The sequence below is a fragment of the Nonomuraea turkmeniaca genome, from assembly GCF_005889735.1.
GTDB lineage: Bacteria > Actinomycetota > Actinomycetes > Streptosporangiales > Streptosporangiaceae > Nonomuraea > Nonomuraea turkmeniaca.
Genome location: NZ_VCKY01000037.1, coordinates 1 through 57671 on the forward strand (window position 1 = coordinate 1; position 57671 = coordinate 57671).

Here is a 57671-nt window from a genome sequence, read left to right on the forward strand (position 1 = left end):
ACCCCCTCCGGTGTCTCTCCGAGAAAGACGTGGTCGAGAGCGTGGCCGTCGTGGGCGGCGGGGGCGCGCCCGGCTGCGAGTTGCCGAGTGTGGCGCTCGCCCTGCCCGCCCGGCTGGCGCTCCCGCTGCGCCTGGGCGACCCCGCCGTGGTCGGCCGGGTGTCAGGCGGCCGGCTCCTCCTCGACCTGCGCTCCGTACCGCCCGAACTGGACGACGACCTGGCAGAGTCGGTGCGGGCATGTACGTGATCGCCACCGCCGGGCACGTCGACCACGGCAAGTCCACGCTGGTCCGCGCGCTCACCGGCATCGAACCCGACCGATGGGCCGAGGAACGCCGCAGGGGCATGACCATCGACCTCGGCTTCGCCTGGACCACGCTGCCGTCGGGCCGCCGCCTGGCGTTCGTGGACGTGCCGGGGCATGAGCGGTTCGTCACCAACATGCTGGCCGGGCTGGGACCGGTGCCTGCCGTGATGTTCGTCCTGGCCGCCGACCAGGGCTGGCAGGCCCAGTCCCAGGAGCACTGGGAGGCGATCGAGGCGCTCGGCGTGGACCGCGGCCTGCTGGTGGTCACCCGGTGCGACCTCATGGATCCCGCGCTGGCGGTGGAGGAGGCCCGCGAGCGGATCACCTCCTGGCCCCTGGCCACGGTGAGCGGCAGCACGGGGGAGGGGCTCGACGACCTCCGCCGCGGGCTCGACCTGCTGATCTCCTCGCTCCCGGCGCCTGACCCCGGCGCCCCGGTGCGGTTGTGGATCGACCGGGGCTTCACGATCACGGGTGCGGGCACGGTGGTCACCGGCACACTCGCCGCCGGCACCCTGCGGGTCGGCGACACCCTGGTCCTGGACGGCGAACGGGTGCGGGTGAAGGCGCTGCAGGTCACCGGCGAACCGGTGGACGAGGTCGCGGCCACCGCCCGCGTGGCGGTCAACTTGCGCGGTGTCGAGCGCGACCGGGCGGTCCGCGGGACGACGCTGCTCACGCCGGACGCCTGGCTGGAGACCGACGTGGTGGACGTGCGGCTGGACGTGCGGCAGGACGGAGGCCTCGCGCCGCGCGAGGCCGTGCTGCACATCGGCTCGGCCTCGGTGCCGGCACGCGTACGCCCCATCGGCCCGGCTCGGACGGGCGCCGGCGCGGCGCGGTTGACGCTGGCCCGCGCGCTGCCCCTGCGCGTCGGGGACCGGGCGCTGCTGCGGTGCTCCGGACGGCCGATCATGAGCGTGCTGGTGCTCGACGTACGGCCACCGGCCCTGCGCCGGCGCGGCGCGGCCGGGCGACGTGCGGCACAACTGGCGCCGTTCGCCGTCCCGGACACCGCGGGAGAGGCCGGCGGCCCGGTGCCGCACGGCTTGGGGGACGCGATCGCCCCCACCCGCGGCGTGCCCGATGCCGCCACCGTGCTCGGCTGGCGTGGGGTGGCGCGGTGGTCGGAGCTGGCCGCGATGGGGTGCGATGCGGGCGGGCTCGACGTGCCCGGCGCCGGTGACTGGGTGGTCGATCCCGGGTGGTGGGAGAGGCTGGCGGAGCGGCTCAGGGCGCTCGTGGCCGAGCAGCCGGGCATCCCGGTGGACGCCGCCAGGACCGCCCTCGGCCTGCCGGCGCGGGACCTGGTGGAGGCGCTGGTCAAGAGCTGCCCGCCGCTGCACGTGTCCGACGGCAGGATCGACGGTGACGGCGTGCCGGCAGAGGTGGTCGCCGCCGTCGAGCGGCTGCGTGCCGAACTGGCCGGGACCCCGTATCTCGCGCCGGAGGCGGCGCGGTTGCCCGCGCTCGGCCTCAACAGGCGCGCGGTCGCGCTGGCCGCCCGGGCCGGGCTGGTGCTGCGGCTCGCCGACGACGTGGTGTTGCTGCCGGGCGCCGACAGCGAGGCGGCGCGCATCCTGGCGAAGCTGCCGCGGCCGTTCACGGCGGGGGACGCGCGGGCCGCGCTCGCGACCAACCGGCGGGTCGTGATCCCGCTGCTGGAGCACCTCGACCGGCTCCACCTCACCCGCAGGATCGACGACCGGCTGCGGGTCGTCGTGGATGGGGAGCAGCATGATGACTGAACGGGTGCGGGTCGGGGTCGTGTTGCCGAGGCCGCCGGACGATCCGGGGGAGTGGCTGTCCGACGCGGTGGCGTTCGAGGCGGCCGGGGCCGACGCGCTCTGGGTGGAGCACGGTGCGGCGCCGTCGCTCGATCCGCTCACGCTGACGGCCGCGCTCGCCGCGGCACCGACTACACCTACAACCCACGCGGCACCCTCGCCACCAGCACCAAAGCAGGGGCCACCACCAACCACACCTTCGACGCCTTCGATCGGCTCATCGCAGACGGCGAGAGCCTCTATAGCTACGACGCCCTCGGTCGCGTCACCTCCCGCATTCGTGGGACCGCGAAACAGACCTTCCCCTACAGCGGGCTCGGCAACGACCTGGCCGCCATCACCGACGGTAGTGGAGCCGTCCAGGCTCGCTATGCCCGCGATTCCGGCGGCAACTTGCTGGGTCTCAAGGAGGGCGCCGGTGCAGCGATGGCGGCGCTGAGCGACCTGCACGGCGACCTGGTGGCCACCTACACCACCACCCTGCAAACCTCGGCCGCCTACGACCCGTTCGGCACCGTCATCGCCCAGACCGGCACTAAAACCCAGCTCGGCTACCAGGGCGAGTACAGTGACCCGGACACCGGCAAGGTCAACATGCACGCCCGCTGGTACCAGCCCAGGACCGGCACCTTCACTAGCCGCGATACCGTCACGCTCAACCCAAGCCCGTCCGTCCAGGCCAACCGCTATACCTACGCCAACGCCACACCCCTCACCGGCACCGACCCCACCGGTCACATGACCTATTACACCCCGGACAGCAGCGGCAACTACGTCCCGTCAAGTGGTGGATACTGTCAGGTGAACATTAACGCGGGAACCTCCGAGTGCACACCCACCATCGCCGAGACCGATACCGTCTGGTACTACGAGAACTACGTCCTGCCGAGTCTTCCCTCCTTCAGCGATGAGGAAGCGAAACGAATCGGCGTGATGACGAACGGAATGACCGCCCCGGATGGCTACTGGGATCTGACCGGGGAAGAACGCGCGGACGTCACAGACTTCGTCTCGTGGATAAATTTCCTCAATCCGTCGATCACCGAAGAGGAGCTTTTGGGTATCCCGCCTTCTGGCGACCCAAACATTGACTTTTCAGGGTCTAATACTGGCGGTTCGGCAGGTCCGGGGACCAAGTCATACTATGATCAGTACAAGGGTATTTTGCCGTATCGCGATGCTATAACAAAAGCTTCGCAGAAGTACGATATCAACAGAAGAGTCCTAACGGCCGTCATTATCTGGGAGAGCATGAATGCCAAGGAAGGGACGGGATATGTCGGTGCTGGACTAGCTACGATTAAGGATGACTTGTGGGACGGCAATGGGGGATGGGGAGCGTCGGTCGGCATTACACAGCTCGAGCTCTACAAAGCACACATGATGATCTACAAGAATTACGGGAAAAAATATGCTAAAATGACAATTGGCCAAGTCACAACATGGATGATGGATCCGGCCAAAGCGATAGACCTGGCAGCCGCATGGATGGCACACCTGAAGGTTAACATCAAAGTCATTGAGTTCGGAGACTATCGCGAACTAAATGACATGGAGGCAGCAATCGCTTATTGCGGATGCTCTGGAGTGGTGAACTGGAGCAGCAAGACGGGCGCCTTCTGGGTACCAAAAGCCAAGGAATTTGCGGAGTGGATGAATACCGGCGATACCAAGGGGATTCAACGGTCGGCGATTGATCGCAAGAGAGACCTCGAGGAGATGCTCAAGGCAGGCAACGCGGTTAGCGAATTCTGGGGCATGGCATAAGCGGAAGGCGGTATGAGAGTAGTGCAGCGGTGGACGTCAATATGAAGAGGCGCGGGTCATGAATCGAGCATCAAGGCGCGCAATTGCACTTATCGGATTGATTGTCCTTGCCTCTGCGTGCGGTCTATTCCCTCGGCCTGTTTATCACGTAAACCCCGCCGCCCTCAAAGAAGTGCGCAGCATCGGGACATTGAAGGAAGAGGGCAGCGATGAAGTCGACTATGCGGGCGCGATCGAAACTTACAATGTGCTCGTCATAGATGTTGGAGGCAGGAATGGCGAGGAGGCGCTTGATAAAGCTGTCGACATACTTCGCCAGAAAGAATGGAAGGTTGTCGGCCAGGGCTCGTTAATGACCTCAATGGAATCCGATAAATGGGATGGGCATCTGACTGCCACACCCTTCCATCCTTACCAACTGCAGCACTATCCTAATATTCTTGAGGCGCTCAAAGATAAATCGACTAGAACGGAAGCTCTCGTCATCATCACGATGAACGCGCGTCGGTCAGGATTATAATGACGTGATGCGTTGGTATCGTCGGCGTCTGGGTCGCTGAGCAGTTCCCAGATGATAATCAGCAGGGTGCGCGAGACCGCGACGATGGCGCGGCGTTTGCCGATCCGGCGGGATAACCGCCGATACCGCCTTGGGGGCCCCGATGACGGCTTCTCCGAGGACAGCGGCCAGGTAGCTGTTGCCTTTGCCGGTGGTGGCTCGCCTGCTCTTGCCCGCCGATTCCCTGGTCATGGGCGCGATCCGAGCCCAGGAGGCCAGATGGGCCGCGGTGGGGAAGCGGCCCATATCCGTGATAAGGCGAAGGAGTATGCGGACAGGTTTATGACCTACCTGCCTATCGTGAAAAACCTTCTCCCTTGATATTTGGGGGAAATTGGGTCCAGCGGGGTATATGCCACAAAAAAGGCCGGCGTGATGGTGTGGCGCGAACAGTGGCGGGCAGCCGCTTGAGTGGTGTCGCATTGTTTGCAATGCTCTTAAGATTTATGCCGACGAATCATGGTAGGGATCCGGCGTGGCCGGATTATAGTGACAGCGACTCGGTGGCTCTGGAGACAATGTCGTCAGGATTTGCGACAATTGTGGGCTTGACGGCCCCAGTTGTATTTGGGGAAAAGATCGCCTGGGCTCTTTCTGGTGTATTTGTCATCATTGAGGGGTATAGATTCGCCACTCTTCTCCCCCACTACGAGGGATGATGCCTTGCTTTATTGTGCGTATTCGTCCCTGTGCTTTTTGGATTCTTGTGATCGCGCGTCCTGTCGATCGTACTCGGGGGCGTGAGAGTGCGACCGTCGTGCTGGGGTATTGCCCGTCGCCTTGTCGGCACGCACTCCGTCTTCGACCACCACGTGCACGGTTTCGCCTGAGCAAAGGTCGGCCAGTACCGTTCGTCCAGGTCTGACCGGGACGCGGGTCAGGGGGCGAGGACGGTCTTCACGTCCACGCGGCTCTTGAGGTACCCGTGCTGCTGCATGAGGTCGGCCACCCGCTGCAGCCGCTGCGGGTCCACGGCGGTGGGGTAGGTGCCCAGGGACGTCTGCGCGGCGGTCTCCCGGTCGATCTTCACGTACGTCGGCAGCACCGCCTCCACCTCCTTGCGGTCGCGCGCGGCGAGCTGCTGGGCCTTGGTGAAGGCACGCTGAAAGGCGGTCAGTGTCTGCGGGTTCTCCGTCGCCCAGTCGCCGGTCGCCATCCAGCCGCCCACCGGCATGTCCGTGATCCGGCCTGCCATGGTGTCCGCGACCCTGTGCAGCTTGGCCCGCGGCTCGCCGAAGGTGAGGAACGGCTCGGCCGTCCATGCCGCGTCCACGTGCCGCGCCGCGAGGTTGGCCGGCATCTCGGGGAAGGGCGCCTCGACGAACTTGACGTCGCGCGCCTCCATGCCGGCATCCCGCAACATGGCGGTGACGGTGAGCGTGGCGAGCCCCATGAGGTTGTTGACCGCGATCTTCTTACCCTTGAGGTCCGCCACCGATTCGATCTTCGAGCCATCCCTGGCGACGAGGCCGAAGGTGTCCGGCCCGGCCTGGGACATGGCCCCGACGACCTTGATGGGCATGCCTCTTGAGCCGGCCAGGAACGTGGTGACGTAGTCGGTCTGTGCGAGGTCCAGGCTGCCGCTCATCACCTGCGGCATCGCCGCCCCGCTGCCAGTCACCGTCATCGCCTCGACGGTCAGCCCTTCCTGCTGGAAAAACCCCTTGTTCACCGCGATGAACAGCGGCGCGGCGTCGGTGGTCGGCACGATGCCAACCTTGATGGTGTCCTTCTCGAGCACCGGCTTCGGTGGCGTCTCTTCCGCGGCACCGGAGCACGCCGCTGTCACGAGGGCCAGGATCAGGACGGCCAAGCCGCAGGTGACGCGTCGCATGGTGGGGAGCTCCTCCGCGAGTCGGCCGTACCAGCAGGGGAGCGTACCGGATGAAGATCACTTCCGGCCGCGAAACGCGTCACTCCGGCGGGAGATGCTCCTGCGCCCACTTCGAGAGCTCGTCCAGCGCGGGCATGAGCGCCTGACCGGCGGAGGTCAGCTCGTAGGAGACCGTGACGGGCGGGCCCTCTTCGACGGTGCGGGCGATGAGCCCGGCCTTGGTCAGCTCGGACAGCCGGTCGGACAGCACCGAGTCGCTGACCCGGCCGATCGCCCGCGAGAGCTCGCGGAAGCCGGCCGGACCTGGGCGGAGACTGCCGAGCACGACGCCGCTCCAGCGTTTTCCGAGGACGGAGAAGGCGCGCGTCAGGGCGGCGTCACCGCGCTCACAGGTGTCCGCGTCGTGGGTGGAGATCGTCGCCATGGCACCCCCTATGCTAGCAGATTCAAGGTCACTTTGATTTTCGAAGTGAGTATGAATAGCCTAGCGGCACTTCGAAAGCTAGTGAGGAGAGATCTGATGATCGAGAATGCTGGTGGCCGGCCGAGCGTGGTGGTCCTGGGCGGCGGGTACGGCGGTCACACGGTGGCCAAGCTGCTCGACGACGTCGCCGACGTGACGCTCGTCGACCCGTCCGACTCCTTCATGCACAACCTGGCCGCGCTGCGGGCCCTGGTGGAGCCGGAGTGGCTGGACCGGATCTTCCTGCCCTACCGGCGGCTGCTGGCGCGGGGGCGATTCCTGCGCGACCGCGCCGTCGCCGTGGACGGGCGGCAGGTCACGCTCGCCTCGGGCACGCGGCTGGAGCCGGACTACCTGGTGCTGGCGACCGGGTCCTCGTACCCGTTCCCGGCCAAGATCGAGGAGTCGGCCGCCGAGGTGGCCAAGGCCAAGGTCAGGGAGGCGCACGAGGCGCTGGCCGGGGCGGGGAAGGTGCTGCTGATCGGCGCCGGGCCGGTCGGTCTGGAGCTCGCCGGGGAGATCAAGTCGGCCTTCCCCGACAAGCACGTCACCCTCGCCGACGTCGCCCCCGACATCCTGGCCGGACCGTTCGACCAGGCGTTGCGCGACGAGCTCCGTACGCAGCTCGACAAGCTCGGGGTCGAGCTCAAGCTGGGCAGCGCGCTGCGGGGGCTCCCCGACGCCCCGTCCGCCACGGCCGCGCCGGTCGCGGTCACCACGGAGGCGGGCGACGAGCTGACCGCCGACATCTGGTTCCGCTGCTTCGGGGTCACCCCGCACACCGGCTACCTGCGCGGCTCGCTCGCCGAGTCCCGCGACGCCCAGGGGCACCTGCGCGTGGACGAGCACCTGCGCGTCAGGGGGCACGACCGGGTCTTCGCCATCGGCGACATGGCCGACGCGGACCGGAACATGGCGGCCTTCGCCCGGCAGCAGGGCGAGCTGCTCGCGCAGAACCTCCGCACGGTCATCACCGGTGCGGGCGAGCTGACCGCGTACGAGCGGCGACCGGCCATGATCCTGGTGCCGCTCGGCCCGGAGGGCGGCGCCGGCCAGCTGCCCGGCCAGGACGGCATCGTGGGTCCCGAGGCCGCCGCCGAGATCAAGGGCCGCAACATGCTGGTCGACGGGAGCGCCGCCCATTTCGACGTCTCGGACGAGCCGGCCGCCTGACGGGGTGAACGAGTTGGCGGGTGGAGGTGGACGCCCCGCCCGCCGGCCCAGGGTGCCCTGACCCTGCCGCGCTGCGGCCCTCGGGAGACGATGCGGGACCCGGCCGGGTGCGGCTGAACCTCCACCACGGCAAGCAGGGGATCGGCAGCGCCTCCTACGGGCCCGCGCTGTCCGACCGGTACCGGCTGCCGGTCCGCCGCTCCGCGTGGTCGATGATGCTGGGGACGATGGGGAGAGGATGTTGACCATATGACCGAGTTCGACTTCTGCCCGTGGTTGTTCTGGAGCCATGCGACCGAGGAGGACCGGCAGGTCCAGGCGGACCACGTGGCGGAGTTGCGCGGCCGGATGGATCTCGAAGCCCCGGAGGGGGTGTTCATCTCGCCGCTGGCGGCCGTGTACGCGGATCGGCTGCGGATGGGGGATCGCTGCTACCAGAATCGTCGGTAGTGCTCCGGCCTTCAGGACTCTGTTGCCCAATTCGGGTCACACGGTCAGCTCCAGTGCGAGCCGCGCGAAGTGTGATGTGCGGGTCGTCCCCAATGGTGTTTCAGTGAGCCAGGCGTCGAGTCTGACCACGTTCATGGCTGAGGCGGTGAGCACATGGCCGAGATGGGTCTTGGCCATGCCGATGTATCGGGTCCGTCGGACATCCAGGTCAACAGCTTGGGAGATGGTGCCTTCCACCCCGGCCCGGACCTTGTAACGAGTTTCCACTCGTCAGTGCGTTGCTCGCGGCGGGCCTGCTGCAAGGCCTCGTGCTGGGGTTGAGGTCGAAGGGTGAGCTGGCGTAGGCCGATCTTGGCGGTCGTGCACTGCGGCCGCAGGGGACAGGGACCGCAGTCGAGCTTGCGGAAGGCGACGCGGATCAGCGGCGTGCCCCGGCTGGTCTCCTCCAGCCAGCGGCTACTGGTGTGACCCGCGGGGCAGACCGCCTGCCGCTCGTGGAAGTCGATCGTGAAGGCACTCAGCTCGAACCCGCTCTCACCCTGGGCCTGGCGGCTGGTGGTAGTCCGCATCGGGCCCAGCAATTCCACCTGATGCTCGTCTCTGGCACTGACCAGCACCGCCGCGGAGGTGTAGCCCATGTCGACGGCGTGCACATCGGGCAGTAAGGAACGTGCCGCCGGGTCGTCGTGAATGGTAGCGGTCATCTGAGAGTCCTCCACGGTGGCGTCAGTGGTGGCCACATGCGTGATCAGATGAGGCGCATCCGGTTCACAGGTCTCGGTCAGGTGCACCTTGTAGCCGATCCAGCCGGTCCCGCCCTATGACCCCGTAGCGGGCATCGGGGTCATAGGGCGAGGCCAGCCGGAGTCTTCCCGGCGGCAGGTCTTTGCCCTGCCGCACATGCACCTGCCCGTCGGTCCGGTCATACTGCTGGATCCACGCCTCGCGCAGTACCTGCACCGCCGGGACCTGCCGCAGCCAGGCCGGGGCGCCGTGGTGGTAGATCTGCTCCAGCAAGCGGTAGCCGCCGTCTGCGACCTGGTGCAGGTAGTCGGCTCGCGCCGCTTCGGTGTCGGGCAGCCGATAGGTATCCACCCGCTCCCCGTAACGCTGCGGGAGACCATGCGGCCAGCCAGCCCGGCTCGCACGCGGCCAGCGCGTTCAACGTTGAGCGCATCACCTCCCCGACGAACTCGACCCGGTTCAACGACCGCACGGCAGCCAGCACATGGGTGGAGTCGGTCCGCCGGCGTCCACCGCTTCGCAGAAACCCCAGCTCAACCAAGCGCTCCAGGAGCAACTCCAAGACGTGCTCCTCCTGGCCGTGCTCGACCAGGCGGGCGCGGAAACCACTGAGCACCGAGAAGTCGAACCCCGGATCCTCAAGCTCCAGACCCAGGGCGTACTTCCACTCGATCCGGCCACGGACCGCATCGGCGGCTTGCCGATCGGACAGGTTCTCGGCGTACTGCAGGACCGACACCAACGCCAACTGCCCCGGCGACAAGCCAGGACGCCCCCTCACCCCGAACATGCCAGCGAACTCCTCATCGGCGAACAACGGACCCAGCGCATCCCTCATCCGGATGGCCGGCGTCCCCTTCGGAAACGCCGCCCGGGCCACTCGCGCGGTCATCTCGGGAATCTCCGGCCAAGCACGCGGCCGCATCGACACCACAGGCTCCTTCCCACCGCCCGGCGGGGGAACCCGAGCAGCAGAACGACATCCTGAACCAGAAAACGATCAATGCGAAGACGGCACGCCGAATTGGGCAACAGAGTCCTTCAGGCCGGGGGTGAAGCCGACCGTCCCGCGTAGCGGGGCAAGGACAGCCGATTCGCCGCCAGGCGGACCGGCGTCCACCCCGCTCAGACCGGCCGGTTCTGCTGCTCGATGTACTGGCGCAGGACACTGATGGGAGCGCCGCCTACCGACCCGGCGAAGTAGGAGCCCGACCACAGCTTGTTTGCCCGGTAGTAGTGGGCGGCCAGTTCGGGGAACTCCTGGCGCATCCGCCGCGAGGACACCCCTTTCAACGAGTTGACGAGCTTGGACAGGGCGATCTTGGGTGGGAAGTTCACCAGCAGGTGGACGTGATTGTTCTCGCCGTTGAACTCACGCAGTTCGGTCTCGAAGTCGACGCACACATCCCTCATGATCTCTTCCAGCCGTGTCAGGTGCTCGCCGTTGAAGACCCGGTGGCGGAACTTGGTCACGATTCTCGATCATGCCGGGCGGAAAGCTGCGCCTGCCGAAGATCGGAGACGTGGCGGTGCGCTGGTCGCGGGAGCTGCCCTCCGAGCCGTCCAGCGTGAGCGTGATCAAGGATGCGGCGGGCCGGTATTTCGCGTCTTTCGTCGTGGAGGTCAGCGCCTCACCCCTGTCGGAAAGCGGGATCGAGAGCGGGATCGACCTGGGTCTTGGACACTTCGCTGTCCTGTCGGACGGGCGGAAGATCGATTCGCCCCGGTTCCTGCGCCGGGCGGAGAAGAAGCTCAAGCGGGCGCAGAAGGCCCTGTCCCGTAAGGAGAAAGGTTCCAAGAGCCGGGCCAAGGCCCGGCTTGTGGTCGCCCGGCAGCACGCCAGGGTCGCCGACGCGCGCCGCGAGTTCCACCACCAGCTCTCCACACAGATCATCCGCGAGAACCAAGCGGTGTATGTGGAGGACCTGGCGGTCAAGGGCTTGGCGCGCACCCGGCTGGCCAAGAGCGTGCATGATGCGGGCTGGTCGTCGTTCGTGGCCATGCTGGAGTACAAGGCGCGCCTGTACGGCAGGACCTTCGTCAAGGTCAGTCGCTGGTTCCCGAGTAGCAAGCTGTGCTCGGTATGCGGAGCGGTACGGCAGGACATACCCCTGTCGGTGCGGGAGTGGACCTGCTCCTGTGGTGCGGCCCACGACCGGGACATCAACACCGCGCTCAATATCCTCGCCGCCGGACGGGCGGAGAGGCAAAACGCCTGTGGAGGGCCGGTAAGGCCGGGCGCGAGCCCGGCACGGCCCGTCGAAGCAGGAAGCCAAGGAAGTGTCGCCGCGTGAACGACAGCGGCACAGGCCAGAATCGTCGGGCTTCAGCCCGGCGAGCGCGTCAAGTGGACCGGCCGGACGCCCGATCCCACCGTACGTGCCTGGTGCGACGCCGTTGAGATCGCCGACCTGCTGCTCGGCGGCCCGCCGCGACATGGCACGTGGGCGAACCGCGGCACGGTCCCCATGACCGTGTTGGCGCACATGCATTGAAGCCGCCCGGTTCCCACACCGCCTCGTCGCAAGCAAGATAGGGGAGCGGAGCAACGGCGGTTTCGGTGGGCGTGTGATGATAGCCCCAACGCTCGACGGGGGAGGAAAGCGATCGTGGGGTCTTTCGCGGGCAGCACGCTGCCCCCGGATGACGTCGTCGTCTCGGCGCTTCGGGCGGGCGATGAGGCGATGTTCGTGGTGTTGCTCGACACCTGGTCGCGGGGCATGCTCCGGGTGGCCAGGACGTACGTGTCCACCGACGACTCCGCGGAAGAGGTGGTGCAGGACACCTGGCTGGCGGTGATCGGCGCGATCGACGGTTTCGAGGGCCGCTCGTCCGTCAAGACCTGGGTCTACCGCATCCTGGTGAACACGGCGAAGAAGCGCAGCGTGCGGGAGAGTCGTACACTGCCGTGGAGCGTCTTCGAGCAGGACGCCGGACCGACCGTCGATCCCTCGCGGTTCCACGGTGCGGACGCCGCCCTGCTGGGAAGCTGGAAGGAGTCGCCCGCGGTCTGGCCGACCCCGGAGAGCCAGGCGCTCGCCGCGGAGGTGCGCGGCCTCATCGGAGAGGCTCTGGCCGGGTTGCCGCCGCGGCAACGGATCGTGATCACACTGCGTGACGTGGAGGGATGTACCTCCGAGGAGGTCTGCGAGATCCTGGAGATCTCCGCGGCCAACCAGCGGGTCCTGCTGCACCGCGCGCGTGCGGCGGTCCGTGGGCGACTGGAGGATTATTTCCAGTCGGTGAAGCAGTCAGAATAGGTGAAACGGTTCATAGGGCAGAGGGTAAGGCGGGCAACGTCGTGAAGCGGTTCACGTGCGGCGAACTGGTGGAAGTCATCACCGCCTACCTCGACGACGCCCTCGACCAGCCGTCCCGAGCCGCGGTCGAGGCCCATCTGACCTGCTGTGCCGACTGCGGGCACTACGTCGACCAGTTCCGCACGACCATCCGCTTCCTCGCCGACCCGCCACCGGGGAAGTTGTCGGCAGGCACGAGGGAGCGGCTGATGTCCGCCTTCAGGAACCGGCGACGCGTCTGAGAATTCTCGTGTAACGCTCGCGTGGCTCGCGGGTCTGTAGACACATGCGCCACGCGACGATCGGGCCGACGCCGCCGGACGAAGAGGCGGCGCATGGTGAGGACGCGTCGCTCAGCGACGCCTCAGAGGTGGCCGCGTTCGCCCGCCGGTGCCTCCAGGCGGACGGCGGGGATCGAGTGGGCGTCGAGCTGGAATTCCTCGTCTTCGACCACACGACGGTCCATCGGCACGTGCCGATGGAGGAGGTCGAGCGGGTCCTTCCCCCGCTGCCCGGCGGGAGCCGGGTGACGTTCGAGCCGGGCGGTCAGCTGGAGCTCTCCGGCCCGGCGGGGCCGTTGTCCGGCGCGATCGCCGGGCTGGCCGCCGACCTGGCCGTCGCCCGCCGCGCCCTCGCCGACGCGGGCCTGGCGCTGGTGGGGGTGGGCCTCGATCCGGTACGCCCGCCGCACCGCCAGCTCCGCCTCCCCAGGTACGACGCGATGGCGGACTTCCTGGGCGGTCCCTACGGGCCGCTGATGATGTGCTCCACGGCTTCCATCCAGGTCAACCTGGACCTGGGGGAGCGGCCGGAGACCCGCTGGGAGCGGGCGCATCTCCTGGGGCCCGTCCTGACCGCGGCCTTCGCCAACTCCCCGCTCAGCGGCGGCCGCCCCTGCGGCTGGATGTCCGGCCGCCAGGCCGTGTGGGAGAACCTCGACCCCACCAGAACGTCCCCCGTCCGCGTGTCCGGCGACCCGGCGGCCGACTGGGCGGACTACCTGCTCGACGCCCGCCTCATGCTGGTGCGCGAAGACGGGGACCGGTGCCGCCCGGTCCGCGACGGCTCGACCTTCCGCGACTGGCTGGCGACCGGCGAGCCCACCACGGCGGATCTGGCGTACCACGCCACGACCGTGTTTCCTCCGGTACGTCCCCGAGGCTGGCTGGAGATCCGCTACCTCGACGCCCAGGATCCGGCGACCTGGCCGGTGTGCGTGGCGGTGACCTGGGCGCTCCTCGCCGACGACCGGGCCGCCGACGCCGCGCTGGCCGCCGCGGAACCGTACCGGGAGATGTGGCGGGAGGCCGCGCGCTGCGGGCTGGCGGACCCGCGGCTCGCGAAAGCCGCGGAGGTGTGCTTCCGCGCCGCACTCGAGGCGCTGCCGCGCGTGGGCGCGGCTCCCGCCCTGGTCGGCGAGGTGGCCGCCTTCGCCGACCGGCACGTGACACCTGGCCGCTCGCCGGCGGCCGACCTCATAGATCTGGGCCCGCAGGCCTGGCTGACCGAAGGGGGACGAGTGTGAACGACTTCAAGGAACGCATCGCGGCCGAGCTGGTCGCGGTGCGCGACCGGTCGCTGGCCTACACGGAGGCGGACGACGACCTGCTCGTACGCCAGCACTCGCCACTGATGTCGCCCTTGGTGTGGGACCTCGCCCACGTCGGCAACTACGAGGAACTGTGGGTGTTGCGGGCGGCCGCGGGCATCACGCCGCTCCGGCCCGAGATCGATGACATCTACGACGCGTTCAAGACGCCGCGCAAGGACCGGCCCGCGCTGCCGTTCCTGCGCCCGGCCGAGGCCCGTGACTACATCGGCGGCGTGCGCGGGCGCGTGCTGGACGTCCTGGACGCCGTCGACCTGGAGGACCCTAGCCCGCTGCGCCGCGACGGGTTCGTGTTCGGCCTGGTGATCCAGCACGAGCACCAGCACGACGAGACCATGCTCGCCACGCTGCAGCTGTCGCGGCAGCCCGGCATGGTGCGGGACGCCGCCCTGCCCCCCGGACGGGCGGGAGGCGCGGAGGAGGTGCACGTCCCCGCCGGCACGTTCCTGATGGGCACCGACACGCTGCCCTGGGCCTACGACAACGAGCGCCCCGCCCACCGGGTGGACCTGCCCGCCTACTGGATCGACCGGCTCCCCGTCGGCAACGCCGCCTACGCCGCGTTCATCGAGGACGGCGGCTACCACGACCCGCGCTGGTGGGCGCCGGAGGGCTGGCGGTGGCGGCAGGAGAGCGGTGTCTTCGCCCCGCTGTTCTGGGCCAAGGACGGCGGCACGTGGTGGCGCAGCCGGTTCGGCCGTACCGAGCCGGTGCCGATGGACGAGCCGGTCCAGCACGTGTGCTGGTACGAGGCCGACGCCTACGCCCGCTGGGCCGGCAAGCGGCTGCCCACCGAGGCCGAGTGGGAGAAGGCGTGCGGGTGGGACGCGGCTTCGGGACGGGCCCGCAAGTACCCCTGGGGCGATCAGGACCCCACGCCTGAGCTCGCCAACCTCGGGCACCGGGCGGCGCGACCGGCGCCGCTCGGCGCCTACCCCGGCGGGGCGAGCCCGTACGGGGCCGAGCAGATGGTCGGGGACGTGTGGGAGTGGACCGGCACCTGGTTCGACGGCTACCCCGGCTTCAGCGCCTTCCCCTACCGCGAGTACAGCGAGGTCTTCTTCGGCCGGGACTACCGCGTGCTGCGCGGCGGCTCGTGGGCGGCCGACCCCGCAGCGGTCCGCACCACGTTCAGGAACTGGGACTATCCGATCCGCCGGCAGATCTTCACCGGATTCCGCTGCGCCCGCACCGCGGAGGAGGGCTAGTGTGCCGCCACGCGGCCTGGCTCGGCGCGCCGAGAGCCGCGGCCGCGCTGATCCACGAGCCTGCGCACGGTCTGCGCACGCAGTCGTACGCGCCCCGGCGGCAGCGGCACGGCACGGTCAACGCCGACGGCTTCGGCATGGGCTGGTACGACCCCGTCCGCCCCGAACCCATCCGCTACCGCCGTTCCATCCCGATCTGGGCGGACGCCAACCTGCCCGCGCTCGCCCAGGTCGCCCGCTCCGGCTGCCTGCTGGCGGCCGTGCGCTGCGCCACCACCGGCATGCCGGTCGAGGAGAGCGCCACCGCGCCGTTCACCGACGGACCGTGGCTGCTCAGCCACAACGGCCGCGTCGAGCAGGACGCGGTCAGGGACCTCGCCGACGCCGCCGAGAGCACCTGCGACGCCGCCTGGGTCGCCGCCGCCGTGTTCCAGCGGCTGCGTACCGGGCTCGGCCTCGGCGAATCTCTCGCCGAGGTCGTCGTGAAAGCCGGGGCGAGGGACCCCGGCGCCCGCCTGAACCTGCTCGCCTGCGACGGCACGTCGCTCGCCGCGACCGTCTGGGGCGACACCCTCTTCCACCGGCCCGCAGAGGACGGCGTACTCGTGGTGAGCGAGCCACTCGACGACCTGCCCGGCTGGCAGGCCGTGCCGGAGCGGAGCCTGCTGCTCGTCACCTCTTCCGATGGCGTACGCGTCCAGCCCTTGTGACTTTGAGGAGATCTCGTGCCTATCAGCCAGTCGACCGTGCAGTTGATCGACCATCTTGACCGCGACTACCTGCGCCACGCTCTCGAACACGATGTCCGTACCGGTCTGACCGCGACGCCCAAATGGTTGCCGCCCAAGTGGTTCTACGACGAGGTGGGCAGCGACCTGTTCTCCCAGATCACCCGGTTGCCCGAGTACTACCCCACGCGGCGGGAGCTGGCCATCCTCCAGGCGCGGGCGGGCGAGCTCGCGGCGGTCAGCGGTGCGGACACGCTGGTCGAGCTCGGGTCGGGGACCAGCGAGAAGACCGTCCTGCTGCTCGACGCCCTCACCGCGGCCGGGTCGTTGCGCGGCTACACGCCGGTGGACGTGGACGCGGTCACGCTGCGGTCGGCCGCGAACCGGCTGGCCGCCCGCTATCCCGGACTCGCCGTACAGGCCGTGTGCGCCGACTTCGAACGGCACCTGCGCCTGCTGCCGCGTACGGGCCGGCGCATGGTGGCCTTCCTGGGCGGCACCATCGGGAACCTGGAGCCCGCGGCCCGGGAGGTGTTCTTGAAGGAGCTGCGCGACAACCTCCTCCCCGGTGACACCTTCCTGCTCGGAGCCGACCTGGTGAAGGACCGGGGCCGGCTGGTCGCCGCCTACGACGACGCGGCCGGCGTGACGGCCGCCTTCAACCGCAACGTGCTGCACGTGATCAACCGGCAACTGGACGCCGACTTCGAGCCGGACGCCTTCGAGCACGTCGCCCTGTACGACGAGCGCAACGACTGGATCGAGATGCGGCTGCGGGCGTCCAAGGCCATGCGGGTCCGGATCGGCGGGCTCGGCCTGACCGTGGACTTCGCCGACGGGGAGGAGACGCGTACCGAGATCAGCGCGAAGTTCCGGCCTGGCGGCCTGCGCCGCGAACTGGCGGCGGCGGGGTTCACGATGCGCCGCTGGTACACCGACCCTTCCGGCGACTTCGCCCTGCTCCTGGCCGAGGCGTGACCACCGCCACCTGCCAGGTGGCGGAGACGTGGCGGGCGGCGCGGTCCGTCGTGCCGCCCGGGCTCCTGGACGCCGCCGGGTGCAACGTGCCCAGCGACCGCACGTTCGACGCCGTGGTCGCGCACCTGCGGCTGGAGCGGGAGCGCGGTGGTTACGCCGCCGAGCCGGATCTCACCCCGGCCCGGTCGGCGCTGGCCGCCCTGACCGGGGCGAGTCCCGCCGACGTCGCGTTCACGGAGAGCGGGACGGCGGCGATGGCCACGCTGCTCGGCGGCTGGCGGCTGCCGCCGGGCAGCCGCGTCGGCTTCGCCCGCACGGAGTACGGCAGCACGCTGATGTTGCTGCGCCGCCTCGCCGGGGAACGCGGCTGGGAGCTCGTCGAGCTGCCGGTGGACGACGACTCCCGCGTCGAGCTGGATGGGCTGCGGTCCCGGCTGACGTCGGGGCTGGACCTGGTCAGCGTGGTCCACATCGCCTCCCACCGAGGCGTCGTCCAGCCCGCCGAGGAGATCGGAGCGTTGTGCCGGGCCGCCGGGGTGCCGCTGGTGCTGGATGTCTGTCAGTCCCTCGGCCAGGTGCCGGTCGGCGGCGTGGGCGCGACCGCTTACGTGGGCACCTCCCGCAAGTGGCTGGCCGGGCCGCGCGGCGTCGGCTTCCTCATCGTGCCCGGCCGCACGCCCGACATGGACGCCGCCGCCCCGACCCTCGGCGGCCACGTCTGGACGGCCGGCACGACGACACCGGCTCCGCTGCCTGACGCGATTCGCTACGAGGGCTCGGAGGGCGGGATCGCGGCGCGGATCGCACTCGGCCTGGCCGCGCAGGAACACCAGGCCCTCGGCCCTGCCGCCGTCCACGCCCACCTGGCGGGCCTCGGCGGCATGGCCCGGCGCATCCTCGACGGCGCCGGCGGCTGGCGGGTGGTCGAGCCGCTCGACGAGCCCTCCGCCATCGTCACCCTCAGGCCGCCGCCGGGCGACTCGGCCGAGGACGCCAGATCGCGGGCGGCCCGGGCGGGCCTGCTCGTGGGCGCCGCCCCCGTCGCCCGGGCGCCCCTGGACCTGCATGAGCCCGTGCTCCGTGTCTCCCCGCCTCCCGGCACGGATCCGGCCACCCTGCGGGAACTCGCCCGCGTCCTGGCCGGCTGACCCGGCCGCCGGCAGGGAGGCGTGGTAAGAGCGGCCGGATCGGCGCGCCCGTCAGGACCGCTCGACGGTAAAGGAGCTGCAGCCCCCGCCCCGGACGATGCCGCGGAGAGTGGAGGGGCGATCCTCGGTGAGGTTCGCGCGGAGGCCGACCATGACATAGTCGCCCGGCCGGTCGATCCAGCGCTCGCCGGTCAATTGCAGGACCCGTCCGGTCAGCCAGCCGCTCATGGCGAAGGAGCCGGAGGGCACGCCGGGATTGCTGGGGTCGGCTTTGAAGGCGAAAACCGCCTCGAGCTGGCCCGGCGACGTCTCCTTGATCGTGAGCTCAAGCGCGGTCTTGCCTTGGTTGCACAGGTACGTGCCGGTCCATCGACCGGCCACGGAGGCGCGCTCGGGCACCGGCGTCGCCGCCGTCGGCGTCGGCCCTGTGGGAGTCGGCCCTGTGGGAGTCACCAGGGCGGGGCCGCGGCTGATGACCGCGACCGGCTCCTGCTGCTGCCGCTTGGTCAGGAACACCGCAGCGGTGGCGGCCACCGCGAGCAAGATCACAACTCCGGCGACCAGCCCGATCACCAGGCCCGCCGAGCTCTTCGACGGGGCGGGTAGCACTTGGGTGGGCGGTGGGGCGTACGCGGGAGGCGGCACAAAGGTCGGCCGGCCCTGCCCGGCTCCGTGCAGGAATGCCAGCACCTCCTCCGCGGTCGGCCGATACTCCGGCCGCTTGGCTAGACACCGGTCCACGATGGGCTGGAGCGGCTGGGGCAGCCGCGACAGGTTCGCCGGGCCGTGCAGCACCCGATGGGACACGGCCGGAACGCCGTCCTCGCCGAAAGCGGGCAGCCCGGTCGCGGCGTAGATCATCGTCACGGCCCAGGAGAACAGGTCGGAGGCCGGTCCCACCGGATGGCCGGCCACCTGCTCCGGCGACGAGTAGGCGGGCACCACCGCCGGCTCCGGCGGCCGGGCGACACCGAGATCGACCACCTTCGGCCCTTCGGCGCCGAGCAACACGTTGGCCGGGCTGAAATCCAGGTGTGCGATGCCCGCCCGGTGAATCGCCGCCAGCGCGGCGATCGTGCTGGTCGCGAGCCAGTGCAGTTGGTCCGCGTCACGCGGGCCTTCCCGGCGGATCAACTCTGCCAGGGATACGCCTTGCACGTATTCGCTGACCACGTAGAGCCGGTCACCGTACGTCCCGGCCGTCCACACCCGCGCGGTGGCCGGCTCGGTAACCTGCTGCGCCGCGGCCACCGCACGCTGAGTCTCGGCATCACCCGCGGGCAGTAGCTTGATCGCCACATGTCCGCCCGCCGAGCGGCCCAGGTAGACGACTGACCGGCTGCCCCGGCCCAGCACACCGACCAGCGGGTATTCGCCCAGCTGTGCGGGATCCGACTCTGTTAACGCCTGAACGCCGTCCATATGGGTTCCGACCATAGCGACGTACGGCCCTCATATGAAGGGCGGGTGTCTCGTCGAGCGGTGCGGCAGGAACTTATGCGCCCTGCGTGCCGTACCAGCGCCACTCGGTGAGTCGTGGACGATCGGGCAGGGTGGTGCGTCCGGTCGCCCACAGCAGGACCGCCCAGACGTCGAAGTCGATGGCGACATGGGGGAAGAGCGTCTTCAGCACCCGCTCGCACAACTCCCTTGGCGGTGACCACTCCAGATTCAGCCCCTGAGCGACGTCATGGGTGTGCACGAGGGTCTCGACAACGCCCATGGCGGCAAAGCCCTCTGGATCCGAGGGCCCGAAGACGTGGTAGGCCACGGTCGTCGAGGGGGTCGTGCGCAGGACGGACGCGAGCAGGCCACCGCACGCCTCCAGGATGGTCATGAGGCCCTCGGGGCCGGCGGCCCGGTCGACGAAGATGACGTTCGCCGGCCCACCGCTTCGGTCGCTGCTCGTCCGGAACGGCAACAGCGTGGACATCGGCGGCTCCCCGAGCCCGAACCTCGCGGCGTAGGTGAACAGGTCATCGGCCAGATGCTCGAGCGTCTCCCAGCACGTCCACTCGAGTGTTCCGGCCTTGGCCTCCCACCCCTGGGGATCCGCGTCCCTCAGGGCGTCGATGGCGAGAGCGACGGCCCGGCGCACGTCCTCTCCGTCGACCGCGGTGTTCGCGCTGTGCATGCGGAGGATCGTAACAACGGCCGGCCCTGATCCGTCCGGCTCGGGGTGACCTGCGGCTCGACCTCCCAGTAGCGGCCGGGCAGGAACCCGTTGACCTGGACGAGGCCACGGCTCGATCCTGGCAGGGCGAGGAAGGTCCCCGCCTCATCGGGAAAGGCCTCTATGAGTTCTTCGACCGTGCGTGTCATCCTCGACACCGACATCGGCACCGACGTGGACGACGCGCTGGCGCTCGCCGTCCTGCTCGGCTCACCCGAGGTGGACCTGCTCGGCTGCACGACCGTCTATGGTGACACGCTGCTGCGGGCACGCCTGGCAAAACGGCTGGTACGGCTCGCGTCCCGGTCGCCGGCCGTCATCCCCGGAGCCGCGAAGACGCTGACCGACCGGCCCGCCTGGTGGGCAGGCCACGAAGGCAGGCTCTTCACCGACCTCGACACGGAGGAGGTGGACTCGGGGGACGCGGTGGCGTACCTGGTGGACCGGGTGAGTCGCGAGCCAGGGCAGGTCGACGTGGTGGCGGTCGGGCCGCTCACCAACATCGCGCACGCCATCACCGCCTCGCCGTCGTTCGCCCGTGACGTCCGGCACCTATGGATCATGGGCGGCCGATTCGACGACCCGAAGCCCGAGCACAACCTGAAATGCGATCCGGAGGCGGCGGCCGTCGTCTTCGGCTGCGGCGCGCCGATCACGGTGACCGGTCTGGAGATCACCACCACGGTCCGCCTGGACGGCGTGGACGTCTCCAGCATCGGGGGCGCCGGCGCGCTCGGGGCGGTGCTGAAGGCGGAGATCGAGCAGTGGTGGCGGTTCTGGAACAAGGAGTGGAACTGCCCGCACGACCCGATCACGGTGCTGACCATGCTGGTGCCGGAGCTGTTCGGGTTCAGCCCCGACGGCCGGGTGGTGGTCGGGGCGGACGGGTCGAGCACGTTCGAAGAGGGTGACGGTCGCACGCGCATCACCACGTCGGCCCTGACCGAGCCGGTGGCCCGGGAGATCGTCCGCCGCATCGTGGCCGCCGCCGCGTAGCAGCTGATCTCTCCGATCGGCCGAACTCCAGGCCTCGGCGAGCTTCGCAGCAACCCGCGTCCGTCCACCGGGCGGGCCCTCGGCAAAGACCATCCCATGCGTGAGCCCGGTCTTCGCCCTGGGTCGGCGATGATTCGGCATTCGGCCCCGATATGCCCGATGACCAGGCATATCGCCCGTAGTGTCCGGCACCTGCCGTGGGCATATGTTGGTATGCGTGAGCGCATCCTGCGCGAACTCGGCTCCATTCCAGGGCCCGGATCGCCGGCTGGGTCGCCGGCAGGCCGGCATCTCCGGCGAGCAGCCTCTCGGCGGTGAATGAGCATGCCCGTGAACGACACGATCCGGAACGTCCCGGCCGCCGAGCAGCCGACGGCGGACTCCTCGCAGACCGACATTTCCGGTTTCGTCGGACGAAGGCGCGAGATCTCGGAAGTCATGCGGATCCTGCCGAAGACCCGTCTGCTGACGCTGACCGGCGCGGGCGGGGTCGGCAAGACGCGGCTGGCGCGACGTGTCGGTGAGATCGCCATGCGGAAGTACCGTGATGGGGTTCTGCTGGTGGAGCTGGCCACCATTGATGACGAGGACCTGCTGGCCCCGGCGGCGGCCGCCGCGCTGGGAATCCGTGACACCGGATCGGATCTCCTGACCCTGCTGGCGGAACGTCTGGCGGACAAACGGATGCTGCTGGTGCTGGACAACTGCGAGCACCTGCTCGATGCGTGCGCCCGCCTGGTGTGCGGGCTCCTGCGCGGCACCTCGCGGCTGCGGATCCTGGCCACCAGCCGTCAGGCGCTCGGCGTGTACGGCGAGCAGGTGCTGTGCGTGCCGTCGCTCCCGGTCCCGGAGCCCGGCGCCACCACGCGCGACATCGCCAGGCGAGACGCCGTGCGGCTCTTCGCCGAGCGGGCGGCGAGCATCCGGCCGGGCTTCCTCGTCGACGCGGCCAACGCCCGGGCGGTCGCCCGGCTGGCCCGGCGCCTGGACGGGATTCCGCTGGCCATCGAGCTGGCGGCGGTACACCTGCGCACGGCCTCGGTGGAAGAGCTGGTGAACGAGCTCGATGAACGCCTGGAAGTACGGGCCGAGGCCGGTCCCGGCAGGCTGGCGCGCCACCAGACCCTGCGGGCGACCATGGACTGGAGCTTCGGGCTGTGCTCGCCCGGCGAGCGACGGCTGTGGGAGCGGCTGTCGATGTTCCCGGGCGGCGTCGATCTGGAGACCGCCGAAGCCGTCTGCCCCGGGCCGGGTCTGGCACGCGAGGACGTGCTGGATCTGCTGGCCGGCCTGGTGGACAAGTCCATCCTGAGCGGAGCGGAGCAACACGGCGGCGGAATGCGCTACCGCATGCTGGAGACCATCCGCGCGTACGGCCGCGACCGGCTGCCCGCCACGGACGTGGAGACGCTGCGCGAGCGCTACATCGACCACTATCGCCGGCTGGCAGAGCGACTGCGCGTGGACCGGATGGTGCCCGACCAGATCGACCGCTCCCGGACGCTGAAGCAGGAGCTACCCAACGTGCGCGTCGCGCTCGACCTCTGCTTCGACAGGCCCGGCGACGCGCCCGCCGGCTTGGAGATCGCGTCCGCGCTGTGGGCCTACTGGATCATCGCCGGCGCGCTCAGCGAAGGCCGGCACTGGCTGAAACGCGGTCTCGCGCTCGTGCCAGGACCGAGCGTCCCTAGGGTGATGGGCTTGTGGGCCGGCGGGCTGCTCGCCCTCTACCAGGGCGATCCGGTGGCCGGAGCCGCCCTGCGGGAGTGCTCGGCGCTTGCGCGGCAGCTGAGCGACGAGGCGGCGCTGGCGTTCGCCATCCAGATGTCCGGCGTCGCGGCGCTGTCCGAAGGCGACGCCGAGGGCGGGCTCGCGCTTTCGGAGGACGCTCTCACCCGTCACCGTGCGCGAGGCGACCTCCACGCCGTGGGGGTGACCCTGTACTTCGCCGCGCTCTATGCCGCGCCCCTGCGCCCCGACCGGGCCGCCGCTTACGGCGAGGAACTCGTGAGAATGTGTGAGGAGCGCGACGCGGCGCTCTTCCGTGCGTACGCGCTGTACGCGCTCGGCATGGCCTTCTGGCAACAGGGCGACTGGCGCCAGGCCGAGGCCAAGATGCGGGAAGTGGCCGCGTTCTGGAGCACCGTCGACGACCGGTGGGGCCTCCTCCAGTGCCTGGAGGCGCTGGCATGGACCTCTGAGGCACGCGGGCGGCACGAGCGGGCCGCCCGGCTGCTGGGCGCCGCTCACGACCTGTGGCGGGCGGTCGCCGCCTCTCCGGCACGGCTGCAGTTCCAGGCGAAGTCACACCAGGAGTGCGTCGAGCGGGCACGTCACGCGCTGGGGCCCCGGGCGTACACGGCGGCTTTCCGGGACGGGACGCGGCTCGGGCCGTCCCGGGCCGCCGCCTACGCGCTGGAAGAGCCATGACGAGCACCGCAGACACCGCCGTTCTCGGTGCGGGAGCTGCGCGCTTCCGACTCCATGGGATGGATCGCCTAGCGGTCGAGCTGCGCGAGCCCCTCGTCCAAGACCCCTGACCTTCGCCTGAGGCGTCAAGGAGGGGGCCGGGTCAGTCGAAGCCGTTGGGGCAGAGGAACGTTTTGATGCCGTCTGGCGCGCTCGCGAGGAGCGTCGGCTGGTTCTCCCGCGAGCAGAAGTAACTGCCGATCTCACCGTCGACGAATCGGGTCGCGTTACGCTTCGCGATCAGGTCGATTCCGCCGGTGCTTGGGGAGTCCAGCTCGGCCGCGACCCAGTTGCCCACGCATAGCTTGCGCGCGACCACAGCGTCGTCCGGCAGGCTGCCGCCGTTCCGCGCGGCGGCCTGCCGGAGTATGGAGTCGTTGGATGCGCACGGCACGCCGGTGGCCGAGCGGCGGGCGCTCGGGCGGGCGCTCGGCCTCTCCCTCGTGGTGGGCGTCTCCTCCGCCGTCTTGGTCGCGCTGGGCGTCTCCTCGGAGGTCTCGCCCGCTGTCGCCGCCTCATCCGGGTCCACGCTCGTGTCCGGCTCCATGCTCTCCGCGAGCGTGGACGCGGGAGGGCCGCTCGGGCTCTGAAGTGCTTGCGGCGTTTTCCCCCAGTTCACCGCGAACACCACGCCGACGGCCACCACCGCCGCCATGACGGCCGCGGCCGGAACCAGCGGCACTACCAGTCGCTTGTCGGGCGTCGGCACCTGCATGGGGGCCGTGCCCGCCCTGAGCGCGGTGACGCGGGCAAACAACTCCTGCGCGGCGGGCCGGGCCGTCCGATCCTTGGCGAGCGCGCTTCGTACGAGGTCGCGGACCTGGGCGGGCACCCCGGACAGGTCGGGGTCGACGCTCATGACGCGGTAGGCGAGGACGTCGGGGGCACCGATGCCGAACGGCGGGCGCCCCGTCGTGGCGTACACCATCAGCGCGCCCCAGGCGAAGACGTCGGCGGCTGCGTCCGCCTGGTCGCCCCGGTACTGCTCGGGACTGATCCAGCCGGGCGTCCCGATCAACGCGCCGGTGCCCGTGAGCCCGCTCTCGTCGAGGGCCCGGGCGATGCCGAAGTCCAGTACCTTCGCGCCGGAGGTGGAGAGGATCACATTCCCGGGCTTGAGGTCGCGGTGCACGATGCCGGCCCGGTGGATGTCGGTGAGTGCCTCGGCGATGTCCACGCCGAACGAGAGCAGCTCATGCGGCCGCAGCGGCGCGTTGCCCTGCACGTATGCGCTGAGCGTCGGGCCGGGGACGTACTCGGTTGCCAGCCAGGGAGGAATCGCGGTGGTGTCGGAGGCCAGCACCGAGACCGTGCAACGTCCACGCACCCGGGACAGGAGATCGACCTCGCGGACGAAGCGGGCGCGGAAGTGCGGGTCGGCTGCTAACCCCGGATGGATCTCCTTGACCGCGACCCGTGTGCCGTCGGCCGCGATTCCCGCATAGACCACCCCCATGCCGCCAGCCCCCATCCGGCCCACGATCCGGTAGGGACCGATCGTCTCGCGCTCGTCCATCACCAGAGGGCCGAAGTCGCCGGGGTCACTCATCGGGGCTCCCGATCGCCGGATCATCGCAACAGCAACGATCTTATGACCGGCACTTCACTGCGCTCGCCCTCGAGACACCGGACGACCTTCTCGCCATCAATGCCCGGTCCATCAAGAGCTTCCGAGGAGCCTGGCCGCTCGCGGGTCATGAGGCGTCCACACGGGCCTCGCCGTATGGCACCAGCCTGACCGGACCCACGAGGCGGCAGGGCTGGCGGGTGTCCTCGTTGAGCTGTAACCGCTCGCCGGCCACGCCGCCGAACACCATCGCACCCAGCCGCCCGCAGCCGGCCGGCAGCGCCCAACCCGGTCGCCGGCATGCCCCATCGTGGGTAGCCGTCGTGACCACCGACACTCCTGTTCCGGAACACATGGCGGAAACCGCGAGCGCGATGAGAGCGGAATCGCAGGGGCGCTCAAATGCGCTCGACCTGCCGATACGTCGAAGTGCGCAATGTTTCAGGGACGTAACGCCTCACGAGTAGGACGTATATCTACGCGAACAAGTCGTCTTCTGTCCATACCTTTCGTAAGCACCTGACTGGCTAGTCGGGACATCGGAGGTCTGCTAGGTTGCGATCTGCAAACGATCTCCCGCCCGAGAGGAGAGCCGAGACGTGAGGCTCGGTCGCAGCGGCGTCAGCGTTTCCAGGATCGGCCTCGGCACCGCTCCTCTGGCGGGGTTGTACACGCCGGTCGGAGACGAGCAGGCCGCGGCCACGCTGGAGGCCGCTTGGGAGGGTGGCGTCCGGTACTTCGACACCGCCCCTCGCTACGGTGACGGGCTGGGCGAGCGCAGGCTGGGCCGGTTTCTCGCGGGTGTGGACAGGTCTCAGGTGACGGTGTCCACGAAGGTCGGCGCGCTCCTCGACCCCGGGAGGCGGGACTACACCGTGGAGGGCGTCTACGCCTCTCTCTCCGGCAGCCTGGAGCGCACCGGGCTCGACGCGTTCGACATCCTTCTCATCCACGACCCCGACGATCACTGGGAGCCGGCCGTGCGGTACGCGTACCCGGCGCTGGACCGGCTGCGCGAGCAGGGCGGGGTGCGGGCCATCGGGGTGGGCATGAACCAGGCCGGGATGTTGGCCAGGTTCGTGCGGGAGACCGACGTGGACTGCGTGATGGTGGCGGGCCGCTACACCCTGCTGGACCGTGCGGCGGGCAAGGAGTTGCTGCCGCTGTGCGCCGAGCGGGGCACCGGGGTGCTGGTGGCGGGCGTGTTCAACGGCGGGGTCCTGGCCGACCCCGGGCCCGGCGCCCGCTACGACTACGCGCCTGCCGCCGAGCCGGTGCTGGAGCGGGCGCGCGAGCTGGCCGAGCGCTGCGCCGCGTACGACGTGCCGCTCGCGGCGGCCGCCCTGCAGTTCCCGCTCCGGCACGCGGCGGTGACCGGCGTCGTGGTCGGCGCCCGCAGCCTCGAGGAGGTGGCCGAGGACCTGTCCCTGGCCGCCACCCCCATCCCTGACGACCTCTGGACCGAGCTGGAGCTCGACTGAGCCATGGACCGTATCGACGCACATCATCACGTCTGGGACCTCTCCGTCCGCCCGCAAACCTGGCTGGACCCGGAGCCGATGGCGCCCGTCCGGCGCACGTTCACGCTCGACGACCTGGCTGCCCCCGCGGCCGCGGCCGGGGTGACCCGCACCGTGCTCGTCCAGGTGCTGCCCGACCTGGACGAGACCCGTGAGTTCCTGGCCCTCGCGGCCGCGTCCGACCTCGTCGCGGGCGTGGTCGGCTGGATCGACCTCAAGGCGCCCGACGCCGCGGACACGCTGGCCGCCCTGCCCGGCGGCCTGGTGGGCGTGCGCCACGGCGTGCAGTCCGAGGCCGACCCCGAGTGGCTCAACCGGCCCGACGTGCGGCGCGGGCTCGCCGCGGTGCAGGCCGCCGGGCTGGCCTACGACCTGCTGACGCTCCCGCACCAGCTGCCGGCCGCCATCGACACGGTGCGGGCCATGCCGGGGCTGACGTTCGTGCTCGACCACCTGTCCAAGCCGCCGATCGCGGCCGGCGAGCTGGAGCCGTGGCGCAGCCGGATCATGGAGCTGGCCGCGCACCCGAATGTCTACTGCAAGCTCTCCGGCATGGTCACCGAGGCCGACTGGACGGCGTGGCGGGTGTCCGATCTGCGGCCGTACGCGGAGGTCGTGCTGGAGGCGTTCGGGCCCGATCGGGTGATGTTCGGCTCCGACTGGCCGGTGTGCCTGCTCGCGGCCGAATACCGGCGGGTGGCGCAGGCCGCGGACGAGTTGTGCGCGGGCCTGTCGGAGGGTGAGCGCGCCGAGGTCTTCGCCGGCACCGCCCGGCGCGCGTACGGGCTGCATTAGGAGACGCGGAAGGCCGTGGGGTACACCCGCGACTGCAGCGGGCCCAGCCAGATCCTCCTGCTTCTCCTCACCGGGCGTCCCGCTGCCGTAGTGGACGCCCTGCACGGTTCGGGAGTGGCCGCACTCAAAGTCTGACCCGCCGAGCCGGGCATGGGTCCGCTGCGGATCGAGGACCTCCGTGAATCGGCCGGGAGGCAGGAACGGCGTGGATTCTAGGCGTCTACACAATGATGTAGATCACTCCGCGCATTCGTCAATTATTGTCCGGGTTTTGTGACACAGCACCCGTGGAGGCGGCGTTAGAACACCCTAAATGACCGGCATAGCCGCAGGTCAAGGCCCAAAATTAGGGGCGCTTGGTGACCTGTCACGATCTTTTGTGAGTGACCTGACTGTTATATTCAGTCGTTTCTGACCGTTATATTTTTACATATATTCTCCGCTTGATCGCCATCTCCCGGTCAGCGAGATTTCCGGATCCGGGGTGGCTTTACGTTGCGGGGCGTCCTCATGGCAGGAGGCGTCGCCCCGGGGCAGCGCGAACGGAGAGTAATGGGCAAGTACCTGCTTCGCAGGTTGGCAATAAATGCGATCTTGGTTGTGATCGCCGCCAGTCTCGCGTACGTGCTGGCCGCCAGCACCATGAATCCGCGGGCCGCGTACCAGGCACGTCAGCCTCCCATCGCCGAGTCGGTCATCGACGCCACGCTCGACGCGTACAACCTGAACGACAAGACCCCGGTGATCGTGCGCTACGGGACCTGGGCCAAGAGCGTCATCACGGGAGACTTCGGCAAGACCTGGAACGGCGGCTCGGTCAACGACGAGATGGGCCGCCGGATCTTCGTCAGTCTGCGGTTGCTCCTGATCGGCACGTTGGCGGGCTTCGTCATCGGGGTGGCGTTCGGCGCCTTCTCGGCGGTGCGGCAGTACAAGCTCAGCGACCGGTTAATCGGGGTCAGCTCCTTCGTGATCATGGCGCTCCCCGTCTTCCTCCTGGCCACACTGCTGGCGATGGCTACGTACAACCTGAACGACGCACTGGGGTTCACGCTGATCGAGTACACCGGGGAGTACAACCCGAAGCTGGCGGGCTGGGACCAGTTCGTCAACCGGCTCAACCACCTGATCCTGCCGACCATCTCCCTCAGCCTCGGCTCGATCGCCTTCTACAGCCGCATCCAGCGCAACATGATGCTCGACGTGCTCGGTCAGGACTTCGTCCGCACCGCCATGGCCAAGGGCCTGCGCCGCAGAACCGCGCTGACCAAGCACGCGCTGCGCACCGCGCTGATTCCGTCCGCCACATACTTCGCTTTCGCGTTCGGAACGATGTTCACTGGAGCCATCTTCACCGAGAAGATCTTCGCCTGGCACGGCATGGGCGCCTGGCTGGTCGACGCGATCAACGCCAACGACGTCAACTCCGTCGCCGCGGTGACCTTCTTCACCGCCGTCTGTGTCCTGTTCGCCGCCTTCCTGTCGGACCTGCTGGTGGCGGCGCTCGATCCTCGGGTGAGGGTGAGCTGACATGCGCTCGAAAGTCGTCCTCAGGCGCCTGTTCCGCAACAAGCAGGCCCGTTACGGCACCGTCGCCCTGATCCTGCTGATCCTCCTGGCGTACATCGGCCCGTACATCGGCCCGTACGACTGGACCGACAAGGACTTCCTGGCCTTCATGTCGGCCCCCGACGGTGACCACTGGTGGGGCACCGGCGCCATCGGGCAGGACATGTACGCGGTCACGCTGCGCGGCATGCAGAAGTCGATCATCATCGGCCTGCTGGTGGCGCTCATCGCCACCGGCCTCGCCGCGGTGGTGGGCGCGTTCGCCGGATACTTCGGCGGCTGGGTGGACAAGGTCCTCATGTGGGGCGTGGATCTGCTGCTCGTCCTCCCCAGCTTCCTGATCATCGCGATCATCTCGCCGAGGTTGAAAGGCGGCACCTGGCTCTGGTTCGTGGTGCTGCTCGCCGCGTTCACCTGGATGATCACCTCCAGGGTGGTCCGCAGTATGACGCTCTCGCTCCGCGAACGGGAGTACGTCCTGGCCGCGGTCTACATGGGCATCCCGCGCTGGAAGATCATCTTCCGGCACGTCGTTCCCAACCTGTCCTCCTTGCTGATCATCGACGCGACGCTCAACGTCAGCGGCGCGATCATCGGCGAGGCGGCGCTGTCCTTCTTCGGCTTCGGCATCCAGCCGCCCGACGTCTCGCTCGGCACGCTCATCGCGGAGGGCTCGCGCAACGCCACCGGCTACCCCTGGCTGTTCGCCTTCCCGGCAGGGCTGCTCGTCCTGCTGGTCCTGAGTATCAACCTGATCGGCGACGGCCTGCGTGACGCACTCGACCCGGGGAGCAACTCGTGAGCATCTTGGAGGTCACCGACCTCACCGTCACCTTCCCCGGCGGCATCCAGGCGGTGCGCGGGGTGTCGTACGAGGTCGAGCGCGGCGAGGTGCTCGGCATCGTCGGTGAGTCCGGCTCCGGCAAGTCCGTCACCTCGCTCGCCATCATGGGCCTGCTGCCGAGGAACGCCGTCGTCAGCGGCTCGGTCAAGCTGCACGGCCGCGAGCTGCTCGGCATGGACGAAGACGAGCTGATCAAGGTGCGCGGCAAGGCGATCAGCATGATCTTCCAGGATCCGCTGTCGGCGTTCACGCCCGTCTACACCATCGGGGACCAGGTCGCCGAGGCGGTGCGCGTGCACCAGAAGATGGCCAAGGACAAGGCCGCCAAGCGTGCCGTGGAGCTGCTCGACCTCGTCGGCATCCCGAATCCGCACCTGCGGGCCAAGGCGTTCCCGCACGAGTTCTCCGGCGGCATGCGCCAGCGCGCGATGATCGCCATGGCCATCGCCAACGACCCCGACCTGCTGATCTGCGACGAGCCCACCACCGCGCTCGACGTGACCATCCAGGCACAGGTCCTGGAGGTGCTCAAGACCGCGCAGCAGGAGACGGGCGCCGGCATCGTGATGATCACCCATGACCTGGGCGTCATCGCGGGCATGGCCGACCGGGTGCTCGTCATGTACGCGGGCCGGCCGGTCGAGCAGGGGTCCGTGGACGACATCTACTACCGGCCGCGCATGCCGTACACGATGGGCCTGCTCGCCTCGATCCCCAGGGTCGACGGTGAGGAGGGGCCGCTGGTGCCCATCGAGGGCAACCCGCCGTCGCCGTCGGCGCTGCCGCCAGGTTGCCCGTTCGCGCCGCGCTGCCCGATGAAGGTGGACATGTGCGACGACGAGGAGCCGCCGCTCACGCCGTTCGCCGGCGGGCGGCAGGTCGCCTGCATCCGCTCGCACGAGATCGAGCACAAGGGCCTGACCGGGGCCGACGTGTTCCCCGTGCCGGTCATCCCGCCGAGCGACGTGGTCCGGGTGCCGCGCGCCGAGCGCTCGACGGTGCTGCAGCTCGACGGCATGATCCGGCACTACCCGCTGATGAAGGGCGCGGTCTTCAAGCGCCGCGTCGGCACCGTGTACGCGGTAGACGGCATCAGCTTCGACGTCGCGGAAGGCGAGACGCTGGCCCTGGTCGGCGAGTCCGGCTGCGGCAAGACCACCACGCTGCAGCAGATCATGCAGCTGGAGCCGCCGCAGGGCGGCCGGGTCGTCGTGCTCGGCAAGGACAGCGCCAAGCTCGACAAGGACGCGCGCAAGGCGCTCCGCCGCGACCTGCAGATCGTCTTCCAGGACCCCATGGCCGCGCTCGACCCGCGCATGCCGGTGAGCGACATCATCGCCGAGCCGCTGCGCGCGCACGGCAGGAAGGACGTGCGGGCCCGGGTCGCCGAGCTGCTGGAGCTGGTCGGGCTCTCGCCCGAGCACGCCGAGCGTTACCCGCAGCAGTTCTCCGGCGGGCAGCGCCAGCGCATCGGCATCGCCCGCGCGCTCGCACTGGAGCCGAAGCTGCTCGTCCTGGACGAGCCGGTGTCGGCACTCGACGTCTCCATCCAGGCGGGTGTCATCAACCTGCTGGAGGAGCTGAAGAACACGCTGGGGTTGTCGTACCTGTTCGTGGCCCACGACCTGGCCGTCGTCAGGCACCTGGCCGATCGCGTGGCCGTGATGTACCTCGGCAGGATCGCCGAGATCGGCACGGTCGAGAACGTGTACGACCATCCAGCGCATCCCTACACGCAGGCGCTGTTGTCGGCGATCCCGCTGCCGGACCCCGAAATGGAGCGCACCCGGAAGCGGATCTTGCTCGAAGGCGACCTGCCCAGCCCGGCCGACCCGCCATCGGGTTGCCGGTTCCGCACCCGATGCCCCAAGTTCGCCCAGCTCAGCGAGGCGGACCGGCGGATCTGTGTGGACGAAGAGCCCTCGGTTGCTCGGCTCGCGAACGCCGTGGACCACGGCGCAGCCTGCCACTACGCGGAGGAGATCGAGGTCATCACGGCCTCGGACGATCAGGAGGAAAAGTGAAGGTTCGTTACCGGGCAGCCGCGGGAATCGCGGTCCTGGCCATGGCCGTCGCGGCCTGCGGCGGGGGCGGCAGCGAGAGCAAGCAGCCCACTGCGGAGAAGACGCAGCAGGCGCAGCAGCAGATGGCGGAGACCCCGGCCATCAGCATCAACCCGGTCGCCTACGAGCAGGTCAAGGACGGCGGCACGCTGACGCTCACGGTCGGCCAGTGGCCGAGCCAGTGGAACGGCAACCACGTCGACGGCAACCAGGCGGACACGGCCGAGATGCTCGACGTGTTCATGCCCCAGCTGATGATGGCCGACGCGGAGGCCAACTTCACGCCGAACAAGGACTACGTGACCGACGTCAAGAACGACATGTCGTCGGGCAAGCAGGTCGTCACCTACACGATCAACGACAAGGCCACCTGGTCGGACGGCACGCCGATCACGTGGAAGGACCTCGAGGCCACGTGGAAGGCCAACAGCGGCGAGAACAAGAAGTTCAAGCCGGCGTCCACGGACGGCTGGGACAAGATCGAGTCGGTGGCGAAGGGCGACTCGGACAAGGTGGCCATCATCACCTTCTCCAAGCCGTACCCGGAGTGGCAGGGCATGTTCAACCGGGGGACCTCGCACCTCTTCCCGGCCAAGCACCTCGAGACGCCTGAGGCGTACGACAAGGACTACCTGCAGAAGATCCCGGCCACCGCGGGCCCCTTCAAGGTGGAGAAGCTCGACGAGGGCACCAAGACGCTCACGCTCGTGCGTGACGACAAGTGGTGGGGCAGGAAGCCCAAGCTCGACAAGGTCATCTTCCGTGCGATCGAGTCGCCCGCCGCGCAGGTGAACGCCTTCGCCAACGGCGAGCTCGACGCCGTCGAGATCCCGTCGGGTGCCCCGGCCGAGCTCAAGCGGGCCAAGGAAGTCCCCGGCGCGGAGATCCGCAAGGCGCTCAGCCCGAACTGGCGGCACTTCACCGTCAACAACCAGAGCGAGTTCCTGAAGGACAAGTCGGTCCGCCAGGCCATCCAGTACGCGATCAACCGTGACGTGATCACGCAGTCCGACCTTAAGGACATGGACTGGCCGATCCAGACGCTCGGCAACCACGTCTTCATGAACAACCACAAGGGCTACGTCGACAACTCCGGCGACCTCGGCAAGTACAACCTGGAGAAGGCCAAGCAGCTGCTCGACGCGGCCGGCTGGAAGCAGGAGGGCGAGTACCGCAAGAAGGACGGCAAGGAGTTCGCGCTGAACTTCGTCATCCCCACGGGCACGCCGGTCTCGCAGACGGAGGGCGAGCTCACCCAGGCCATGCTCAAGGAGGCCGGGATCAAGGTGACGATCCGCCCCGTCCCCCTTGACAAGTTCTTCAACGACTACATCATCAAGGGCGACTTCGACCTGGTGCCGTTCTCGTGGATCGGCACGCCCCTGCCGATCGGCAGCCTGAAGCAGATCTACTTCACCGGCTCGGAGAGCAACTTCCCGAAGGCCAGCGACCCGGCCGTCGACGCCGCCATCCAGGCCGCGGTGGACGAGATGGACCCGGCCAAGGCCGTCGAGCTGGCCAACGCCGCGGACAAGCTGATCTGGGACATGGTGCACACCATCCCGCTGTACCAGCGTCCTGACATCTACGCGGTCAAGAAGACGCTCGCCAACTTCGGTTCGCGCGGCTACGCCTACTACGACTACACGCAGATCGGCTTCACCGGCTGATCCACGTGGAGCACGACGACCCCCGGCCGGTTCTCCGGCCGGGGGTCTTGTCGTCGGCCTCCGGCCGGCCTTCGATGAGTGGGCCTCAGAAGGGCGATCTCTGGAGGAGCCGACGCATGGCTTAGGTGCATCCGCAGCCGTTCTGACCCTCGTCCTCGCAGGCCCCGGCCGACGTCGCGCGGCCACCCGCGAAGGTGCTGGCCCTGCGCATCGGCGTGCACCGCGACGGCTCGCGTACCGGCGTGTTCCTGCCCTCGGCCCGCACCATCGAGGAGGCCATCGCCGCCGAGCAGGGCACGGTCAGCTGGCCGCAGCAGACCGGGCCGGTGACCGACGTGCTCTACTCGGCGGCGGGCAACACCGCGGACGCGCTCTGGTACGACTACGGCGTGTTCGGCTGGGACTTCGAGGTCGGCGCCGACCTGTGGAACCCGCGGACACGCACGTGGGAGGGCGTGGGCTTCGAGCCGCCGTTCAGCGAGGGCCAGGAGGAGGCGCTGGAGTTCGCCACCGGCCTGATCTCGCTGATCGGGGTGGCGGCCGACTACCGGGAGCCCTGAGCGAACTCGCGTAGCGTCGTCGGCGGGCGGCCGCCGACGCGTTCGATGCTCTCGGTGACCTCGTAGAGAGGGTGGTGCCCGGATCCGATGAAGCGGAAGAGCGCCCACAGGTGCGTGAGATGCTCGACCGCGACCTCGTCCTGGTAGATGGCCATGGCGCGGGCCTCCCACTCCTCGGGAGGCACGTCCACGTACGGGATCCCGAACGCGTCGGCCACCTCGCCGATGGTCGCCATCTGCCCGTTCACCAGGCACACGGGTTCGGCTGGGCCGGGGTCGAGCAGGAGCCCGGCCCCCACCCTGGCCACGTCGGCGGCGGCGACGAGCGGGACGAGCGTGTCCCCGCCGCCGAGCGGCAGGGACAGCTCGCGGTCGCCGGACGCGGCCGCCACCACGGCCAGGTTCTCGAAGAACACGCCGGCACGCAGGTGCACCGCGCCCACCCCGGCCCAGTCGAAGACCTGCTCCGACAGCCAGTGGCGGCGCATGCGCGGGGTGCCCGCCTCGGGGGAGGCGTCCAGCTGGGACACCTCGACGACCCGCTCCACCCCCTCCTCCTTGGCCGCCGCCGCGAACGCCGCGGTGGCGTCGAGCAGCCCGGCCGTCACCGGGTACGTGAAGTACGCGCGCCGGACCCCGCGCATGGCCGGGCGCACCGTGGTGATCTCGCGTAAGTCGCCGACGACCACCTCGGCGCCGATCTTGCGGAGCTCCTCGGCCCGGTGGTCGTCGGCGCGCACGAAGGCCCGCACCTGCTCGCCGCGCTCCAGCAGCAGGTCCACGACCTGCCGCCCGGTCGCTCCCTGTAGCCCGCCGGCCGCGCCCGTCACGAGGATCATGATTCCGCCTTTCCTGGGAGAGTGAGCGTGAAGAGGCCGAGCCGCTCCAGGTCGCGCAGGAACGGGCCGGGCGCGAACGCCTCAGCGGGGGAGTAGACGCCCGGGCGGCCGTGACCGCCGGCCAGCCGTACCGCGGCTTCCACCGACGCCAGGGCGCTCAGCCGCCACAGGTCGTGGCCGCTGACCTGCCCCGCGCTGCCGCCGTCCGCGGTGATCACTTGGGTGGCGACGGTGAAGCGGGAGCCCGCCCTGGTGGCGGCGTCCACGTGCTCGCTGGTGAACGCCTGCTCCTCCTCGAACGTGTGCGCCGTGAGCTGCGCCTCGACGTGGCGCGTCCGCACGTGCCTGGGCACGGTGACCACCTCCGAGAACGGGACGGGGGCGATCATCGTCCGCGGCCCGAGCGGCGGGGGGAACGGGAACACCGCGTTACGCGGCTCGACGTAGCCGACATGCTGCTCGCCGTCCGTGTACGTGATCCGCCGGGTGTCGGCGAACAGCAGCTCGGCGGTCTGCTTGGCCCCGGTCGTCAGCCGCCAGCCCGACACCGCGTAGGCGGTGATCACCCGGTCGATCCCGGTCAGGCCCTCGGCCACGGCGCCGGCGAGCAGGTCGCCCGTCCCGCCGTAGAAGCTCATCGCGGTGACCATGGTGATGCCTTTTCGCCTGGCGGGCTCCTGAAGAGTGTCGAAGATCCATTTGGTGTGGTGCTGCTCGAGCGCGTGGTCGACGTAGTGGCATCCCGCCTCCACCGCGGCGGTGGCGACGGGCTCGCCGGTGTGCGTGAACGGCCCCGCGCAGTGGATCAGCACGTTCGCCTGCCCGGCGAGCTCCCGTAACGCGGCCGGGTCGTCGAGCGTCGCCTGGTGCACGGGGGCTCCGCCGAGCTCCTCGGACAGGGCCTTGAGCGCGCCGGCGTCCCTGCCGGACAGGATCACGTCTTTGCCGCGGGCGCGGAGTTCGGCCGCCACCAGGCGTCCGGTGTGGCCGGTGGCGCCGTAGACGGCGATGTGCGGTGAGGACAAGGCTCACCTCCATGATTCATACTGTGGGTATGTAACTGTGTTATGAAGTTACGTACCGCGAGTATGTAAGTCAATGGGAGCACGATGATCCGCCGTACTCAGGCAGAGCGTTCGGACGAGACCACGGCGGCGCTGGTGCGGGCCGCGCGGGAGTTGTTCGGGGGCAACGGTTATGCGGGGACCTCGATCGACGCGGTCGCCGCCGCGGCGGGGGTGACCAAGGGAGCCGCGTATCACCATTTCGGGGGGAAGTTGCCGTTGTTCCGGGCGGCGTTCGAGGGGGAGCTGGGGGAGATCTGCGCCAAGCTGGAGCGGGTCGCGGCCGAGGAGGGCGACCCGTGGGCGGCGCTGCGGCGGGGTGCCCGCACCTTCCTGGAGCACTGTCTCGATCCCGGGTTCCAGCAGATCGTGATGCTGGACGCGCCCTCGGTGCTGGGGTGGGAGGCGGTGCGGGCGGCCGAGCACGATCACCTGCTGGGGATCCTGGTCGCCGGCTTCAGCATGGTGGCCGAAGACGACGAGGCGGCCGTGCCCGCCCGCGCGCAACTCGTCTTCGGCGCGTTGTGCGAGGGCGGCATGTTGCTGGCCCGCTCCCCGGACCCGGCGGCCGAACTGCCGCGCCTCGCCTCCGAGGCCGACCGCCTCCTGGAGGCGCTCCGAGTCTGACCGCCCACCCATCGGGCGCTTTCCGGCGTACGATCGCCGTCGGCCGCGGCCCAGGGCCGCCACGGAAGCGGGGGGAAAGTTTCACCTGATCTTGCGCTGTTTGCCCAGGTGCGGTGGGTGGCCGTGGACGGCGTCGTGAGCGGGACAGGGAAACCCGGGGGGCCGAGATTTAGAGTCCGTAGTGAATGGGAGCGCTCCCACCCCCGAGCCGAGCTGGAGCAGCGTGCCATGTTGAAGACCACGATCAGGCAGTGGGCGTTGCGGGTGGTGGCCGTGGCGCTGCTCGTCGCCACGGGACCGGCCGTCACCCCCGCGTCCGCGGCCGCGGCGCTCCCGTACCAGGACCCGACCCTGCCCGTGCCGACCAGAGTGGCCGACCTGATAGGGCGGATGTCGCTGGACGAGAAGCTCGGGCAGATGACGCAGGCCGAGCGCACGATCAACGCCGCCGACGTCACGACGTACCGGCTGGGCTCGGTGTTGTCGGGCGGCGGCTCCGCGCCGTCACCGAACACCCCCGCATCCTGGGCAGACATGTACGACAGGTTCCAGAACGCTGCGCTGGCCACTCCGCTGGGCATCCCCATCCTGTACGGCGTGGACGCCGTGCACGGCCACAACAACGTCGTTGGCGCCACGATCTTCCCGCACAACATCGGCCTCGGCGCGACGAGGGATCCGGACCTCGTGCAGCGGATCGGCCGCGCCGTGGCCGAGGAGGTCTCCGGCACCGGGGTGGACTGGAACTTCGCGCCCTGCCTGTGCGTGGCTCGCAACGACCGGTGGGGCCGCACGTACGAGTCCTTCGGCGAGACGCCCGAGCTGCCCTCCTCCATGGCCACGATCATCACCGGCCTCCAGGGGACCACGCTGAACGGCCCTGCCTCCGTGCTCGCCACCGCCAAGCACTACCTCGGCGACGGTGGCACGACCGGCGGCGACGACCAGGGCGACACCCAGCTGTCCGAAGCCGACCTGCGGGCGATCCACCTGCCGCCGTTCCGCGCCGCGATCGAGCGCGGCGTCGGCTCGGTGATGATCTCCTTCAGCAGCTGGAACGGTTCCAGGCTGCACGGCCACCAGTACCTGATCACCACCGTACTCAAGGGCGAGCTCGGCTTCTCCGGCTTCGTGGTCTCCGACTGGAACGGCATCGACCAGATCGACGGCGCCCCCGGGGCGTCCGCGCTCGACGTGCGCACGGCCGTGAACGCCGGCATCGACATGGTGATGGCGCCGACGGACTGGCGGCAGTTCATCGACCTGTTGCGGGCCGAGGTGCAGGCCGGCCGGGTCGCGGCCGCCCGGGTTGACGACGCGGTCCGGCGCATCCTGACGAAGAAGTTCGAGCTCGGCCTGTTCGAGAAGCCGCTGACGGACCGGTCCTACACCGCGACCGTGGGCAGCGCGGCGCACCGGACGCTGGCCCGCGAGGCGGTGGCCAAGTCCCAGGTCGTACTGAAGAACAGCGGGAACGTGCTGCCGCTGGTCCCGGGCGGCAAGATCTTCGTGGCCGGCAAGAGCGCGGACGACATCGGCAACCAGAGCGGCGGCTGGACGATCTCGTGGCAGGGCTCGTCCGGCGCCATCACGCCCGGCACCACGATCCTCCAGGGCATCAGGAACGCCGCTGGCTCCGGCACGACCGTCACCTACAGCCGTGACGGCAGCGGCATCGACGGCTCCTACCGTGCGGCGATCGCGGTAGTCGGCGAGACCCCGTACGCGGAGGGCGAGGGCGACCGGTCCGGCGGGCTCGGCCTGGACACCGCGGACCTGAACACGCTCTCCACCCTGCGTGCCGCCGGGGTGCCCGTCGTGGTGGTGCTGGTGTCGGGACGTCCTATGGACATCGCCGCCCAGCTGCCCGGCTGGAATGCCCTGGTGGCCGCCTGGCTGCCGGGCACGGAGGGTCAGGGTGTGGCCGACGTGCTGTTCGGGGCCGTTCAGCCCACCGGGAAGCTGCCCATGACGTGGATGAGCAGCGCCTCCCAGCAGCCGATCAACGCGGGCGACGGCAAGACGCCGCTGTTCGCGCAGGGCTTCGGGCTGACGTACGAGACGCCGGACGACGACACCGGCCCGCCCACCGCGCCGGGCACTCCCGTCGCGTCGGACGTCACCTCGTCGTCGGCGCGGCTGTCGTGGGCGGCCTCGTCCGACGACGTGGGGGTGACCGGCTACGACGTGGTGCGCGTGCAGTCGTCGGGGGAGACGGCGGTCACCACGTCCTCGACCACCTCGGCCACCGTCACCGGCCTGGCCGCGAACACGTCCTACACCTTCGCCGTCTACGCCAAGGACGCCGCGGGCAACCGCTCGCCGCGCTCCGGCACCGTCACCGTGACCACGCAGGCGGGCGGCGGGACGGGGAGTTGCACGGCCACGGCGACCGTGCAGAGCCAGTGGAGCACCGGGTACGTGATCCAGGTGACCGTGACGAACACCGGCACGATCCCATCGAACGGCTGGACGGTCAGGTTCACGGTGCCGTCCGGTCACCAGATCGTCGGGGGGTGGAACGTCTCCATGTCGGTGAGCGGCCAGGCCGCCACGGCAGGCAGCGTCGCGCACAACAGCACGCTCGCGCCCGGGGCCAGCACCTCCTTCGGCTTCCAGGGCACCCGGCCGAGCGGTGACAACCGTCTCCCGTCGGGGTACACCTGCTCCTGACGCTCCGGGGCGAGACGGCCGCGGCACGTTGCTCGTCGGCCGTCTCGCGGAACGACGGCGCGCGGGTTACGCGGCCTCCCCCGTGTGGTGCGGGACGCATCGACGGGCGGCGGCCCGCCCTTCCGGGCGGGCGTGCCCTGGACCGGCGTCCTCCGACGCCGCCCTTGCCTCAGCAGATGCTCTGGGCGCTGTTGACCAGGGTGTTGTTCCTGAACGTGGTGTTGACCCCGCATGGGCTCTCCCTGATGGCGGAGTTGGTCACGCGCAGGTTCTGGATGATGATGTCGGCGGTGTTGGGGAACTCCGAGCGCGCGGCGAGCCGGATGTCGCCTGGCCCGGTGACGCTGCCGCTCTGCGCGGCGATGTTCACGTTGTAGCAGTTCTCGATCAGGATGGCGTTGTTGCCGGTCTGCGCGATGTCCACGCGGTCGATGACGGCCCCGCCGCTCTCCGACACGCAGAAGACGCCGCGCCCGCCGCCACGCGCGATCACCTGGCCGACCCGGATGTTGGTGGGGTAGCCGCTGCCGATCCGGCCGTTCCTGTTGGCCATGCGGAAGGCCGCGTAGCCGGTGCCGGTGCCCGCGCCCTGCGCGTCCACCGTGTTCACGGTCGCGTTGACGGTGTCGTTCAGCAGCAGCCCGGAGTGGCCGGTGTTGCGGGCCACGACGGTGCCCACCGTGAGACCGTCCACGCCGTACGTTTCCACGCCATGGGTGCTGGTGCCGGAGACGTAGACGTTGTCGATCCGGACGTTCCTCGTGCGTACGCTACGGTCGCCGTGGTTGTCGATGCGGATGCCCAGGCCGCTGGAGAGCCGCATGTCGATCTGGCCGAGCGTGATGTTGACGCCGTTGCGCACGAAGATGCCGTACAGCGGGCCGCCGGTCACGGTCAGGTGCTGGACCTCGACGTCCGTAACGCCACGGGCGTACACGACCGCCTGGTCGCCCGAGCCGGAGCCGGTCACGTTGACGGTGCCGCAGACGTCGAGCACCGTGTAGCTCGGCAGGGACAGCCGCGAGCCGGCGCTCATCGTGCCTGAGCCCCGCACGACGACCCGCTGTTTCGAGGTGCGCCCCGCGGTGAGGCTGCTCACCGCGGCCTGCATGGCCGACAACATGCTGGTGCCGGTGTAGACGGTCCGGCTGCCGTTGCGGGCGGTCCACGTGCTGCCGCTCAGCACCGCCTCCGCGTTGGCGGTGCCGTCGCCGCAGGCCAGCGTGGAGTGCTGCGTGGCGCGGACGGTTTCCGCGGTGGCCGGGGCGGACAGTGCGGTGGCCGTGAGGGCCAGCGCCGCGAGGCCGGTCCCGAGCCTGGTGATGGGCCTTACCTTGCTGGTTCCCATACGTCGCTCCTGATGACGGGGGCCTGCATCCGGCCGGGATGCCATCCGACACGACGTCCGGTGGATGAATCGATTCATCCACCGGCATGCAGGCGACCTGCGGAAACGACGGCAAACCTGGCCGATTCGACTCGGAGTATTGCAACGTTCAAATCGGCCAGTCAACCATCCGTGAAACTTACACGGCACGGTTTCTGAAGCGGACGAAGGCGCCGAAGAGCGCGCCTGCCACGACGGCCACGATGCCCATCGCCAGGCCGCGCTGCTGGGTCATGAGGGCCGACATGATCGTGGTGGCGAGCACGCACAGGACGCCCCGGCCACATCCCATCGGCCAACCTGGTCGGTGGCGTCCGTCCGCAGCATGTGCTCGCTCCTCCACGTCGATGCCGGCCCTTGTCAGGAAGGCGTTCCATCCCGTTCCATTTGAGTTCAGTACGTACTAAACTGATTGACGATGGATGAACAACGTAGGGATGAAGAGCTGCTGGCCTGGGTGGAGCGGGTCGCGGCGTTCTTCGCCAAGAACAACGGGCTGCCGTTGATCACGGGGCGGGTGCTGGGCTGGCTGATGGTCTGCGACCCGCCGGAGCAGACCGCCGCGCAGATCGCGGCGGCGATCGGCGCGAGCAAGGGGTCGCTGAGCACGGCGGTGCGGGTGCTGGAGGCCGGCGGGTTCGTGCGTACGGTGACCAGGCCTGCCGAGCGGGGCGTGCGCCTGCGGGTCGTGGACGACGTCTGGGAGCGGGTCGCGCGGCGCAAGCTGGAGGCGCTGGGCCAGTTCAGCGGGATCACCGCCGACGGGCTGGAGATCCTGCGTGACGACCCCGCGCGGGCCGGCCGGGTGCGCGACGCCCACCGGTTGTTCGCCTGGCTGGAGCGCGAGATCCCGCCGCTCTTCCAGCGCTGGGAGGAGGATTCGTCGTGACAGGGGAACGTAACCCGTACGAGGGCGGGCAGGCGCCCATCAAGATCCGGAAGGTGCGGCGGGCGGGGTTCACGGAGCGGGAGTTCGACACCGGCACGGTGCGGATCAACTACGCCGTGGGCCCGGACAACGGGCCGCCGCTGGTGCTCGTGCCCGCCCAGACCGGCACCTGGCAGAGCTACCAGCGGGTCATGCCCGCGCTGTCGGCCCGGTTCCAGGTGTACGCGGTCGACGTGCGCGGCCACGGCAGGTCCACCTGGACGCCGGGCGACTACTGCTGGCGCAGCCTCGGCGAGGACATGCGCGCGTTCCTGCGGGGCGTGGTCGGGCGGCCGGCGATCGTGGCGGGCAACTCCTCGGGCGGGATCATCGCGTTGTGGTGCGCGGCCAACGCGCCCGAGCTCGTCTCCGCCATCGTGTTGGAGGACGCTCCCGTGTTCTCGGCGGAGCTGCCCCGGTTCAAGGAGCACGATCGGTACGTCTACCAAGGCCTGGAGCACGCCGCGTCGGTGCTGGGTGACCTGGACCGCCGAGATCTGGCCGACTACCTCAGAGGCGTCACCAAGCCGGAGCCCGACGGGTCCGAGCGCAGGGTCCCCGAGTGGTTCCTCAACTACCTTTCCCGGCGGATCTCGAAATTTCAGCACAACCACCCCGGGGAGCCGGTCGACCTGCGATTCATGCCGCTGGCCGCCCGGGTCATGTTCATGTCACTGTCGATGTTCGACCCGGACTTCGCGCGCGCGTTCGTGGACGGCCGCATGTACGAGGGCTTGGACCACGCCGAGGCGCTCGCCCGCGTCCGCTGCCCGCTGCTCCTCATCCACGCCGACTGGTTCCGGGATCCCCGCCGCGGCCTGGTGGGCGCCTTGGACGACCAGGACGCCGCCCGGATCATGGAGCTGGTCCCGCACGCCCGCTACCTGCGCGTCCACGCCAACCATGTGCTGCACTTCTTCAAGCCCGCCCAGTACGTGCGGGCACTCGACGAGTTCAAGGACACGATCGAGAGCATTACCGCGCCGAGCTGACTCCCTTCCCTGCCCGCCGCGGCGCGGAAACCGTCGGTGCTCGCGGGCACACTCAGGGTATGCCCGACGTCCTCGACCACGGCAAGACGGTGGAGCAGGGCGATCACCAGACACTGATGTCGGTCAACGGCCTCTACGCGGAGCTCTACACGCTCCAGGCGAGCGCATATCGATGACGCGCCGCCGTGGTCAGGACTTCCGCTTCTTCCTGATCCGCTGGACGCCGCTGCCGGCGAGCACCAGGTCACGCTGGGAGGGCGGCGTGCGATGGCATGCCGCCGATCCGCTTCATCCGGGAGGCATGGTCTCGGGCGCGTCACCGGCGAGCAGGCGGCTCTCAAGCCACCGTCAAGTTCCCGAATCTCGGGTGAAAGCGGCCTGCCTTACACAAGTGGTGTCCCACTAGAGCCTCTCCTGAAAAGGACACCCCCATGGGCCGCACCACATCCCGTTCACTCACCGGTCTGGCCGCCGCCGTGGCGACGGCCGCCATCTGCCTCGCCGCACCGCAGGCCGCATCCGCCAGTAGCGCGTGTGACCCGTCGCTGGTCGCGCCCGCGGGCAGCCTCATCGGTGGTCTGTGGCGCTCCAACGGGGGCGAGACCAGCGTGTTCGGCTGCCCGGCCACCAAGGAGTTCGGCTACCCGGACAAGAAGGGCTCCTGGCAGCGCTTCCGCAACGGCAAGATCGTCTGGTCGCCCAACCTCGGCGGCGGTGCCCTGGTCCGCGTCTTCCAGAAGGGCGACAACATCGTCTTCAAGTGGAGCGGCCTGGGCCGTGACTGGGACTACTTCAACGTCCGCTGGAGCAAGGACGGCGGCAGGGCCACGCAGGTCCAGACGGGGCGGCTGACTCCGTGGAGCGGTCAATACCTGATGGCCCCGTACGTCCAGGGTGGCGTCGGCACCACGACCAACGGCCACGAGGTCAACAAGTTCGCCTTCATCGTCCAGGGCTGCGACAAGACCACCTTCGGCTCGGACTGCGGCCCGTGGGGCATTCCCACCTCCATCAGCCTCGCCCACTGATCCCGGCCCGACAGACTTCAACAAGGAGACACAGATGAGCAACGGTTCACGTGCCCTGATCGGGATCACTGCGGCAGTGGTCCTGACGATGGCCGCGATGCCCGCCGCATCGGCGGCCGCCGCTTCCGATGCCGGTTCGCCGCAGGCGCGGCCGGGCACCGCCGGGCCGGCCTGGGGCCCGTACTACTCGCCCGGCGCCAAGAGGGCCAAGGCGCTCGGCAGGATCACCGCGACCGGCGAGGACCACGAGGTCATCCCATCCGCGGCCACGCTGACCGTCTCCGGCAAGGTCACCGACCTGACCCGTGCCTCCACCTGCGGGTGGGCGGTCTTCGGCATCGCCACGGTGAACTCGGCCGGCAACAAGGTGACCTGGAAGCAGCGCCACGTCCGCACCTGCGCCTACCGCACGCCCAAGACGTTCTCCTTCACCTACCACCGGGTGTACCAGGTGGACCTGAAGGTCTGCGCCGAAGGCCGGGCGGCCGGACCGTCCATCCAGTGCACTGCCGGCAACCCTGCCTGGAAGACCCTCTACATCTCCCCGCACTGACGACCAGGAAGACCTCGCCTTCATCGCTGACCGCTTTCGCCGAGCGAAACCTCGGCGAAAGCGGTCCGGCGGTAGCCGGGGCGAGCAGACCAGGCGGGCCTGCCCGGGGCACCGGGCAGGCCCGCCTTTGCCTCTGCCCGAACTCTGCGAATTGTCACTACAATCTGGCGCAGCGCCCCGCCGCAGCGCCCCGCCGCAGCGCCCGCCGCAACGGCCCGGCGTGATCCTGGAGGAGCACGGCGTGCCGGTGGCAGCTCGCCCCAACGTGCGTGGAGGAGCCCATGCCCGCTGGCCCGCTGGAGCCAGGAGATCCACGTGTGCTCGGAGTGTTCCAGGTCGTCGCGCGCCTGGGCGAGGGCGGGCAGGGGATCGTCTACGAGGGGCGGAGCCCGTCCGGCGACCGCGTCGCGATCAAGGTCCTCAGAGGTGGCACCGACCCTGACACCCGCCGCCGGCTGGCCAGGGAGCTGGAGTCGGCCCGCCGGGTGGCTCCCTTCTGCACGGCTCGCGTGCTGGAGGCCGAGCCCGACAGGCCCGCCCCGTACGTGGTGAGCGAGTTCGTCGCGGGCCCGTCGCTGCAGGAGCGGGTGCGCGCGGGCGGCCCGCTGCGGAACGGCGACCTTGAGCGGCTGGCAGTCGGCACGGCCTGCGCCCTCGCGGCCATCCACGGCGCCGGAGTCGTTCATCGGGACTTCAAACCCGCCAACGTGCTGCTCGGACCCGACGGGCCTCGCGTCGTCGACTTCGGCATCGCCCGGCCACTCGACGCCAGCACGGCACCCTCGACGATGTCGGGCACCCCGCCGTACATGGCGCCCGAGCAGCTCAAGGGAGAACACGCGTCTCCTGCGGCCGACGTTTTCGCCTGGGCCGCGACCATGGTCTACGCCGCGACCGGCCGGGCGCCGTTCGGCAGCGACACCGTCGCCGCCGTCTTCCACCGCATTCTCACCCAGGAGCCCGACCTGTCGGGCATCCCGCAGAGCCTGCGCGAGACCCTGGTCGCCTGCCTGTCGAAGGATCCCCGGAGCCGCCCCTCTGCTCGGTCGCTCCTGATCCGGCTGGTCGACCCCGGCGCCCTTACCGTCACGGTGCCCGACGTCGGCCCGGTCCCCAGCGCGTACGTCCCGCCGAACTGGCCCGGCCCCGGCGCGACCAAAGTGCTCCCGACCGAGCCCGCGCCTGGCCCGGGCCTCCTGCCCGTGGACGGACCGACGGTGCCGGCTCCCCCTCCGGCGGCGCCTCTTGGCGGCGCCGGCAGCTGGGGGCAGGACACCTTCTCCGCGTCGCCGCACGGCGAACGGGGCATCCGGCGGAGGATCCGGCCGGCCATGCCGTTGATCGCCGTCACCGTCGCGGCTCTCGCAACGGCCGGCGTGCTGTACGCGAGGGGGGCGATCGGCAGCCCGGCCGCAGGCGACGGGGCGACGACACAGGCGACATCTGACACGTCCGCCTCCCGACCGGCCTCGACGCCATCGCCAGCCCGGGAATCGGCCTCTGGATCGACCACGGCGCCGGCCCCGGTCGGGGTCCCCGAAGCCTTCGCTGGGACCTGGACAGGGCAGGTCCACTCACAGGACGACCGCAAGAAGGGCGTCGATGTCAGGATTACCCTGACGGGCGGGCAGAGCACCGGGACGTGGGTGGACGGCGACTGCGAACAGCAGGCCACGCTGACCCGCCTCAGGAGCGCCACCGTGCTCGAGATGACCGTGGCGCAGCGAGATCGGTGCGTGGGCGGAGACATGACCCTCACGCTGGATGATCCCGGGACGCTGGTGGTCGTGCGGCAGGAGGGCGCAAGCTCGCTGGAATATCACGGGCGCCTGCGCCGCTCCTGACCGTTCAGCCGGCGCGCGCGATCTGGAAGGAGTACGCCCCGGTCTTCGCCTCGCCCGACCTGACAACCAGCGCGTAGCGTCCGTCCCCGTTCGAGAGCGGGATGTCGGACTCGTAGCCGCACAGCGGGATAGGCTGCCGGGCGTTGGCGACGCTCGTTTCCGCGGCGTCGTACAGCTCCAGCTGGATGGCCGTGCATGCGCCCGCGCCCCCGAGGACCTTGATGGCTGTCGCGCCGTCCGAGGCGAACTCGAAGCGGTCGATGCGTCCGGGGACGTCCAGCCGCCCGGCCCCGGCGGGGCTGCCCTCACCGATCTTCATGCCGATCGCCACGGGGAACGTCCGGACCTTGACGGTCGCGATCCGGAAGCTGTATGACCCGATGACGTTCGTGTTCCCCCAGACCTCCAGCCGGTGCCCGCCCGCCTTGGTCAGCTTGAAGATCGAGGTGCCGAAACTGAGCGCGACGCTGGACGGGCCCAGAGGCTCGCCGTCGACTTCGGAGAACACCTGTAACTGGATGTCGTCGCCCTGCATGTCGGTGACGTAGAACTCCCTGGCATCGCCCAAGTCCATGGTGAACTTGTCCTTCTGCCCCGCGCGGGTCAACTCGGCCGAGACCGTGCTGCCGTCGGTCAGGGCGCCTCCCGGCTCGACCGCCGCCGGGGACTGGCCGGTCTCGGCCCGGGCCGGCGCGCTCTCGGTCGCGGCGGGCGCGCTGTCGGCCTGAGCGGGTGTGCTCTCCCTGGGCGCGGCTGTCGCGCTGCTCGTCACGGGCGCGGGAGCGGTGTCGGCACCCCGTGTCGCACCCCCTCCGAGGCCGCATCCTGCGAGCGCGACCAGTGTGAGGATGAGGACGGCACTGTACCGACCGGGTGCGACTCGGCGCACCGCAGGGAGATTTGTCATGTCAAGCCATTCTTCGGAGTGCGCTTACAAGCCGATTGCCGGCAACTATCCCAGCTCTGGACGGCCGTGGCCGGAGTTCCCGCTTCCGCACGGTCATGAGGTGAAGGTGCGTCGCGGATCGCGCGGCCGGCCTGGATCCGGCTCAGCAGTGTTTGCCCAGCGACATGCGCTTGACCAGGTCGAACAGGTCTGGGTCGAACTGCCCCTTGGCGATCCAGCGATAGGTTCGCCGATCGTGCAGGTTCTTGACGAACTTGGTGCTGGTGCTCCCGTACACCTGGATGTCGCCGAGCAGGGCGCCGCGGCTGTCCTTCATGTGCGCCCACATCAGCCAGGCGTCGTCGTCGTCCAGGCTGGAGACTGTGGCGTCCAGACGTGCCGTGCCGTTGGAATAGAGCGTCCACGTCGCACCGGGCTCGATCGTGCATGACCCGGCCGACATGAAGCCGCGCCAGATGAACGTCTTCTGCTCCAGAGTGGCCGCGTTCGCCGTCGCGGTGGCCGGGAGCACCGTGCCGAGGGTGAGGGCGGCCATGGTCGCGACTACCCCTGTGATCTTGCGGATGCTTTTCACGAGCTCTCTCCCTAGACTCTCGCTCGATCTCGCGGGCTTCGTTGGATCACAGTCAAGGGCGAGCCGCCTTCACACGCCTTGCTTCCTGCTGTCCATCCGCACCGCAACCGGCATGCAAGCGACATCGTCGAAGAGGTCATCGCGGGGAGAAGTGGCATCCGACGCCTTGGGCTGCGTCGCCGCTACGGTCAAGCTCGGCCGCTGATCGGCGGCATGGCACAGCGGCCGGCCCCGCTATGTCGCGGGGCCGGCCGGGGGCTGGCGGCGGGGCTGGTCACCGCCCTGCGGTCACGTGCGTCACCGCCCTGCGGTCACTTGCCGAAGCCGGCGGTCAGGCCGGCCAGCAGCTGGCGGCGGCCCACCACATACAGGATCAGGATGGGCAGCGTGGTGAGGACGACGGAGGCGAGCACCGCCGGCACGTTGATGCTGTACTGGCCCTGGAAGCTCCACAGCGCCAGGGGCAGCGTGCGCTGCTCCGGGCTCTGCGTGAGGATCAGCGGCAGCAGGAAGCCGTTCCAGATCGTCAGCGCGTTGTAGATGGTCACCGTCACCACGGCCGGCTTGGTCAGCGGCAGCGCCAGGTGCCAGAGCGTGCTGACTTCGCTGGCGCCGTCCAGCCGCATCGACTCGAAGAGCTCCTTGGGCACGTCCCTGATGAAGTTCGCCAGGATCAGCACCGACAGCGGGATCGAGAACGCGATCGACGGCAGGATCAGCGCCATGGGCGTGTCATAGAGGCCGAGCTTGATGATGATCAGGTAGATCGGGATGATCGTGGCCTGGTGCGGGATGGCCAGGCCCATGAGGAGCAGCGAGTTCGTCCAGCGCAGGAACCGCCCCCCGCCACTGCGGACGATCGCGTACGCCGCCATGAAGGACACCGCGACGGCGGGCACGACCGCGCCGACCGTCACGATGACGCTGTTGATGAAGTACCGGATGAAGCCCGCCTCGATGACCATCTGGTAGTTGGCCAGCGTGGGATTGGACGGCGGCACGAGAGGGTTCTCGATGTAGTAGTTGCTCTGCAACTTGAAGCTGGTGATGATGATCCAGTAGATCGGCACGATCACGATCGCCAGCCAGATCCAGGAGACCGTGCCGGCCACCCAGTTGGGGCGGCGGGTCACTCCTTTGAGGCCGGGACCGGCGTGCTCCGCCGCCATCCGCGAGGAGTCCTCGGTGAGGGTCGTCGCCATGTCAGGCCCCTTCCAGCTGGCTGTGGGTCGCATCCCGGCCGCCGAGCCGGCGCAGCAGCAGCGCCAGGCCCAGGCCCACCAGGACGAGGATCACAGCGATCGCGCTCGCCGGGCCCATCAGGTTCGCCTGGAATCCCCTCTTGTACATCTCCAGCGCGAGCACCCGGGTGGCGTCCCCGGGGCCGCCCGCGGTGAGCACGAAGATCAGGTCGAAGAAGACCAGCGAGCCCACGACCATCAGGGTCGAGGACGTGATGATCGTGTACTTGAGCTGGGGCAGGGTGATGTTGAAGAACATGCGGACCCGGCCGGCGCCGTCGATCTCGGCGGCCTCGTACATCGAGCGCGGGATCTGGCGCACGCCGCCCTGGTAGATCAGCGAGTGGAACGGGATGAACTGCCACGAAACCACGAAGATGACGACGCCCATGGCGAGGGCCGGCTCACCGAGCCAGTCCTGCACGAGGATCGGGATCCCCAGCCCGGCGCCGAGCCCGAAGTTCGGGTCCAGCAGCGCCTTGTAGGTGATCGCGATGGCCGCCGAGCTGAGCAGCAGCGGGATGAAGTACACCACCGCGATCACCGCGCGATAGCGCTGAGAGCCGGCCAGGAACGTGCCGAGCAGGATGCTCGCCGGTGTCTGCACCGCCCACGACAGCGCGATGACCAGGAACGTCACCCACAACGCGTGCGGCAGCCCGGGATCGGTGAGCACCGCGCGCCAGCTGTCGAAGCCGGACAGGCGGATCTCGCCGAGCCCGTCCCAGGTGGTGAAGCTGAGTGCGAAGACCCCGATGAGCGGGATCACGCCGAAGGCGACGAAGAGCAGCAGCGCCGGCAGGGCCAGCCAGGCCAGGCCGCGTCCCTGGCCGCCCGGTACGGCGGTCAGGGACGCTTTCCCTCCAGGGGCGATCGGGGGAACAGTCACTTGCCGATGACCTCGTTGAGATTCGTGGCGAACTGCTGCGGCGACACCGACATCTGGAACAGCTTGGCGATGTTGTCCAGCAGGACCTCGGCCGCGGTCGGGCTGAGCGCCTGGTCCCAGGACTGCTGGAAGGACTTGGCGTTGCTGGCGGTGTCGTAGACGAACTTCTGCCACGGCCCCTGCTCGGAGGAGCCGAACTCCGCGTCGATGCCCTTGACGATCGGCACTTGGGTGATGCTGACCCAGTCCTTGGACTGCGGTTCGGAGTTCATCTCCTCAAGGAAGAACTTCTTGGCGATGTCCTTCGCCTCCGGCGTCGCCTTGGAGGAGATCGACATGTACTGGGCCGGGTTGCCCACGGTGTTGCCCGGGTCGCCCTTGCCGCCCTGCACCGCCGGGAAGTTCATGTAGCCGAGGTTGCCGCCGGAGACGAAGTCGCCGCCGTCGGTGTTCATCGACCCGTACGTCCAGCCGCCGTGCAGCATCATCGCGGCCTTGCCGGTGTAGAGCAGCGCCTGATCGGCGTTGGAGTCGGCGGTGATCGACGAGAAACCCTTGACGAAGCCGTTCGCCTTGATCAGGTCCTGTATCTTCGTCAGTGCGTCGATGGCGGCCGGGTTGTTCCAGGCGTCCTTCTCGCCGTCGTAGATGGCCTGGAAGACCTCGGGGCCGCCGATCCGGTCGAAGAGGAACTCCAGCCACATCATGTTCGTCCAGCGCGACTGCCCGCCGAGAGAGAGCGGCGCGATCCCCGCGGCGTTGAACTTCTTGACCAGGTCCATGATGTCGCCCCACTCCTGCGGGGGCTGCGCGCCGACCTTGTCGAAGAGCTTCTTGTTGTAGAAGAAGACGATCGGCGTCACGGCCTCGACAGGCACCGCGTAGATCTTGCCGTCGACCGTGGCCGCGCCGAAGGAGGACGGGAACAGCCGGTCCTTGTAGGCCGCGTTCTGGTCGAACCACGAGGTCAGGTCATCGACCTGCCCCGCCTGCACGTAGCTGCGCAGGCCGCCGCCGCCCCAGCCCCAGATGATGGTGGGGGCCTCGCCCGCGCCGATCGCTGTCTTGATCTTCGTCTTGAAGGCGTCGTTCTGCATGGTGGTCGTTGCGATCGTGCTGCTGGGGTTGGCCTTGTTGAAGCGCTCCACCGCGCGTCGCCGCACGCCTTCGTTCGGCTCAACGCTGAGGTACCAGTAAGTGGCCTTGCCGGCGGCGCTGCCGGTGCTGGTGCCGGGCCCGCCACCGGCGCCCGTCTGGGTGGGTCCGGAGCCGCCGCAGGCCGCCAGGGCGGCCCCGAGGGGAAGGCCCATGGAGAGGCTGAGGAAGGTACGGCGAGAGGTTGACCTGGGCTCCACGCTGATCTCCGTAACTGAACGCCGGGGGGTTTCCGTGCGGCTCGTTTGATCGTCGGATGGGATGGGCGGGCGGCCGGGGAGCCGTCGCCTGCACTTCTCCTTCAGAGTTAGCTTGTCGAAACATTTGCGACATGCCGCGTGGCACGCCAATCTAAGTTTCGGGATTGTGCCTGTCAAGACCCCGTCGTTCCAGAGCCGCTCCCTATTCACGGAGGGCCTGTGTAAAGTACGCTGACGCGGCGTTCAGCTGGTCATCTGGTGTCGAGGAGGTCTCGTTCACAGGTCGCTCACAACGTCGAAACATTTCGAAATAATCACGATGCACATCGCCTTGAAGGAGCAGCAGATGACGGCTGTAGATCGGACGCCCGCGGTGGATGGTGTGCTTCGTCCGTGGCAGGATCCGACCCTTCCCGTGGCTGACCGGGTCGATGCCCTCCTTGAGGAGATGACCCTGGAGGAGAAGGTCGGCCAGCTAGGCAGCCGGTGGATCGGCAATGACATGCAGCACGAGCCGGTGGCCGACGACGCCGAGACGTTGAACGTCGCGCCGATGCAGGACGTGTTCGCGGCATCGGGGACGGTTCCCTTCGACGAGGCGATCCGCCACGGGCTCGGTCACATCACCCGGGTGCACGGCAGCGCCCCGGTGACGGCCCAGGAGGGCGCGGCCGAGGTGGTGCGGCTGCAGCGTGCGGTCATCGAGCGGTCCAGGCTGGGCATCCCGGCCATCGTGCACGAGGAGTGCCTGACCGGGTTCACGACGTACGGGGCGACCGTCTATCCCGCGGCCATCGCGTGGGGCGCCACGTTCGACCCCGGGCTGGTGGAGAGGATGGCGACCGCGATCGGGCGGGACATGGCGGCCGTGGGCGTGCACCAGGGCCTGTCGCCGGTCCTGGACGTGGTGCGCGACTACCGGTGGGGGCGGGTCGAGGAGACGATGGGGGAGGACCCGTACCTCGTCTCGATGCTCGCCGCCGCCTACGTGCGCGGGCTGGAGAACGCCGGGATCATCGCCACGCTGAAGCACTTCGCCGGATACTCGGCCTCGCGGGCGGCCCGCAACCACGGTCCCGTCCCCATGGGGCGGCGCGAGCTGATGGACATGATCCTGCCGCCGTTCGAGACCGCCATCGCGCTCGGCGGGGCGCGGTCGGTGATGAACTCCTACTCCGACGTGGACGGCGTGCCGGCCGGGGCGGACCCCTGGCTGCTGACCGAGGTGCTGCGCGAGGGCTGGGGCTTCACCGGGACCGTCGTGTCGGACTACTGGTCGGTCCCGTTCCTGGCGACCATGCACAAGATCGCCGCCGACACCGAGGAGGCCGGCGTGCGGGCGCTGGCCGCCGGGATCGACGTCGAGCTGCCCGACACGCTCGGCTTCGGCCAGCACCTGGTGGAGCGGGTCCGCGGCGGTGAGATCCCCGAGTCGCTGATCGACCGGGCGGCGCGCCGCCTGCTCACCCAGAAGGTCCAGCTCGGCCTGCTCGACCCGGACTGGACGCCCGAGAAGTCGGTGGCCGGCGCGGCCGTCGTGGACCTCGACTCGCCGGGCAACCAGGAGCTGGCACGCGAGCTGGCAGAGCGGTCGATCGTGCTGCTCGACGCCGGTGACGTGCTGCCGCTCCGTCCCGGACGGTCGGAGCTCCGGAAGATCGCGGTCGTCGGGCCGTGTGCCGACGACCCGCGGACGTTCATGGGCTGCTACGCCTTCCCCAACCACGTGCTGCCCCGCTACCCCGGCCTAGGCCTCGGCGTCGAGGCGCCCAGCCTGCTCGCCGCCCTCCGCGCCGAGCTGCCGGACGCCGAGGTCGTCCACGAGCGCGGCTGCGACGTGCAGGGCGGCGACCGCTCCGGCTTCGCCGCCGCGGCCGCCGCGGCCCGCGAGGCGGACCTGTGCGTGGTGGTCGTCGGCGACCTCGCCGGGCTGTTCGGGCACGGGACCTCGGGAGAGGGCTGCGACGCCGACGACCTGCGGCTGCCCGGCGTTCAGGAGGACCTGCTCGCCGAGCTCGCCGCCACCGGCACGCCCGTCGTCGTGGTCGTCGTGTCCGGGCGCCCGTACGCGCTGGGCACGGCGCACGAGCTCGCCGCCGGGCTCGTGCAGGCGTTCATGCCGGGCGAGCAGGGCGGCGCGGCCATCGCCGGCGTGTTGTCCGGCCGGATCCAGCCCTCCGGCAAGCTGCCGGTGCAGATCCCGCGCGGGCACGGCGGCCAGCCTGGCACCTACCTGCAGCCGCCGCTGGGCGCCAACAGCCAGGGCATCAGCAACCTCGACCCGACGCCGCTGTTCGCGTTCGGGCATGGCGCCTCCTACACCACGTTCGAGGTCGGCGACCTGGAGATCAGCGACGCCGAGGTGCCGACCGACGGCGAGTTCACGGTGAGCGTACAGGTGCGCAACACCGGCGAGCGGGCCGGCGACGAGGTCGTCCAGCTCTACCTGCACGACGTCGTCGCCCAGGTCACCCGGCCGGTCCGGCAGCTGACCGGGTTCGCGCGGGTCCGGTTGGAGCCCGGGGCAGGCGCCCGCGTGAGCTTCCACGTGCACGCTGACCGGACGGCCTTCACTGGACGCGACCTGAGGCGCATCGTGGAGCCGGGGGACGTCGAGGTGCTCGTCGGCAGATCGGCCGCCGACCTGCCGTGCCGGGGCGTCGTACGCCTGACGGGCGCGACGCGGGTCGTCGGCCACGACCGGCGCCTGGTCACCCCTGTATCGGTCGAGGAGCAGGAGGGAATTGATGCCGGCCAGTCCTAGACGCGCCACGCTGGCCACCGTCGCGGCCTCGGCCGGCGTGTCGGTGGCGACCGTGTCCAAGGTGCTCAACGGTCGCAGCGACGTGGCGCCGGCCACCCGGACCCTCGTGGAGTCGCTGCTGCGGGAGCACGACTATGTCGCGCTGTCGCCGCGCCGGGGCCTGGCTACTGACGGCGCCGTCGCGACGGACACGGTCGAGGTGCAGTTCGACAACGACTTCAACGCCTACTCCACAGAGATCATCCAGGGTGTGGTCACCGCCGGGGCCGAGCTCGACGTCGGGGTCGTCGTCAGCGTCAGGAAGAAGATCGACCATGCCGCCGCCTGGGCCCGCGACCTGGTCGCCGCGGGCCGACGGGCGCTGATCTCCGTCACGAGCGACCAGCTGACCACCCGGCAGCTGACCGCGCTGTCGCGGGCGCAGCTGCCGCTGGTCGTCATCGACCCGCTCAACCTGCCACACGCCCGCCTGACCAGCGTCGGATCGACCAACTTCGCCGGCGGGCTGGCCGCCACCCAGCACCTGCTGTCGCTCGGGCACCGGCGCATCGCCTACATCGGCGGGCCGACCACCGCCGCCTGCAACCAGGCGCGGCTGCACGGCTATCGCGCCGCCATGGAGGCGGAAGGAGCGCATGTGCTGCCCGGCTACACGCGGTTCGGCCACTTCCGCTACCGGGACGGCCTGGAGCACGGCACGGCCGTGCTCGACCTGCCCGAGCCGCCGACGGCGATCTTCGTCGGCTGCGACGAGACCGCGCTCGGCGTCATGGAGGCCGCCCGGGCACGCGGCCTGCGCATCCCCGAGGACCTCAGCATCGTGGGCTTCGACGACACCCAGATCGCCCGGATGGCCTCGCCGCCGCTGACGACCGTACGCCAGCCGCTGCGCGAGATGGGCGGCGTCGCCCTGCGGACCGCGCTACGCCTCGCGGCCGGCGAGAAGATCGACTCCCATCACGTCGAGCTGGCCACCGAGCTGATCGTTCGTGGCTCGACCGCGGATGTGACCTGCTCAGAGCATGCCTGAGAGACGTCCGGCCGGGTAAGAGCCCCTTGATCGGGGGAGGGGGCCGTGGACGACGGGACGCTCGGTGGGCTGCTGCGGGCCAATCACCTGGCCTCGCTGGAGGACCTGCCCGCCCTGGTCGCCGAGCACGCCGCGCAGGCGGGGCTCACGCACGCCATGCTGTACGTGGCCGACCTGCAACAGCAGTTCCTCGTGCCGCTGCCGGGCCAGTGCGACGAGGCCGGCAGGCCGCTGGAGCGCATCCCCATCGACACCACCGTCGCCGGCAAGGCCTTCCGCGGCGTCGAGCCGGTCCAGGCCCGCACCGCCACCACCTCGGCCGAGGGCGGCGAGCCGTTCACCGGGGACGGGCCGCGACGGGTGTGGGTGCCGCTCCTGGACGGCACGGAGCGGATCGGCGTGCTCGGCATGATCGTCAACCACGCCGACGAGGCCGTCCTGGCGCAGGTGAGCCGGCTGGCCGCCCTGGTCGCCCTGCTGGTGGAGAGCAAGCGCGGCTACAGCGACGTGTACGCCCAGCTCGTACGGACCCGGCCGATGGCCCTGTCCGCCGAGGTGTTGTGGAACCTGATGCCCGGCGCGACGTTCGCCAACGACCGGGTCGTGGTCAGCGCCGCGCTGGAGCCGGCCTACGAGGTGGGCGGGGACGCGTACGACTTCGCGCTCAACGGTGATGTGCTCAGGCTGGCGATCTTCGATGCCATGGGGCACGACACCTCGGCCGGCCTCACCGCCACCATCGCCATGGGTTGTTTCCGCAAACACCGCCGGGAGGGCGCCGACGTCCTGGCAGCCGGCGATGCCATCGACGAGGCGATCGCCGACCACTTCATCGCCACGCGGTTCGCCACGGGCATCCTGGCCGACCTGAACACCCGTACCGGGCGGCTGATCTGGGCCAATCGCGGCCATCCCCCGCCGGTGGTGCTGCGCCGCGGCCAGATGGTCGCCACGCTGGACGGCGTGTTCGGCACCCCGATGGGACTGAGCCTCGGACTGCCCGCCGACCTCGGCCGCTACCAGCTGGAGCCGGGGGACCGGCTGCTGCTCTACACCGACGGCGTCATCGAGGCCCAGGATCCCCAGGGGGAGCTGTTCGGGCTGGACCGTTTCATCGACTTCGTCATCAGGCGCGAGGCCGACGGCGTGCCGGCACCCGAGACGTTGCGCCGGTTGATCAACACCATCCTCGACCACCAGCACGGCTGGCTCCAGGACGACGCGACGGTGGTCCTGGTGGAGTGGGGCGCCGAGCAGCAGCACCAGCTGACACCATGACCCGCGTCCTCGTGAGACCTAGCGGTCGCTCCACTTGATCTCGTACGCCCCCAGAGTGTGCTCCTTGCCGTCCACCGTCGTGGTGACCTCCCCGCCCGTGGTGTTGACCAGCAGCAGCTGCTCGGGCTGGGCCAGCACCCGGACCTTCGGGTCGGAGGAGGTGACGTCCTGCAGCTCGGCCCCGGCCGGGAACCACTTGGCGAAGGTGCTCACCAGCTGCCCGGTCGGCAGCGGTGCGCCGGACTTCGGGTTCCACAGGCAGCCCCGGCAGGCGCCCTCCTTGGCCTGCGGGTTCCAGTACAGCGCGGTGGCGGCCCCGCTCTTGGCGAACTCGATCATGGAGGCGGCCTGGACGGCGAGCCGCTTGTCCTCAGCCCAGGTGGTGCCGTCCTCCGGCTCGAAGTACCACTCCGACCACCAGATCGGCATGTCGTCGGTCTTCTTGCGCAGCCACTCGGTGACGGCGCTGAACTTGCTCAGCGCGCCGATCTCGTCGGGCAGCAGCTCGTGGGCGTCGGTCGGCGAGGCGCCGTCGACGACGATGAAGTCGGCGCCCTTCTTGTTCTCGTACCAGTAGTTGAAGGCGTCCAGGACGTTCTGGTTGACCACGCCCCAGTCGCCGCGCAGCTCGGAGTTTCCGCCCTTGTTGCTGTCGAACCCGATGTACGGGCCGCCGATCTTGGCGTCGGGACGGACCGCCTTCACCGCGTCGTAGACCTTGTTGTACAGATCCGTGTAGCCCTTGTAGTCCGCGGGCTTGGAGTGGTCCTTCCAGAAACCCTTGAACTCGTTCCAGACCAGGAAGTACTCGACGTCGGGGTACCGCTCGGCGACGGTCCCCGCCAGCTTGGCGAAGTCGTCGAAGTGCTGCGGGTACGGGGCGTCCTCCAGGTGCTCCGCCCAGCCCTCCTGCGACGTCGGGCCCTCGGGGCCGCCCTTCATCCAGTCAGGGGCGCAGCACAGGGTGATGATCGGCGTGCCCTTGGACTGCTTCATGAAGTTCGTGCGGCTGTCGAGGTCCTCCCAGAAGTACTGCTGCCGCGTGGGCTGGGGGTTGAGCGCGCCGAAGCCCATGATGTGCTGGTTCTGCAACATCGGGGTGCGGGCCAGCGACTGGGCCACGCGCTGCTCGAACTGCGGGGTGACGTTGTTAGCGCTGGTCCCCGTGTGCGTGAACCCCCAGCGCGGCCAGTCGGCGGCCACCGCCGGCGGCTTCTGCGCCCCGGGGGGAGACTGCGCCGGCGACTCCTGTGGCGCGGAGGTCGCGGGATCCGGTCCAGGGGAGGCGGCGGATCCGCAGCTCGCTAAGACCACCGCCAGTGCGGTGACGGCGATCGTCCGGATCGGCCGCCTCCACATCGACTTGCCGCTATCCGAAGACACCTGGGCTCCTCATGATTCGTCAGGCTCAGAGCAT

At 69.6% G+C, this 57671-nt stretch carries 51 protein-coding genes and 3 pseudogenes; 34 read left to right on the forward strand and 20 right to left on the reverse strand.

The window, feature by feature from the left end:
- From ETD86_RS13570 to ETD86_RS13585, 4 genes and pseudogenes are all read left to right on the forward strand, one after another.
- A pseudogene (locus ETD86_RS13570) lies at positions 1–248 on the forward strand (hypothetical protein); the annotation flags it as partial.
- Entirely contained in the window at positions 239–2056 is a 1818-nt protein-coding gene (selB, locus tag ETD86_RS13575; protein WP_138666504.1) for a selenocysteine-specific translation elongation factor, read from the forward strand. The pseudogene ETD86_RS13570 and the gene selB, both read left to right, overlap by 10 nt.
- Positions 2057–2107: 51 nt before the next feature.
- Positions 2108–3862: an RHS repeat-associated core domain-containing protein gene (locus ETD86_RS13580; RefSeq protein WP_138666505.1), complete on the forward strand. Its 1755-nt coding sequence runs from the start codon at positions 2108–2110 to the stop codon at positions 3860–3862.
- 58 nt (positions 3863–3920) lie between these two features.
- The gene (locus ETD86_RS13585) at positions 3921–4382 is read left to right on the forward strand and encodes a hypothetical protein (RefSeq protein ID WP_138666506.1); all 462 of its coding nucleotides are present in this window, start codon (positions 3921–3923) and stop codon (positions 4380–4382) included.
- Here the strand turns inward: ETD86_RS13585 and ETD86_RS60055 are convergent.
- The 3 genes from ETD86_RS60055 to ETD86_RS13600 form a co-directional block, all read right to left on the reverse strand.
- Positions 4377–4844 carry a transposase gene (locus tag ETD86_RS60055; RefSeq protein ID WP_138666507.1) on the reverse strand — a complete coding sequence of 156 codons (468 nt, stop codon included), beginning with the start codon at positions 4842–4844 and terminating at the stop codon, positions 4377–4379. The two genes, ETD86_RS13585 and ETD86_RS60055, sit on opposite strands and share 6 nt — an antisense overlap.
- Positions 4845–5298: 454 nt before the next feature.
- Complete coding sequence (locus tag ETD86_RS13595) at positions 5299–6255, reverse strand: ABC transporter substrate-binding protein (protein ID WP_138666508.1); 957 nt, start codon at positions 6253–6255, stop codon at positions 5299–5301.
- Between the two features lie 79 nt (positions 6256–6334).
- On the reverse strand, positions 6335–6679 hold the full coding sequence (locus ETD86_RS13600; RefSeq protein ID WP_138666509.1) for a winged helix-turn-helix transcriptional regulator: 345 nt from the start codon (positions 6677–6679) through the stop codon (positions 6335–6337).
- Positions 6680–6775: 96 nt separating this feature from the next.
- Between ETD86_RS13600 and ETD86_RS13605 the strand changes: the two genes are divergently transcribed.
- From ETD86_RS13605 to ETD86_RS13615, 3 genes are read left to right on the forward strand one after another with little or no spacing between them, the layout of a single operon-like run.
- The gene (locus tag ETD86_RS13605; RefSeq protein WP_138666510.1) at positions 6776–7891 is read left to right on the forward strand and encodes an NAD(P)/FAD-dependent oxidoreductase; all 1116 of its coding nucleotides are present in this window, start codon (positions 6776–6778) and stop codon (positions 7889–7891) included.
- A gap of 20 nt (positions 7892–7911) precedes the next feature.
- On the forward strand, positions 7912–8136 hold the full coding sequence (locus tag ETD86_RS13610; protein WP_138666511.1) for a hypothetical protein: 225 nt from the start codon (positions 7912–7914) through the stop codon (positions 8134–8136).
- A gap of 4 nt (positions 8137–8140) precedes the next feature.
- On the forward strand, positions 8141–8341 hold the full coding sequence (locus ETD86_RS13615; protein WP_138666512.1) for a hypothetical protein: 201 nt from the start codon (positions 8141–8143) through the stop codon (positions 8339–8341).
- A gap of 36 nt (positions 8342–8377) precedes the next feature.
- Here the strand turns inward: ETD86_RS13615 and ETD86_RS13620 are convergent.
- Positions 8378–10016: pseudogene (locus ETD86_RS13620) on the reverse strand (IS1182 family transposase).
- A 194-nt stretch (positions 10017–10210) separates the two neighbouring features.
- Entirely contained in the window at positions 10211–10561 is a 351-nt protein-coding gene (tnpA, locus tag ETD86_RS13625; RefSeq protein ID WP_138666513.1) for an IS200/IS605 family transposase, read from the reverse strand.
- Here tnpA and ETD86_RS13630 point away from each other — a divergent pair.
- The 8 genes and pseudogenes from ETD86_RS13630 to egtE form a co-directional block, all read left to right on the forward strand.
- A pseudogene (locus tag ETD86_RS13630) lies at positions 10555–11379 on the forward strand (RNA-guided endonuclease InsQ/TnpB family protein); the annotation flags it as partial. The gene tnpA and the pseudogene ETD86_RS13630 sit on opposite strands and share 7 nt — an antisense overlap.
- Before the next feature lie 315 nt (positions 11380–11694).
- Positions 11695–12345, forward strand: coding sequence for an RNA polymerase sigma factor (locus ETD86_RS13635; RefSeq protein ID WP_138666514.1), 651 nt, complete (start codon positions 11695–11697; stop codon positions 12343–12345).
- A gap of 41 nt (positions 12346–12386) precedes the next feature.
- Positions 12387–12626, forward strand: coding sequence for an anti-sigma factor family protein (locus tag ETD86_RS13640; protein WP_138666515.1), 240 nt, complete (start codon positions 12387–12389; stop codon positions 12624–12626).
- A 44-nt stretch (positions 12627–12670) separates the two neighbouring features.
- On the forward strand, positions 12671–13909 hold the full coding sequence (gene egtA, locus ETD86_RS13645; RefSeq protein ID WP_138666516.1) for an ergothioneine biosynthesis glutamate--cysteine ligase EgtA: 1239 nt from the start codon (positions 12671–12673) through the stop codon (positions 13907–13909).
- Positions 13906–15201 (forward strand): ergothioneine biosynthesis protein EgtB, encoded by a 1296-nt coding sequence (egtB, locus tag ETD86_RS13650; protein WP_138666517.1) that lies wholly within the window; start codon positions 13906–13908, stop codon positions 15199–15201. Before egtA ends, egtB begins: the two co-directional genes overlap by 4 nt.
- Entirely contained in the window at positions 15201–15911 is a 711-nt protein-coding gene (gene egtC, locus ETD86_RS13655; RefSeq protein ID WP_138666518.1) for an ergothioneine biosynthesis protein EgtC, read from the forward strand. Before egtB ends, egtC begins: the two co-directional genes overlap by 1 nt.
- Before the next feature lie 15 nt (positions 15912–15926).
- A complete protein-coding gene (gene egtD / locus ETD86_RS13660) occupies positions 15927–16907 on the forward strand; it encodes an L-histidine N(alpha)-methyltransferase (RefSeq protein ID WP_138666519.1) in 981 nt (326 codons plus the stop codon).
- Entirely contained in the window at positions 16904–18055 is a 1152-nt protein-coding gene (gene egtE / locus ETD86_RS13665) for an ergothioneine biosynthesis PLP-dependent enzyme EgtE (RefSeq protein WP_246147890.1), read from the forward strand. Before egtD ends, egtE begins: the two co-directional genes overlap by 4 nt.
- 51 nt (positions 18056–18106) lie before the next feature.
- Here egtE and ETD86_RS13670 read toward each other — a convergent pair whose 3' ends face one another.
- From ETD86_RS13670 to ETD86_RS60060, 3 genes are all read right to left on the reverse strand, one after another.
- Positions 18107–19477: a serine/threonine-protein kinase gene (locus ETD86_RS13670; RefSeq protein ID WP_170223065.1), complete on the reverse strand. Its 1371-nt coding sequence runs from the start codon at positions 19475–19477 to the stop codon at positions 18107–18109.
- A gap of 73 nt (positions 19478–19550) precedes the next feature.
- Positions 19551–20189, reverse strand: coding sequence for a DinB family protein (locus ETD86_RS13675; protein ID WP_138666522.1), 639 nt, complete (start codon positions 20187–20189; stop codon positions 19551–19553).
- Entirely contained in the window at positions 20117–20392 is a 276-nt protein-coding gene (locus tag ETD86_RS60060; RefSeq protein ID WP_425465631.1) for a hypothetical protein, read from the reverse strand. The genes ETD86_RS13675 and ETD86_RS60060 overlap by 73 nt, the downstream gene beginning before the upstream one ends.
- Here ETD86_RS60060 and ETD86_RS13685 point away from each other — a divergent pair.
- Together ETD86_RS13685 and ETD86_RS13690 are read left to right on the forward strand one after the other, a co-directional pair.
- The gene (locus tag ETD86_RS13685) at positions 20352–21224 is read left to right on the forward strand and encodes a nucleoside hydrolase (protein WP_138666524.1); all 873 of its coding nucleotides are present in this window, start codon (positions 20352–20354) and stop codon (positions 21222–21224) included. The genes ETD86_RS60060 and ETD86_RS13685 overlap by 41 nt on opposite strands.
- 330 nt (positions 21225–21554) lie before the next feature.
- Positions 21555–23654, forward strand: a complete 2100-nt coding sequence (locus ETD86_RS13690; RefSeq protein ID WP_170223066.1) for an ATP-binding protein — start codon at positions 21555–21557, stop codon at positions 23652–23654.
- 142 nt (positions 23655–23796) lie between these two features.
- Here ETD86_RS13690 and ETD86_RS56895 read toward each other — a convergent pair whose 3' ends face one another.
- Positions 23797–25242: a serine/threonine-protein kinase gene (locus tag ETD86_RS56895; RefSeq protein ID WP_211370023.1), complete on the reverse strand. Its 1446-nt coding sequence runs from the start codon at positions 25240–25242 to the stop codon at positions 23797–23799.
- Between the two features lie 145 nt (positions 25243–25387).
- Positions 25388–25591 carry a glycoside hydrolase N-terminal domain-containing protein gene (locus ETD86_RS56900; RefSeq protein WP_211370024.1) on the reverse strand — a complete coding sequence of 68 codons (204 nt, stop codon included), beginning with the start codon at positions 25589–25591 and terminating at the stop codon, positions 25388–25390.
- A 268-nt stretch (positions 25592–25859) separates the two neighbouring features.
- Between ETD86_RS56900 and ETD86_RS13705 the strand changes: the two genes are divergently transcribed.
- From ETD86_RS13705 to ETD86_RS13735, 7 genes are all read left to right on the forward strand, one after another.
- Positions 25860–26741, forward strand: a complete 882-nt coding sequence (locus ETD86_RS13705; protein ID WP_170223067.1) for an aldo/keto reductase — start codon at positions 25860–25862, stop codon at positions 26739–26741.
- A 3-nt stretch (positions 26742–26744) separates the two neighbouring features.
- Entirely contained in the window at positions 26745–27575 is an 831-nt protein-coding gene (locus ETD86_RS13710; RefSeq protein WP_138666527.1) for an amidohydrolase family protein, read from the forward strand.
- A gap of 552 nt (positions 27576–28127) precedes the next feature.
- Complete coding sequence (locus tag ETD86_RS13715) at positions 28128–29105, forward strand: ABC transporter permease (RefSeq protein WP_138666528.1); 978 nt, start codon at positions 28128–28130, stop codon at positions 29103–29105.
- Position 29106: 1 nt separating this feature from the next.
- Entirely contained in the window at positions 29107–29946 is an 840-nt protein-coding gene (locus ETD86_RS13720; protein ID WP_138666529.1) for an ABC transporter permease, read from the forward strand.
- Positions 29943–32012, forward strand: coding sequence for an ABC transporter ATP-binding protein (locus ETD86_RS13725; protein ID WP_138666530.1), 2070 nt, complete (start codon positions 29943–29945; stop codon positions 32010–32012). The genes ETD86_RS13720 and ETD86_RS13725 overlap by 4 nt, the downstream gene beginning before the upstream one ends.
- Entirely contained in the window at positions 32009–33721 is a 1713-nt protein-coding gene (locus ETD86_RS13730; RefSeq protein ID WP_138666531.1) for an ABC transporter family substrate-binding protein, read from the forward strand. Before ETD86_RS13725 ends, ETD86_RS13730 begins: the two co-directional genes overlap by 4 nt.
- Before the next feature lie 194 nt (positions 33722–33915).
- Positions 33916–34281: a hypothetical protein gene (locus tag ETD86_RS13735; RefSeq protein WP_138666532.1), complete on the forward strand. Its 366-nt coding sequence runs from the start codon at positions 33916–33918 to the stop codon at positions 34279–34281.
- Here the strand turns inward: ETD86_RS13735 and ETD86_RS13740 are convergent.
- Positions 34266–35120 (reverse strand): NAD(P)H-binding protein, encoded by an 855-nt coding sequence (locus ETD86_RS13740; RefSeq protein WP_138666533.1) that lies wholly within the window; start codon positions 35118–35120, stop codon positions 34266–34268. The genes ETD86_RS13735 and ETD86_RS13740 overlap by 16 nt on opposite strands.
- Positions 35117–36145 (reverse strand): saccharopine dehydrogenase NADP-binding domain-containing protein, encoded by a 1029-nt coding sequence (locus tag ETD86_RS13745; RefSeq protein ID WP_211370025.1) that lies wholly within the window; start codon positions 36143–36145, stop codon positions 35117–35119. Before ETD86_RS13745 ends, ETD86_RS13740 begins: the two co-directional genes overlap by 4 nt.
- Positions 36146–36229: 84 nt before the next feature.
- Here ETD86_RS13745 and ETD86_RS13750 point away from each other — a divergent pair, with 84 nt between their 5' ends.
- Both ETD86_RS13750 and ETD86_RS13755 read left to right on the forward strand, forming a co-directional pair.
- Positions 36230–36811, forward strand: coding sequence for a TetR/AcrR family transcriptional regulator (locus tag ETD86_RS13750; protein WP_138666534.1), 582 nt, complete (start codon positions 36230–36232; stop codon positions 36809–36811).
- Positions 36812–37039: 228 nt separating this feature from the next.
- Positions 37040–39484, forward strand: a complete 2445-nt coding sequence (locus tag ETD86_RS13755) for a glycoside hydrolase family 3 N-terminal domain-containing protein (protein WP_138666535.1) — start codon at positions 37040–37042, stop codon at positions 39482–39484.
- A gap of 169 nt (positions 39485–39653) precedes the next feature.
- Here the strand turns inward: ETD86_RS13755 and ETD86_RS13760 are convergent, their stop codons facing one another.
- Together ETD86_RS13760 and ETD86_RS55075 are read right to left on the reverse strand one after the other, a co-directional pair.
- Positions 39654–40832: a hypothetical protein gene (locus ETD86_RS13760; RefSeq protein WP_246147891.1), complete on the reverse strand. Its 1179-nt coding sequence runs from the start codon at positions 40830–40832 to the stop codon at positions 39654–39656.
- Between the two features lie 178 nt (positions 40833–41010).
- Complete coding sequence (locus ETD86_RS55075) at positions 41011–41163, reverse strand: hypothetical protein (RefSeq protein WP_170223068.1); 153 nt, start codon at positions 41161–41163, stop codon at positions 41011–41013.
- A gap of 126 nt (positions 41164–41289) precedes the next feature.
- Between ETD86_RS55075 and ETD86_RS13765 the strand changes: the two genes are divergently transcribed.
- From ETD86_RS13765 to ETD86_RS13790, 5 genes are all read left to right on the forward strand, one after another.
- Positions 41290–41760, forward strand: a complete 471-nt coding sequence (locus tag ETD86_RS13765) for a GbsR/MarR family transcriptional regulator (protein ID WP_138666536.1) — start codon at positions 41290–41292, stop codon at positions 41758–41760.
- A complete protein-coding gene (locus tag ETD86_RS13770) occupies positions 41757–42791 on the forward strand; it encodes an alpha/beta fold hydrolase (protein WP_138666537.1) in 1035 nt (344 codons plus the stop codon). Before ETD86_RS13765 ends, ETD86_RS13770 begins: the two co-directional genes overlap by 4 nt.
- A gap of 431 nt (positions 42792–43222) precedes the next feature.
- The gene (locus ETD86_RS13780; RefSeq protein WP_138666538.1) at positions 43223–43819 is read left to right on the forward strand and encodes an LGFP repeat-containing protein; all 597 of its coding nucleotides are present in this window, start codon (positions 43223–43225) and stop codon (positions 43817–43819) included.
- Between the two features lie 34 nt (positions 43820–43853).
- Entirely contained in the window at positions 43854–44372 is a 519-nt protein-coding gene (locus tag ETD86_RS13785) for a hypothetical protein (protein ID WP_138666539.1), read from the forward strand.
- Between the two features lie 281 nt (positions 44373–44653).
- Positions 44654–46216: a serine/threonine-protein kinase gene (locus ETD86_RS13790; protein ID WP_138666540.1), complete on the forward strand. Its 1563-nt coding sequence runs from the start codon at positions 44654–44656 to the stop codon at positions 46214–46216.
- Positions 46217–46220: 4 nt separating this feature from the next.
- Here ETD86_RS13790 and ETD86_RS13795 read toward each other — a convergent pair whose 3' ends face one another.
- From ETD86_RS13795 to ETD86_RS13815, 5 genes are all read right to left on the reverse strand, one after another.
- The gene (locus tag ETD86_RS13795; protein WP_138666541.1) at positions 46221–46988 is read right to left on the reverse strand and encodes a hypothetical protein; all 768 of its coding nucleotides are present in this window, start codon (positions 46986–46988) and stop codon (positions 46221–46223) included.
- Positions 46989–47265: 277 nt separating this feature from the next.
- Positions 47266–47697 carry a DUF6294 family protein gene (locus ETD86_RS13800; RefSeq protein ID WP_138666542.1) on the reverse strand — a complete coding sequence of 144 codons (432 nt, stop codon included), beginning with the start codon at positions 47695–47697 and terminating at the stop codon, positions 47266–47268.
- Between the two features lie 311 nt (positions 47698–48008).
- Complete coding sequence (locus tag ETD86_RS13805; protein WP_138666543.1) at positions 48009–48899, reverse strand: carbohydrate ABC transporter permease; 891 nt, start codon at positions 48897–48899, stop codon at positions 48009–48011.
- 1 nt (position 48900) lies between these two features.
- On the reverse strand, positions 48901–49827 hold the full coding sequence (locus ETD86_RS13810; protein WP_425465632.1) for a carbohydrate ABC transporter permease: 927 nt from the start codon (positions 49825–49827) through the stop codon (positions 48901–48903).
- The gene (locus tag ETD86_RS13815; protein ID WP_246147892.1) at positions 49824–51182 is read right to left on the reverse strand and encodes an extracellular solute-binding protein; all 1359 of its coding nucleotides are present in this window, start codon (positions 51180–51182) and stop codon (positions 49824–49826) included. The genes ETD86_RS13810 and ETD86_RS13815 overlap by 4 nt, the downstream gene beginning before the upstream one ends.
- Before the next feature lie 346 nt (positions 51183–51528).
- Between ETD86_RS13815 and ETD86_RS13820 the strand changes: the two genes are divergently transcribed.
- Genes ETD86_RS13820 through ETD86_RS13830 form a run of 3 tightly spaced genes read left to right on the forward strand, consistent with a single transcriptional unit; the run spans position 51529 to position 56254 of the window.
- Positions 51529–53946 carry a glycoside hydrolase family 3 N-terminal domain-containing protein gene (locus ETD86_RS13820; protein WP_138666544.1) on the forward strand — a complete coding sequence of 806 codons (2418 nt, stop codon included), beginning with the start codon at positions 51529–51531 and terminating at the stop codon, positions 53944–53946.
- Positions 53930–54976 carry a LacI family DNA-binding transcriptional regulator gene (locus ETD86_RS13825; RefSeq protein ID WP_138666545.1) on the forward strand — a complete coding sequence of 349 codons (1047 nt, stop codon included), beginning with the start codon at positions 53930–53932 and terminating at the stop codon, positions 54974–54976. Before ETD86_RS13820 ends, ETD86_RS13825 begins: the two co-directional genes overlap by 17 nt.
- Positions 54977–55021: 45 nt before the next feature.
- Complete coding sequence (locus ETD86_RS13830; protein ID WP_246147893.1) at positions 55022–56254, forward strand: PP2C family protein-serine/threonine phosphatase; 1233 nt, start codon at positions 55022–55024, stop codon at positions 56252–56254.
- 18 nt (positions 56255–56272) lie between these two features.
- Here ETD86_RS13830 and ETD86_RS13835 read toward each other — a convergent pair whose 3' ends face one another.
- Positions 56273–57637: a glycoside hydrolase family protein gene (locus ETD86_RS13835; protein ID WP_138666546.1), complete on the reverse strand. Its 1365-nt coding sequence runs from the start codon at positions 57635–57637 to the stop codon at positions 56273–56275.
- Positions 57638–57671: the final 34 nt, after the last annotated feature.

Bases quoted from the DNA above. Each gene is read 5' to 3' on its own strand.
- selB (WP_138666504.1), top strand. From the start codon at position 239: ATGTACGTGATCGCCACCGCCGGGCACGTCGACCACGGCAAGTCCACG.
- ETD86_RS13585 (WP_138666506.1), top strand. From the start codon at position 3,921: ATGAATCGAGCATCAAGGCGCGCAATTGCACTTATCGGATTGATTGTC.
- ETD86_RS60055 (WP_138666507.1), bottom strand. From the start codon at position 4,844: ATGCGACACCACTCAAGCGGCTGCCCGCCACTGTTCGCGCCACACCAT.
- ETD86_RS13595 (WP_138666508.1), bottom strand. From the start codon at position 6,255: ATGCGACGCGTCACCTGCGGCTTGGCCGTCCTGATCCTGGCCCTCGTG.
- ETD86_RS13600 (WP_138666509.1), bottom strand. From the start codon at position 6,679: ATGGCGACGATCTCCACCCACGACGCGGACACCTGTGAGCGCGGTGAC.
- ETD86_RS13605 (WP_138666510.1), top strand. From the start codon at position 6,776: ATGATCGAGAATGCTGGTGGCCGGCCGAGCGTGGTGGTCCTGGGCGGC.
- ETD86_RS13615 (WP_138666512.1), top strand. From the start codon at position 8,141: ATGACCGAGTTCGACTTCTGCCCGTGGTTGTTCTGGAGCCATGCGACC.
- egtA (WP_138666516.1), top strand. From the start codon at position 12,671: ATGCGCCACGCGACGATCGGGCCGACGCCGCCGGACGAAGAGGCGGCG.
- ETD86_RS13670 (WP_170223065.1), bottom strand. From the start codon at position 19,477: ATGGACGGCGTTCAGGCGTTAACAGAGTCGGATCCCGCACAGCTGGGC.
- ETD86_RS13675 (WP_138666522.1), bottom strand. From the start codon at position 20,189: ATGCACAGCGCGAACACCGCGGTCGACGGAGAGGACGTGCGCCGGGCC.
- ETD86_RS13685 (WP_138666524.1), top strand. From the start codon at position 20,352: ATGAGTTCTTCGACCGTGCGTGTCATCCTCGACACCGACATCGGCACC.
- ETD86_RS60060 (WP_425465631.1), bottom strand. From the start codon at position 20,392: ATGTCGGTGTCGAGGATGACACGCACGGTCGAAGAACTCATAGAGGCC.
- ETD86_RS56895 (WP_211370023.1), bottom strand. From the start codon at position 25,242: ATGAGTGACCCCGGCGACTTCGGCCCTCTGGTGATGGACGAGCGCGAG.
- ETD86_RS13710 (WP_138666527.1), top strand. From the start codon at position 26,745: ATGGACCGTATCGACGCACATCATCACGTCTGGGACCTCTCCGTCCGC.
- ETD86_RS13715 (WP_138666528.1), top strand. From the start codon at position 28,128: ATGGGCAAGTACCTGCTTCGCAGGTTGGCAATAAATGCGATCTTGGTT.
- ETD86_RS13720 (WP_138666529.1), top strand. From the start codon at position 29,107: ATGCGCTCGAAAGTCGTCCTCAGGCGCCTGTTCCGCAACAAGCAGGCC.
- ETD86_RS13740 (WP_138666533.1), bottom strand. From the start codon at position 35,120: ATGATCCTCGTGACGGGCGCGGCCGGCGGGCTACAGGGAGCGACCGGG.
- ETD86_RS13750 (WP_138666534.1), top strand. From the start codon at position 36,230: ATGATCCGCCGTACTCAGGCAGAGCGTTCGGACGAGACCACGGCGGCG.
- ETD86_RS13755 (WP_138666535.1), top strand. From the start codon at position 37,040: ATGTTGAAGACCACGATCAGGCAGTGGGCGTTGCGGGTGGTGGCCGTG.
- ETD86_RS13760 (WP_246147891.1), bottom strand. From the start codon at position 40,832: ATGGGAACCAGCAAGGTAAGGCCCATCACCAGGCTCGGGACCGGCCTC.
- ETD86_RS55075 (WP_170223068.1), bottom strand. From the start codon at position 41,163: ATGGGATGTGGCCGGGGCGTCCTGTGCGTGCTCGCCACCACGATCATG.
- ETD86_RS13765 (WP_138666536.1), top strand. From the start codon at position 41,290: ATGGATGAACAACGTAGGGATGAAGAGCTGCTGGCCTGGGTGGAGCGG.
- ETD86_RS13780 (WP_138666538.1), top strand. From the start codon at position 43,223: ATGGGCCGCACCACATCCCGTTCACTCACCGGTCTGGCCGCCGCCGTG.
- ETD86_RS13785 (WP_138666539.1), top strand. From the start codon at position 43,854: ATGAGCAACGGTTCACGTGCCCTGATCGGGATCACTGCGGCAGTGGTC.
- ETD86_RS13790 (WP_138666540.1), top strand. From the start codon at position 44,654: ATGCCCGCTGGCCCGCTGGAGCCAGGAGATCCACGTGTGCTCGGAGTG.
- ETD86_RS13805 (WP_138666543.1), bottom strand. From the start codon at position 48,899: ATGGCGACGACCCTCACCGAGGACTCCTCGCGGATGGCGGCGGAGCAC.
- ETD86_RS13820 (WP_138666544.1), top strand. From the start codon at position 51,529: ATGACGGCTGTAGATCGGACGCCCGCGGTGGATGGTGTGCTTCGTCCG.
- ETD86_RS13825 (WP_138666545.1), top strand. From the start codon at position 53,930: ATGCCGGCCAGTCCTAGACGCGCCACGCTGGCCACCGTCGCGGCCTCG.